The 56283-nt window shown below is 66.2% G+C and carries 49 protein-coding genes, 1 tRNA gene and 1 riboswitch (1 of these 51 only partly in view); of the genes, 24 read left to right on the top strand and 26 right to left on the bottom strand.

Annotation, left to right across the window (positions count from 1 at the left end; translation table 11 throughout):
• The 3 genes in view from AC13CR_RS17150 to AC13CR_RS17140 are tightly spaced (at most 9 nt apart) and all read right to left on the bottom strand, a layout consistent with a single transcriptional unit that may run on beyond the window.
• On the bottom strand, positions 1 to 117 hold the 5' end (the start) of the coding sequence (locus AC13CR_RS17150) for a sugar phosphate isomerase/epimerase family protein (RefSeq protein ID WP_292955226.1). It extends 816 nt beyond the left edge of the window; 117 of the gene's 933 nt are visible here — the first part of the coding sequence; its start codon is at positions 115 to 117; its stop codon lies off the left edge, out of view.
• A 9-nt stretch (positions 118 to 126) separates the two neighbouring features.
• Entirely contained in the window at positions 127 to 1644 is a 1518-nt protein-coding gene (locus tag AC13CR_RS17145; protein WP_482900915.1) for a glycerol-3-phosphate dehydrogenase, read from the bottom strand.
• The gene (locus tag AC13CR_RS17140; RefSeq protein ID WP_482900914.1) at positions 1634 to 3217 is read right to left on the bottom strand and encodes an FGGY family carbohydrate kinase; all 1584 of its coding nucleotides are present in this window, start codon (positions 3215 to 3217) and stop codon (positions 1634 to 1636) included. The genes AC13CR_RS17145 and AC13CR_RS17140 overlap by 11 nt, the downstream gene beginning before the upstream one ends.
• 362 nt (positions 3218 to 3579) lie before the next feature.
• Here AC13CR_RS17140 and AC13CR_RS17135 point away from each other — a divergent pair, with 362 nt between their 5' ends.
• The 6 genes from AC13CR_RS17135 to AC13CR_RS17110 all read left to right on the top strand — a co-directional run bounded on the left by AC13CR_RS17135 (position 3580) and on the right by AC13CR_RS17110 (position 11150).
• A complete protein-coding gene (locus tag AC13CR_RS17135; RefSeq protein ID WP_292955218.1) occupies positions 3580 to 4236 on the top strand; it encodes a DUF2291 family protein in 657 nt (218 codons plus the stop codon).
• Positions 4233 to 5789, top strand: coding sequence for a sugar ABC transporter ATP-binding protein (locus tag AC13CR_RS17130; RefSeq protein ID WP_446233579.1), 1557 nt, complete (start codon positions 4233 to 4235; stop codon positions 5787 to 5789). Before AC13CR_RS17135 ends, AC13CR_RS17130 begins: the two co-directional genes overlap by 4 nt.
• Before the next feature lie 24 nt (positions 5790 to 5813).
• Complete coding sequence (locus AC13CR_RS17125) at positions 5814 to 6857, top strand: ABC transporter permease (RefSeq protein ID WP_292955212.1); 1044 nt, start codon at positions 5814 to 5816, stop codon at positions 6855 to 6857.
• Between the two features lie 113 nt (positions 6858 to 6970).
• Positions 6971 to 7915, top strand: a complete 945-nt coding sequence (locus AC13CR_RS17120) for a D-ribose ABC transporter substrate-binding protein (protein WP_292955209.1) — start codon at positions 6971 to 6973, stop codon at positions 7913 to 7915.
• 74 nt (positions 7916 to 7989) lie between these two features.
• Entirely contained in the window at positions 7990 to 9495 is a 1506-nt protein-coding gene (locus AC13CR_RS17115; protein ID WP_482900913.1) for an FGGY-family carbohydrate kinase, read from the top strand.
• Positions 9492 to 11150: a glycerol-3-phosphate dehydrogenase/oxidase gene (locus AC13CR_RS17110; RefSeq protein WP_292955205.1), complete on the top strand. Its 1659-nt coding sequence runs from the start codon at positions 9492 to 9494 to the stop codon at positions 11148 to 11150. The genes AC13CR_RS17115 and AC13CR_RS17110 overlap by 4 nt, the downstream gene beginning before the upstream one ends.
• Here AC13CR_RS17110 and AC13CR_RS17105 read toward each other — a convergent pair.
• From AC13CR_RS17105 to ehuR, 11 genes are all read right to left on the bottom strand, one after another.
• On the bottom strand, positions 11132 to 11605 hold the full coding sequence (locus AC13CR_RS17105; protein WP_292955203.1) for a 6,7-dimethyl-8-ribityllumazine synthase: 474 nt from the start codon (positions 11603 to 11605) through the stop codon (positions 11132 to 11134). The genes AC13CR_RS17110 and AC13CR_RS17105 overlap by 19 nt on opposite strands.
• A 74-nt stretch (positions 11606 to 11679) precedes the next feature.
• A riboswitch (FMN riboswitch) is annotated at positions 11680 to 11809 on the bottom strand.
• 108 nt (positions 11810 to 11917) lie between these two features.
• A complete protein-coding gene (gene doeB, locus AC13CR_RS17100) occupies positions 11918 to 12907 on the bottom strand; it encodes a N(2)-acetyl-L-2,4-diaminobutanoate deacetylase DoeB (RefSeq protein WP_292955200.1) in 990 nt (329 codons plus the stop codon).
• Entirely contained in the window at positions 12904 to 14100 is a 1197-nt protein-coding gene (gene doeA, locus AC13CR_RS17095) for an ectoine hydrolase DoeA (RefSeq protein ID WP_292955197.1), read from the bottom strand. The genes doeB and doeA overlap by 4 nt, the downstream gene beginning before the upstream one ends.
• Positions 14093 to 15070, bottom strand: coding sequence for a cyclodeaminase (locus AC13CR_RS17090; RefSeq protein ID WP_482900912.1), 978 nt, complete (start codon positions 15068 to 15070; stop codon positions 14093 to 14095). The genes doeA and AC13CR_RS17090 overlap by 8 nt, the downstream gene beginning before the upstream one ends.
• Positions 15055 to 16023 carry a hydroxyectoine utilization dehydratase EutB gene (gene eutB, locus AC13CR_RS17085; RefSeq protein ID WP_482900911.1) on the bottom strand — a complete coding sequence of 323 codons (969 nt, stop codon included), beginning with the start codon at positions 16021 to 16023 and terminating at the stop codon, positions 15055 to 15057. Before eutB ends, AC13CR_RS17090 begins: the two co-directional genes overlap by 16 nt.
• Positions 16017 to 16721 (bottom strand): maleate cis-trans isomerase family protein, encoded by a 705-nt coding sequence (locus AC13CR_RS17080; RefSeq protein ID WP_292955188.1) that lies wholly within the window; start codon positions 16719 to 16721, stop codon positions 16017 to 16019. The genes eutB and AC13CR_RS17080 overlap by 7 nt, the downstream gene beginning before the upstream one ends.
• A gap of 15 nt (positions 16722 to 16736) precedes the next feature.
• The gene (locus AC13CR_RS17075; RefSeq protein WP_292955185.1) at positions 16737 to 17180 is read right to left on the bottom strand and encodes a universal stress protein; all 444 of its coding nucleotides are present in this window, start codon (positions 17178 to 17180) and stop codon (positions 16737 to 16739) included.
• Between the two features lie 9 nt (positions 17181 to 17189).
• On the bottom strand, positions 17190 to 18476 hold the full coding sequence (locus AC13CR_RS17070) for a TRAP transporter large permease (protein ID WP_292955606.1): 1287 nt from the start codon (positions 18474 to 18476) through the stop codon (positions 17190 to 17192).
• A 6-nt stretch (positions 18477 to 18482) separates the two neighbouring features.
• Positions 18483 to 19073: a TRAP transporter small permease gene (locus AC13CR_RS17065; protein WP_292955603.1), complete on the bottom strand. Its 591-nt coding sequence runs from the start codon at positions 19071 to 19073 to the stop codon at positions 18483 to 18485.
• 146 nt (positions 19074 to 19219) lie between these two features.
• A complete protein-coding gene (locus tag AC13CR_RS17060; RefSeq protein ID WP_292955182.1) occupies positions 19220 to 20338 on the bottom strand; it encodes a TRAP transporter substrate-binding protein in 1119 nt (372 codons plus the stop codon).
• A gap of 162 nt (positions 20339 to 20500) precedes the next feature.
• Entirely contained in the window at positions 20501 to 21895 is a 1395-nt protein-coding gene (gene ehuR, locus AC13CR_RS17055; RefSeq protein ID WP_446233859.1) for a MocR-like ectoine utilization transcription factor EhuR, read from the bottom strand.
• Between the two features lie 74 nt (positions 21896 to 21969).
• Here ehuR and AC13CR_RS17050 point away from each other — a divergent pair, with 74 nt between their 5' ends.
• The 3 genes from AC13CR_RS17050 to AC13CR_RS17040 all read left to right on the top strand — a co-directional run bounded on the left by AC13CR_RS17050 (position 21970) and on the right by AC13CR_RS17040 (position 25471).
• Complete coding sequence (locus AC13CR_RS17050; RefSeq protein WP_292955176.1) at positions 21970 to 22458, top strand: Lrp/AsnC family transcriptional regulator; 489 nt, start codon at positions 21970 to 21972, stop codon at positions 22456 to 22458.
• 246 nt (positions 22459 to 22704) lie between these two features.
• Entirely contained in the window at positions 22705 to 24075 is a 1371-nt protein-coding gene (locus AC13CR_RS17045) for an NAD-dependent succinate-semialdehyde dehydrogenase (RefSeq protein WP_414692163.1), read from the top strand.
• Between the two features lie 25 nt (positions 24076 to 24100).
• A complete protein-coding gene (locus tag AC13CR_RS17040; protein ID WP_292955170.1) occupies positions 24101 to 25471 on the top strand; it encodes an aspartate aminotransferase family protein in 1371 nt (456 codons plus the stop codon).
• A 1-nt stretch (position 25472) separates the two neighbouring features.
• Here the strand turns inward: AC13CR_RS17040 and AC13CR_RS17035 are convergent, their stop codons facing one another.
• The 4 genes from AC13CR_RS17035 to AC13CR_RS17020 all read right to left on the bottom strand — a co-directional run bounded on the left by AC13CR_RS17035 (position 25473) and on the right by AC13CR_RS17020 (position 29728).
• Complete coding sequence (locus AC13CR_RS17035) at positions 25473 to 26105, bottom strand: nucleotidyltransferase family protein (RefSeq protein WP_292955167.1); 633 nt, start codon at positions 26103 to 26105, stop codon at positions 25473 to 25475.
• Positions 26102 to 26905, bottom strand: a complete 804-nt coding sequence (locus AC13CR_RS17030) for an XdhC family protein (RefSeq protein WP_292955164.1) — start codon at positions 26903 to 26905, stop codon at positions 26102 to 26104. The genes AC13CR_RS17035 and AC13CR_RS17030 overlap by 4 nt, the downstream gene beginning before the upstream one ends.
• Before the next feature lie 84 nt (positions 26906 to 26989).
• Positions 26990 to 28279, bottom strand: coding sequence for a PQQ-dependent sugar dehydrogenase (locus AC13CR_RS17025; protein WP_292955161.1), 1290 nt, complete (start codon positions 28277 to 28279; stop codon positions 26990 to 26992).
• A gap of 147 nt (positions 28280 to 28426) precedes the next feature.
• Entirely contained in the window at positions 28427 to 29728 is a 1302-nt protein-coding gene (locus tag AC13CR_RS17020; protein WP_292955158.1) for an NCS2 family permease, read from the bottom strand.
• 216 nt (positions 29729 to 29944) lie between these two features.
• On the opposite strand from AC13CR_RS17020, the gene puuE reads away from it, so the two are divergent.
• The 5 genes from puuE (at position 29945) to AC13CR_RS16995 (ending at position 35291) form a co-directional block, all read left to right on the top strand.
• Positions 29945 to 31351: an allantoinase PuuE gene (gene puuE / locus AC13CR_RS17015; protein WP_482900910.1), complete on the top strand. Its 1407-nt coding sequence runs from the start codon at positions 29945 to 29947 to the stop codon at positions 31349 to 31351.
• Positions 31348 to 32235 (top strand): bifunctional allantoicase/(S)-ureidoglycine aminohydrolase, encoded by an 888-nt coding sequence (locus AC13CR_RS17010; RefSeq protein WP_292955152.1) that lies wholly within the window; start codon positions 31348 to 31350, stop codon positions 32233 to 32235. Before puuE ends, AC13CR_RS17010 begins: the two co-directional genes overlap by 4 nt.
• Before the next feature lie 226 nt (positions 32236 to 32461).
• Positions 32462 to 34240: an SLC13 family permease gene (locus tag AC13CR_RS17005; protein ID WP_292955149.1), complete on the top strand. Its 1779-nt coding sequence runs from the start codon at positions 32462 to 32464 to the stop codon at positions 34238 to 34240.
• A 159-nt stretch (positions 34241 to 34399) separates the two neighbouring features.
• Complete coding sequence (locus AC13CR_RS17000) at positions 34400 to 34624, top strand: DUF1127 domain-containing protein (protein WP_292955146.1); 225 nt, start codon at positions 34400 to 34402, stop codon at positions 34622 to 34624.
• A gap of 187 nt (positions 34625 to 34811) precedes the next feature.
• On the top strand, positions 34812 to 35291 hold the full coding sequence (locus tag AC13CR_RS16995) for a hypothetical protein (protein ID WP_446233301.1): 480 nt from the start codon (positions 34812 to 34814) through the stop codon (positions 35289 to 35291).
• A 3-nt stretch (positions 35292 to 35294) separates the two neighbouring features.
• Here AC13CR_RS16995 and AC13CR_RS16990 read toward each other — a convergent pair whose 3' ends face one another.
• The 3 genes from AC13CR_RS16990 to AC13CR_RS16980 all read right to left on the bottom strand — a co-directional run bounded on the left by AC13CR_RS16990 (position 35295) and on the right by AC13CR_RS16980 (position 37844).
• Positions 35295 to 36203 carry a DMT family transporter gene (locus tag AC13CR_RS16990; RefSeq protein ID WP_292955140.1) on the bottom strand — a complete coding sequence of 303 codons (909 nt, stop codon included), beginning with the start codon at positions 36201 to 36203 and terminating at the stop codon, positions 35295 to 35297.
• A 42-nt stretch (positions 36204 to 36245) separates the two neighbouring features.
• On the bottom strand, positions 36246 to 36839 hold the full coding sequence (locus AC13CR_RS16985) for a LysE/ArgO family amino acid transporter (RefSeq protein WP_292955137.1): 594 nt from the start codon (positions 36837 to 36839) through the stop codon (positions 36246 to 36248).
• A gap of 255 nt (positions 36840 to 37094) precedes the next feature.
• A complete protein-coding gene (locus tag AC13CR_RS16980; protein ID WP_292955134.1) occupies positions 37095 to 37844 on the bottom strand; it encodes a YebC/PmpR family DNA-binding transcriptional regulator in 750 nt (249 codons plus the stop codon).
• A 153-nt stretch (positions 37845 to 37997) separates the two neighbouring features.
• On the opposite strand from AC13CR_RS16980, the gene AC13CR_RS16975 reads away from it, so the two are divergent.
• A complete protein-coding gene (locus tag AC13CR_RS16975; protein ID WP_292955131.1) occupies positions 37998 to 39779 on the top strand; it encodes an SLC13 family permease in 1782 nt (593 codons plus the stop codon).
• A 56-nt stretch (positions 39780 to 39835) separates the two neighbouring features.
• Here the strand turns inward: AC13CR_RS16975 and AC13CR_RS16970 are convergent, their stop codons facing one another.
• Positions 39836 to 40648 (bottom strand): TIGR00282 family metallophosphoesterase, encoded by an 813-nt coding sequence (locus AC13CR_RS16970; protein WP_446233300.1) that lies wholly within the window; start codon positions 40646 to 40648, stop codon positions 39836 to 39838.
• Positions 40649 to 40727: 79 nt separating this feature from the next.
• On the opposite strand from AC13CR_RS16970, the gene AC13CR_RS16965 reads away from it, so the two are divergent.
• The 3 genes from AC13CR_RS16965 (at position 40728) to AC13CR_RS16955 (ending at position 43965) form a co-directional block, all read left to right on the top strand.
• Positions 40728 to 41672 carry a 2-dehydro-3-deoxygalactonokinase gene (locus AC13CR_RS16965; RefSeq protein WP_292955125.1) on the top strand — a complete coding sequence of 315 codons (945 nt, stop codon included), beginning with the start codon at positions 40728 to 40730 and terminating at the stop codon, positions 41670 to 41672.
• Positions 41673 to 41782: 110 nt separating this feature from the next.
• Positions 41783 to 43207, top strand: coding sequence for a dihydrolipoyl dehydrogenase (locus tag AC13CR_RS16960; RefSeq protein WP_446232096.1), 1425 nt, complete (start codon positions 41783 to 41785; stop codon positions 43205 to 43207).
• A gap of 2 nt (positions 43208 to 43209) precedes the next feature.
• Positions 43210 to 43965: a hypothetical protein gene (locus AC13CR_RS16955; RefSeq protein ID WP_292955119.1), complete on the top strand. Its 756-nt coding sequence runs from the start codon at positions 43210 to 43212 to the stop codon at positions 43963 to 43965.
• 5 nt (positions 43966 to 43970) lie between these two features.
• Here the strand turns inward: AC13CR_RS16955 and AC13CR_RS16950 are convergent, their stop codons facing one another.
• Complete coding sequence (locus AC13CR_RS16950; protein WP_292955116.1) at positions 43971 to 44354, bottom strand: PaaI family thioesterase; 384 nt, start codon at positions 44352 to 44354, stop codon at positions 43971 to 43973.
• Positions 44355 to 44769: 415 nt separating this feature from the next.
• Positions 44770 to 45636: an NAD(P)-dependent oxidoreductase gene (locus AC13CR_RS16945; protein WP_292955110.1), complete on the bottom strand. Its 867-nt coding sequence runs from the start codon at positions 45634 to 45636 to the stop codon at positions 44770 to 44772.
• A gap of 187 nt (positions 45637 to 45823) precedes the next feature.
• On the opposite strand from AC13CR_RS16945, the gene AC13CR_RS16940 reads away from it, so the two are divergent.
• From AC13CR_RS16940 to AC13CR_RS16915, 6 genes are all read left to right on the top strand, one after another.
• A complete protein-coding gene (locus AC13CR_RS16940) occupies positions 45824 to 48247 on the top strand; it encodes a penicillin acylase family protein (protein WP_292955107.1) in 2424 nt (807 codons plus the stop codon).
• A 223-nt stretch (positions 48248 to 48470) separates the two neighbouring features.
• Positions 48471 to 48965, top strand: a complete 495-nt coding sequence (locus AC13CR_RS16935) for a GNAT family N-acetyltransferase (protein ID WP_292955104.1) — start codon at positions 48471 to 48473, stop codon at positions 48963 to 48965.
• A 182-nt stretch (positions 48966 to 49147) separates the two neighbouring features.
• A tRNA-Arg gene (locus AC13CR_RS16930) sits at positions 49148 to 49224 on the top strand.
• 215 nt (positions 49225 to 49439) lie between these two features.
• The gene (locus AC13CR_RS16925; RefSeq protein ID WP_298858395.1) at positions 49440 to 51764 is read left to right on the top strand and encodes a glycosyltransferase family 2 protein; all 2325 of its coding nucleotides are present in this window, start codon (positions 49440 to 49442) and stop codon (positions 51762 to 51764) included.
• Positions 51761 to 52660, top strand: a complete 900-nt coding sequence (locus AC13CR_RS16920) for a hypothetical protein (RefSeq protein WP_482900909.1) — start codon at positions 51761 to 51763, stop codon at positions 52658 to 52660. The genes AC13CR_RS16925 and AC13CR_RS16920 overlap by 4 nt, the downstream gene beginning before the upstream one ends.
• The gene (locus AC13CR_RS16915; RefSeq protein WP_482900908.1) at positions 52657 to 54222 is read left to right on the top strand and encodes a hypothetical protein; all 1566 of its coding nucleotides are present in this window, start codon (positions 52657 to 52659) and stop codon (positions 54220 to 54222) included. Before AC13CR_RS16920 ends, AC13CR_RS16915 begins: the two co-directional genes overlap by 4 nt.
• A gap of 218 nt (positions 54223 to 54440) precedes the next feature.
• Here the strand turns inward: AC13CR_RS16915 and AC13CR_RS16910 are convergent, their stop codons facing one another.
• The gene (locus AC13CR_RS16910) at positions 54441 to 54944 is read right to left on the bottom strand and encodes a hypothetical protein (protein WP_292978646.1); all 504 of its coding nucleotides are present in this window, start codon (positions 54942 to 54944) and stop codon (positions 54441 to 54443) included.
• 167 nt (positions 54945 to 55111) lie between these two features.
• Positions 55112 to 55846: a tRNA (guanine(46)-N(7))-methyltransferase TrmB gene (gene trmB / locus AC13CR_RS16905; protein WP_292978648.1), complete on the bottom strand. Its 735-nt coding sequence runs from the start codon at positions 55844 to 55846 to the stop codon at positions 55112 to 55114.
• Between the last annotated feature and the right edge of the window lie 437 nt (positions 55847 to 56283).

Here is a 56283-nt window from a genome sequence, read left to right as displayed (position 1 = left end):
GTGGGTCAGTTGCAGATCGCGGATGCGCAGATCGCGCGCCACGGTGTCGATCAGGTCATCGGGCTCGGCAAAGCGGTTGACCAGCGGATTGGTGTTCAGCGACAGGGTCAGCGGCATGATCCGTCCTTACGCGGCCCGAGCCAGGTCGGCGGTGTCGAACCAGTCCGCGAAGGCGCGCTGCTGGTCCTCGGTCAGGTGCAGGTAATGCTTGGTGCGGCGGCGCAGGATGTCCTCGGGCCGCCGGGCCCATTCCCTGGTCACCAGATAGCGTGCCTCGGCCTCGTAGAACTGGCCACCGAAATGCCGGCCCAGATCGTCGAGACCGAAGGCGCCGCCGATCACGTCCCTTGTCCGCGCACCGTAGAGGCGGCCGTAATGCAGCAGCAGATCCCGCGGCGCCCAGGGGTAAAGCTCTCGCAGCAGCTGGACGAAGCTTTCGTAATCGGCGTTGGCGATCTCGCCGCCCGGCAAGGGCGCGGACTCGGTCCAGTCGGGACCCATCTGCGGAAAAATGTCCTTCAGCTTGTGCATCCCGCGCTCTGCCAGTTCGCGGAAGGTGGTGATCTTGCCGCCGAAAATGTTCATCAGCGGCGCGCCGCCGGTCTGGTCGAGGTCGAAGACGTAATCGCGCGTCACCGCAGAGGGATTGCCCTGCCCGTCATCGAACAGCGGCCGCACGCCCGAAAAGCTGTGCAGCACGTCCTGAGGTCGCAGCTTTTCCTTGAAATAGCGGTTCACGGCGGCCAGCAGGTATTCGATCTCGGATTGGTCCGCGGTCACGTCCTCGGGCCGGCCCTCATAGGCGATGTCGGTCGTTCCGATCAGTGCCTTGTCGCCCTCGTAGGGGTTGATGAAGATGACGCGTCGGTCGTGGTTCTGCACCAGATAGGCATTGGCGCCTTGCCAGAATTTCGGAACGATGATGTGGCTGCCCTTGACCAGCCGCACGTTGCGCGCCGAATTCGCGCCCGCGACGCGGGTGATGATGTCGCCGACCCAGGGGCCCGCGCAATTGACCAGGCAGCGGGCGCGAAAGCTGCGCACCTCGCCCGTCGCCTCGGATTTCGTCCGGACGACCCAGATCCCGTTCTCGCGCCGGGCCGAGATGCAGGGGCTGCGGGTCAGCACCCTCGCCCCCTTCTCGGCCGCGTCAACGGCGTTCAGAACGACCAGACGGGCATCGTCCACCCAGCAGTCGCTGTATTCGAAACCCCTGATATAGGTGTCCAGAAGCGGCGCCCCCTCGGGATCGCGGCGCAGGTCCAGCGTCCGGGTGCCGGGCAACTTCCGCCGGCCGCCCAGGTGATCATAGAGAAACAGGCCCAGCCGCACCAGCCAGGCCGGACGGTCCTGCGGGCTGTGGGGCAGCACGAAGCGCATCGGCCAGATGATGTGCGGCGCCGCGCGCATCAGCACCTCGCGTTCGATCAGCGCCTCGCGGACCAGGCGGAATTCGTAATATTCCAGATAGCGCAGCCCGCCATGGACCAGCTTGCCCGACCGCGACGAGGTTCCCTCGGCCAGATCGTCCTTTTCGCACAGCACGACCTTCAGCCCGCGGCCGGCGGCATCGCGGGCGATACCGGCGCCGTTGATGCCGCCGCCGATCACGAACAGGTCGATTGTTTCGCTGTCATTGCTCATCCTGCTGTCCTTTCGCAAAGGCCGCGCGGGCGGCGGCAAGCGCATCCCAGACCGGCGGCAGGGCATGCCGCGCGGCGCTGAAGGCGGGAAACAGGCCGTCATAGGCAGCCATCAGCGCCGGATCGGGCGCTTCGGCCTTGCCCAGCAGCGGGGTTACCCATTCGGCGATGCAGGCCTCCATGTCGGGATAGGCGCCGATGGCGACGGCGGCCATCATCGCGGCACCGGCAGCGCCCGCCTCGTCCCGCGCTGAGACCCGGACCGGCGCGGCCAGCGCGGCCGACAGGATACCGCGCAGGGCGGGTGACCGCGCGGCCCCGCCGGTCAGGCGCAGTTCGGCCGGCAATGGCCCCATCGCGGCATAGCAATCGCGCATCGCCATCCCCAGCCCCTCGGCGACGGCCCGGACCAGGTCGGGATAGCGGTGACCTGAGGCAAGTCCCACGAACCCCGCCCGCGCATCGGCATTGACGAAGGGACCGCGTTCCCCGGCATCCGAGATATAGGGGTGATAGACGATCTGGCCCGGCCGCGCCTGTCCCAGCCATTCGTCCAGATGCGCGACCAGATCGCGGTGCGTCACGGGGCGACCCAGATCGGACAGGATCCCGGCCGCGATGCCCAGCACCCAGTCCAGGTTCAGCGTCGCCGCCATGTTGGTCTGGACCTGGGTCACGATTCCGGGGATCGGCAGGCAGATGACATAGCCTGTCCCCTGCTGGTTCAGCTGGACGTCGCCGGCGGCCACCGCGCGCAGATGCACCCCGGTCGATCCGACAGTCGAACAGGCGACATCGCCGGCCGTGCCGCCATAGACGCCCGCGCCAAGCGCCGTCATCACCATGTCCACATAGCCAAGGCTGACCGGCGTACCGGCCCGCAAACCGGTCTGGCGCGCGGCGTCGCCGGTCAGCGGATGCGTAGCCTGGCTGCCATCGACGATTTCGGGCAGCAGGGCCCGGCGATGGGACAGGCCAAGCGCCGCGATCGCCGTGTCGTCATAGCGGCGATGGCGGAAATTGCCGAAGGTGAAGCTGGCCTCGGACGGATCGGTCGCGCGCTGGCCGGTCAGGTTCAGATACAGCCAGTCCTTGCAATGCAGCGCGACTTCGGCCCGGTCCAGCATGTCGGGCGCATGTGTATCCATATGCGCCATCTGCGCACCCTGCTGGCAGGTGTTCAGCCCGGTTCCCGTGGCCTCGAACCGGGCACGATTCGCCGGGCTCGCCGCCAGCCGCGCGACCGTGGGCGCGGCACGGGCATCCAGCCACAGCCAGGCATCGCCCACGGGTCCGTCAGGCCCGACAAGCCATGTCCCGTCGCCCTGACCGGTCACCGACAGGGCCGCGACCCGCCCGGCCAGTCCGTCGATAGCCTCGCCCAAACCGCGCAGCGCGGCGGCGCAATCCTGCCATGTCCGGTCCATGGATTGCGTGGCCGCGCCGCCTTTGGCCGTCAGATAGCGGTTCGGCACCGAAAACGCCCCGATCTGGTGTCCGGCCATGTCGAAGGCAACGGCCTTGATGACCGATGTCCCGGCGTCGATGCCGATCAGGATATCGGCGCGATCCATACCAACCCTCCCGGCGGATGCCTTGCGCGGCAGCCTTGCTTCGGGCTTGTATAGCATGAGTTCTTTCGGATGCATGTATTTTTTTACAGACACGGCAATTTATTTCGGCTAGATTGATCCCGAGGGGTCCTGCGCCATGCGACGGGCCAGGGGAAGAAACGATGACCGCGAGTTCGCGCAGCGGCATCGGCGCAGGACCGGAGAGGAGGCCGGCACGATGAGAATTGCTTCTGAAAAGACGGACCAGACCGCGCCTGCAATCCTCGATCCGGGTGCCGTCGGCGCGGCGAACCGGCCGTTCCGTGCACCGCGCTGACCTCGATTCGCCCCCGGATCGACCGCCGCAACCAGAGGATCGCCCGATGACGCATTTTTCGTCCCCCGCGCCGAAAGCGCCCGCCTCCTCCCGGCGCGGATTGTATCTTGGGCTCGGCGTGGCCGCCGCCCTTCTGGCGGGCATCGCCTTCGACACCACGATCGTGACCATCGGTTCCGAGTCCGATGTCCGCGCGCAGGTCTTCTCGCCAGACGATTACGGGCAGCAGGAATTTCCCCGCATCGCCGAATTCGTGAAGGGCAAGGCGGTGGATGCGGCCACGCTGGCCCCGGCGGTCTTGCAGGACAAGGCGGCGGCGGCCGAACAATACGGCACTCCGGCCTCGACCGGGGCAATCATGTTCACCACCGTCACCGGCGCCGTGGCCGAGGGAAAGTCCGGCATCTACACGATCCAGGCCGAGGATGTGCCCGAGGAGATCACCATCCGCGTCCAGACCGGCCCGGCGATCAACGGCACCGATCTGCGCGACGCGCCCGGTGACATCACCTTCGGCCAGTTCAAGAACCAGATCGAATATCAGAATGCCGGCGCAGGCATCAATCGCGCGATGAAGACGGCCGTTCTGGAACCGATCGACACCGCCGGTCTGACCGGCAGGACGATCACCGTCACCGGCGCCTTCCGGCTGATCAATCCGAAGAACTGGCTGATCACGCCGGTCGAGGTCAGCGTGCAATGAACAGCGCAAGAACAGCAGGGGGCGGGATCCCCGAAGGCGAACCCGATGCGCGCGAAGTCGTTCTGGCCGCCCGCAACGTCGCCAAGTCCTATGGCAATGTCCATGCGCTGAAGGGCGTCAATTTCGACATCCATCGCGGCCAGGTCACGACCCTGTTCGGCGAGAACGGCGCCGGCAAGTCGACGCTGATGAAGATCCTGTCGGGCGTGATCCAGCCCAGCAGCGGCGACATCATCCTCGACGGCCAGCCGACGGCATTCGCCAGCGCGACCGAGGCGCGGGATCGCGGCATTTCGATCATCCACCAGGAATTGTCGCTGGCGCCGAACCTGTCGGTGCGCGACAACATCTTCATGGGCCGCGAGATCATGGGCCGGACCGGCGTGGATTTCGCCGAGGAAGAACGCCAGACCCGCAGGCTGATGGAGGAACTGGAGGAGGATATCGACCCGCTGACCGCGGTCGAGGAATTGCGCCTGGGCCAGCAGCAGATCGTCGAGATCGCCCGCGCCCTGTCGGTCAACAGCCGCATCCTGATCATGGACGAACCGACCAGCGCGCTGTCGGCCAGCGAGGTCGAGGTGCTGTTCAAGGTGGTGCGCGACCTGACCGAGAGGGGTGTCAGCATCGTCTATATCTCGCATCACCTGGAAGAGGCTCTGACCATCACCGATCACGCCGTGGTCCTGCGCGACGGCGCCATGACCGCCTCGGCGCCGCGCGCGCAGATCGACCTGGAATGGATCGTGCGCAACATGGTCGGCGACAATTACGACCTGGGCAGCCCGCCCGACACGCAGATGGGGCAAGCCGCGCTGTCGATCCGCAACCTGACCCTGCCGGACCCGTCGGGGGGCTTCGATCTGGTGGACCGGCTGTCGCTGGATGTTCGCGCGGGCGAAATCGTCTGCATCTACGGGCTGATGGGAGCAGGTCGCACGGAGCTGCTTGAAACCTGTGCCGGGCGCCTGCGCGCCAGCGCCGGCGAGATCGTGCTGCAGGGGCAGGAAATCTCGCACCTGTCCATCGCCGAACGCATCGCGCGCGGGCTTGCCCTGGTCCCCGAGGATCGCCAGCGCGACGGACTGGTCCAGACCATGAGCGTGGGCGAAAATCTGTCGCTGGCCTCGATCCGGCGTTTCACCAGGGGTCTGTTCACCTCGGCCCGCGCCGAGCGGCGCCTGGTCGAAAGCAGCATCCGCGAGGTGACGGTCAAGACCTCGGGTCCGGCCGCGCCGATCGGATCGCTGTCGGGGGGCAATCAGCAGAAGGTCGTGATCGGCAAGATCCTCGCGACCAGACCCAGGGTGATCATGCTGGACGAACCGTCGCGCGGCATCGATATCGGCGCCAAGGCCGAGGTCTTCCGCCTTCTTGCGGAAGAGGCCAGGCAGGGTCTTGCCGTGATCTATTCGACCTCGGAAGTCAGCGAATGTCTGTCCATCGCGCACCGGATCGTGGTCATGCACAAGGGCCGCATCTCGGCCGAATTCGATTCCACCGTCACCAAGGAAAAGATCATGGCCGCCTCGGGCGAGTCCGTGGCCGCCTGAGCGCGCTTGAGGAAAGACCCAATCATGTCGGACACCACAGCCACCGCCGCCACCGCCCGCAAGAAGCGCGATTTCAGCATCGGCCGATTGCTGCTGGAAGGCCGCGCCTTCTTTGCGCTGATCGCCATCATCGTCGTCTTCTCGATCCTGTCCCCGAATTATCTGACGATCGGCAACCTGCTGATCATGGCCAGCCACGTGGCCATCTACGGCATCCTTGCCATCGGCATGTTGCTGGTGATCCTGAACGGCGGCATCGATCTTTCGGTCGGCTCTATCCTGGCGCTGGCGGGGGTCAGTGCGGGCGCCATGATGCAGGGGATCCAGATCGACGCGATGGGCGTGATCCTGTATCCGCCGGTCTGGGCCGTGGTGGTGCTGACCTGCGTGCTGGGCGCGGCGGTGGGGGCGGTCAACGGCGTCCTGGTCTCGATCTTCAAGGTGCCGGCCTTCGTCGCCACGCTGGGCGTGATGTATGTCGCCCGCGGGGTGGCGCTGCTGATGACCAACGGGCTGACCTACAACAACCTGTCGGGCCGGGCCGAGCTGGGCAATACCGGCTTTGACTGGCTGGGTTTCAACCGCATCGGCGGTGTGCCGATCTCGGTCATCGTGCTGGCGGTCCTGGCGATCCTGGGCGGGCTGATGCTGTCGCGGTCGTCCTTCGGGCGCTGGCTCTATGCTTCGGGCGGCAACGAACGCGCGGCGGAATTGTCGGGCGTGCCCACGCGGCTGGTCAAGATCACCGTCTACACGCTGTCGGGGATGTTGTCGGCGATCGCGGGACTGGTGCTGGCCTCGCAGCTGACCTCGGCCGGACCGACGGCGGGCACGACCTACGAATTGACCGCCATCGCCGCGGTGGTCATCGGCGGCGCCGCGCTGACCGGCGGGCGCGGCACCATGCGCGGCACGATGCTGGGTGCCTTCGTGATCGGGTTCCTGTCGGATGGCCTGGTCATCATCGGCGTCTCGTCCTACTGGCAGACCGTCTTTACCGGTGCCGTGATCGTTCTGGCCGTGCTGATGAATTCGCTTCAATACGGGCGCGGCGGCCGCAAGGGCTGAGTGTCCGACAACCTTCCCCGCGCGGTCGAACAGGAAACCGGGCCGCGCGGAAAGACTGCCTGACGCGACAAGGGCGAAGGCAGGTCCATCAACCAAGGGAGAGAAGACCAATGATGAAGATGACGCGCCGCCTGCTTCTGGCCGCCGTGGCCGCCGCGCCGCTGATGGCCGGGGCCGCGAATGCCGAGGGGCTGATAACCATCATCGTGAACGACCCGGCAAACCCCTACTGGTTCACCGAGGGCGAAGTCGCCCGCAAAACCGCCGAGGAACTGGGCTATACCGCCAATGTCGCCGCCCACAAGGGCGATACCAATACCGAAAGCACCCTGATCGACACGGCGATCACCAACAAGTCCGAGGCGATCATCCTTGACCCGGCCAATGCGGACGGATCCATCGGCGCGGTCAAGAAGGCCGTCGATGCCGGCATCCCGGTGATCCTGGTCAATGCCGAGATCAACCAGGAAGGCCTGGCCAAGGCCCAGCTTGTGTCGAACAATGCCCAGGGTGCCGCGCTTGGCGCGCAGGCTTGGGTCGAGGCGGTGGGCGATACCGGTCAATATGTCGAATTGTTCGGCAACCCGGCCGACAACAATGCCCAGACCCGCTCGAACGGGTACGAGACGGTGCTGAGCCAGTATCCGGATCTGGAAAAGGTCGGCCGCGAGGTTGCCAACTGGGACCGCACGCAGGGCTATCAGAAAACCCAGTCTCTGCTGCAGGCCAACCCCGACATCATCGGCGTGATCTCGGGCAATGACGAGATGGCGCTTGGCGCGATCGCGGCGCTGAAAGAGGCCGGCAAGCTGGATCAGGTCAAGGTCGGCGGCTTTGACGGCTCGCCCGACGCGGTCGAGGCGGTCAAGGCCGGCGAGATGCAGTATACCGTGTTGCAGCCCGTCGCGGTGTTCTCGGCCGAGGCCGTCAGGCAGGCCGACAATTTCATCAAGAACGGTTCGACCGGGGTGGACAGCGAAAAGCAGCTTTTCGACTGCCTGCTGATCACCAAGGACAACGTCGACAAGTATACCGGCCCCTTCGTGCTGGAACAGTAAAGCCGCAAGGCTGGGGCGCGCGACGACGCCACCGCGCGCCCCAGCCCCGAATTTCCGCGGCGCCCGTGATCCCAATGTCGCTTCTGCTTGGCATCGACAATGGCCTGACCGTCACCAAGGCGGTGATCTTCGATACGGCAGGCCGCGTGGTCTCGATGGCCCGGCGCCGGGTGCCGCAATCCCTGCCACGGCCGCGCCACGTGCAGCGCGACATGACCGGTTTGTGGACCCATACAGCCGAGGCGATCGCCGACGCCCTGTCGGCCTGCCCCCGCCCGGCCTCGGATATTGCCTGCATTGCCGCGACCGCCCACGGCGATGGCCTCTACCTGCTGGATGGCGAGGGCCGGCCGCTGGCGCCGGGCATCCTGTCTTTGGACAGCCGCGCGGGCGAAATCGCGGCGCGGTGGCAGACCGACGGCACCGCCGCTCTTGCCCTGGAACGGACCGGCCAGCGACCTCATGCCTCGGCGCCTTCGGCACTGTTGGCCTGGCTGCGCGCCAACGAACCCGACCGCTTCGCAAGGATCGGGCATGTGCTGGCCTGCAAGGACTGGCTGCGGTTCTGCCTGACCGGCGGCATCGCCACCGACCTGACCGAGGCCAGCACCGCCTTTACCGATGTCGCGACACAGGATTATGCCGATGACATCCTGCCGATCTTCGGGCTCGAGGCATTGTCCCATGCCCTGCCCCCGATCCTGGCCCCCGATGCCGTCGCAGGCCATGTCACGCCCCAGGCCGCCGCCCTGACCGGCCTGGTCGCCGGCACGCCGGTCGCGGCCGGACTGCATGATGTGACGGCATCCTCGCTGGGTGCGGGTGGCTATGCCGAGGGTGTCGCGGCCATCGTCGCCGGAACCTATTCCATCAACGAAACCGTCTCGCGCGCGGCTCGGACCGGCCCGGGCTGGTTCTGCCGCAACGGCATCGCGCCGGGCGAATGGAATGCGATGGCGATTTCTCCTGCCTCCGCCAGCAATTACGACTGGTTCCTCGATACATTCTGCGCCGCCGAACGTGCCGCTGGCGGCCCGGATCTGCACGCCCGGATCATTCCCCAGATCGAGGCCGCGATGGCCCGCCCCTCGACCGCCATCTTTCACCCCTACCTGTTCGGCGCACCGCAGGGCGCTATGGCCAGCGCCGGCTTTTTCGGCCTGCGCGGATGGCAGGATCGCGGCGACATGCTGCGCGCCGTGATCGAGGGGATCACCTTCAATCACCGCGTCCATGTCGATGCCCTGCGCGAAGGCTTTGCCATCGACCGGGCGCGGCTGACCGGGGGCATCTCGCGCAGCCCTGTTTTTGCCCAGCTTTTCGCCGATACCCTGGCCATGCCCGTCAGCACAAGCGACACCGAAGAGGCCGCCGCCTGGGGCGCGGCCCTGTGTGCGGGATCGGCGGCGGGCCTGTTCGAAAGCCCGCGCCACGATCCGCGCGATCCGGGCGCCCTGACCCGGAATTTCACCCCCGATGCCACCCGCAGCGCCGATCTTGACCGCCGCTATGCCGTCTTTCGCGAGATCGGGCGGGCGATGGAACCGGTCTGGCCCAGTATCGAGGCCCTGGACGAATGACAGATCCGCACGACATCGATGTGCTGATCCTGGGCGCGGGAATCAACGGGGCGGGCCTGTTTCGCGATCTGTGCGAACAGGGCGCAAGCTGCGTGATCGCCGACAAGGGCGATTTCGGCGGCGGCACCTCGGCGGCGCCGTCGCGGCTGATCCATGGCGGGATCAAGTATCTGGAGACCGGCGAATTGCGGCTTGTGGCGCAATCCACCTATGAACGGAACCTGCTTTTGCGCAATGCGCCGCATCTGGTGCGGCCGCTGCCGACGGTGATCCCCATCTTCTCGTGGCTCAGGGGCATCGGGCCGGCGCTGCGGACGCTGCTGGGTTCGACCACGGCGCCGCGCGGCCGGGGCGCGGTGCTGATCAAGATCGGGCTGGCGATCTATGATCTCTATGGCCGGCGGGCCCGCGTCATGCCGCGCCATCAGCTGTGGTCGCGGGCGCGCGCCCTGCGCGAAATCCCGCCGCTGACACCGCGCATCGCCGCCGCCGGCCGCTATTACGACGCGATGGTGACGCAGCCCGAAAGGCTGGTCTGGGAATTGCTGGCCGACGGGATCCGCGTCAATCCTGCCGCCCGGGCGCTGAATTACACGACATTGCAGGATACGGATGGAACCACGATTCGGCTGACCGGCCCGGACGGCACACTTGCGCTGCGGCCGCGGATCGTGGTCAATGCGGCCGGGCCCTGGATCGACCGGGTGAATGCGGCGCTTGGCGCGCCATCGCGGCTGATCGGCGGCACCAGAGGATCGCATCTCCTGCTGGATCATCCCGACCTGCTGGCGGCGCTGAACGGACGGATGCTGTATTTCGAGGCCGATGACGGCCGCATCTGCCTGGTCTTCGACTATCTCGGCAGGGCGCTGGTCGGATCGACCGACCTGCGCGCCGACGATCCCGATACGGTCGCCTGCGACGAGGCCGAGGTCGATTATCTGCTGGGGGCGCTGCGCGGGCTGCTGCCGGGGCTGCGCTTTGGCCGCGAACAGATCGTCTATGCCTATTCCGGCATCCGCCCCCTGCCCGCCAGCGATGCGGCCATGCCGGGCCTGATCAGCCGCGACCACTCGGCCCCCGTTGCCGAGCCGCAGGGACCGCGCGTCTGGCCCATCCTGTCGCTGGTCGGCGGCAAGTGGACGACCTTCCGGGGCTTTGCCGAAGAGGTCGCGGACGAGGTTCTGGCGCGGCTTTCGATGTCCCGGCGCATCGGCACGGCGTCGCTGGCGATCGGCGGCGGCCGCGATTTTCCGGCCGATCCGGAGGTTTGGGCCAACGCCGTGGCCGCGCGGACAGGCTGTGCCCCCGACCGGGCGCGAGACCTGCTGGACCGCTATGGCACCACCGCCGGGCCGATCCTGGCGGCCGAGGGCCCGGCGCCCGCGATGCTGGCGGATGCCGCCTATTCGCTGGCCGAACTGGACTGGCTGATCCGACATGAACGGGTGCGGCATCTGGCGGATCTTGTCATGCGGCGCACCGCGATTGCGGTCACGGGGCGGTTGACGGGCCGCGATCTGGACCGCATCGCCGGCCTTTGCGCGCGGGCACTGGACTGGGACGATACCCGCCGCCGGCAGGAAATCGCGGATACGCGGGCGATGCTGACCGGGCGGCACCGCCTGCGGATGGATCAGGCGGCGTCAGAGTGATCCGAGGCGGCAAGATCCGCCTCCAGCGCCAGAACCTGCTGCACCGCCTGGGCTGCCTCGGCGCCCTTGCGGACGAAGTGATCGCGGAAGAACGCCCTGTGCGCGGCGGTTTCCTGATAATGATGCGGCGTCAGCGAGACCGAAAAGCAGGGAATGCCGGTTTCCAGCCCGACATTCATCAACCCGGTCACCACCGCGCCGGCGACGAAATCGTGACGATAGATGCCGCCATCGACGACAAGGGCGGCGGCCACGACGGCATCATAGCGCCCGGTCCGGGCCAGTTTCTTGGCCAGACGCGGCATCTCGAAGGCGCCGGGAACGTCGAAGGCGTCGATCCGCGCGCCGGGAAACAGCGTGGCTGCCTCGGCCAGAAAACCGTCATGGGCACGGTCCACGATCTCGGCGTGCCAGCGGGCCTTGATGAAGGCGATGCGGGGATTGGTCTTGGTCATCTTTCGGAACCTTCCGTTTTGCAACAGCACAGGCCCCAGAGCTTCGATCCTTGACCGCCCCAGGCAAGGGCGGCCTCGGTTCTCTTCCATCCGGACTATACCGTCGGCCCCGGAATTTCACCGGATCTGCTGACCCTTCCGACAGGAAGGCGCTCGCGGGCTGTCACCGCCGGTGGGGAATTGCACCCCGCCCTGAGAACGAGAATCGCGATAGCATGAGGTCGGCGCGCCGCCAAGCCCCGGCGGACAATCGGCGAGGGCGTGACACCGCCTTGCACCAGCGACGCGGCCCGGTCCCTGCGCTTCGTCAGGTCAGCGGACCGCGATCACCGCGAGGCAATCCCCGGTCTGCACGAGGCCCGGAAAATGCCGCGCCGCGATGATGCCGTCGCGGTTTGCCGTGACCGAAACCGGCTCGATCCCGGTCCGGTCGGCGGGCCAGATCCGGGCAATCGGCTGGCCGGCCCTGACCGCATCGCCCAGATCGGCCAGCGGATGCAGCAAGCCGTCGCGCGTGGCAAAGTGAAAGCAATCATCGCCCGGCATGTCCAGCATCACGTTGTCGTCCGCTGCCTCGACCGGCCCGGCGAGAATGCCCGCATGGCGCAGCAGGTTGCGCCCGCCCCGGATGGCGATGGCGGCCGAGGCCGCCGTGGCCGTGCCGCCGCCGCCCAGTTCGGTGGTGACGAAGACCTTGCCCTGACTTTCGGCGGCCGTGTCAAGCATCCCCACCGCGTCGATTTCCAGCATCATCATCGAATAGGGCGCGCCGAAAGCCTGCATCGCCGCCACGCATTTCGCCTGCTGGTCCTTGTCCTCCAGATAATGCGCCGCCGCATAGGGCAGGAAATCCAGCGTCTTGCCGCCCGAATGGTAATCCAGCACGATGTCGGCCATGGGCACCAGAACGCTGTCGAAATAATGCGCGATCTTCTGGCTGACGCTGCCATCGGGACGACCCGGAAAACAGCGGTTCATGTTGATCTGGTCGATCGGGCTGACCCGGGTTCCGGCGCGGAAGGCCGGATAATTCAGGTAGGGCACGATGATGACGCGCCCGGTGACATCCTCTGGCGCGATCTCCCAGGCCAGGGCCTGCAGGGCGATGGGGCCCTCGTATTCGTCGCCGTGATTGCCGCCGGTCAGCAGCGCGGTCGGCCCCGCGCCGCCCGCGATCACGGTGATCGGGATCATCACGCTGCCCCATGCGCTGTCGTTGCGCGAATAGGGCAGTCGCAGAAAGCCGTGATGCTTGCCCGGCCGGTCCAGCGGGATGGTGGGCACGATCGGGTTCGCGGTCATGACTTCACCAGCATCCGGCGCGGGATGTTGCAGAACAGTTCCGGCTCGCGTTCGGTGATGACGATGGATTCGGTGGTCTCGTAACCCCAGCCCTCCATCCACAAGCCGGTCATGAAATGGAAGGTCATGCCCGGTTTCAATTCGGTCTGGTCGCCGCGGCGCAGCGACATGGTGCGCTCGCCCCAGTCGGGCGGATAGGACAGCCCGATCGGATAGCCGGTGCGGTTGTCCTTGACGATGCCGTGGCGGTCCAGGACCGTGAAGAAGGCATTGGCGACATCCTCGCAGGTATTGCCGGCGCGGGCGGCGCCAAGCCCCGCCTCCATCCCTTCCAGCACCGCCTTTTCGGCCTCCAGCATGTCCTGCGGCGGCTTGCCCAGGAAGATCGTGCGCGACAGCGGCACATGATAGCGCTGATAGCAGCCCGCGATTTCGAAGAACGTGCCCTCGTCCTGCTTCATCGGCTGGTCGTCCCAGGTCAGATGCGGCGCCGAGGCATCCGGCCCCGAGGGCAGCAGCGGCACGATCGCCGGATAATCGCCGCCATGCTGGGACCATTCGTCAAAGCGCAGGCCGGCGTCATAGATCTCGGCGACCAGATCGCACTTGCGCTGACCGACCTCGACCTTGTCGGCGATGCGTCGGTGCATCCGCTCGACGATGCGGGCGGCCTTGCGCATGTATTCCAGTTCCTTGGGCGTCTTGATGGCGCGCTGCCAGTTCACCAGCCCGGTGGCGTCAAGAATCTGCGCCTCGGGAAGTCCGTGGACCAGCCGTTCATGCGCCTTGGCGGAATACCAGTAATTGTCCATCTCGACGCCGATGAAGCCGCGATGCCAATTGCGGGTGGCAAGGCTGGCCCACAGGTAGTCCATCGGGTGGCGTTCGACGGACTGCACATAATAATCCGGGTAGCCGATGATATAGTCGTCCGGCATCCAGACCGTGCGCAATGCGCCCTGCGCATCCTGCCCGCGCCCGAACCAGATCGGCGGCCCGTCGGGCCCGACGATCACGCATTGATGCACATAGAAGGACCAGCCGTCATAGCCGGTCAGCCAGGCCATGTTGGACGGGTCCGACACGATCAGCAGATCGAGGCCCAGCTTTTCCATGCTGGAACGTGTCTTTCGCAGCCGCTGTTCGTATTCCTCGGTCGAAAAGCGGTAGGGGGTCCTTTGCAGTTCAGGCATTCGGCTGGTCTTTCGAAAACGCGGCAAGCGCGTGGGTGGCAATGGCGGTGTCCTGCACGCCGGTGCCCGTCAGATCCGCGATGGTGATCTGGTCGGGTGAGGTTCGGCCGGGATGGCGGCCGGAAATGATGTCGCCCAGTTCGGGGATCGCGGCATCCTGGGCGATCACCCCCGCGCCAAGCGCGGCGCGCAATTCGCCCATCAGCCGCGTCTGGCCGACGCGATCGGCGACGTAGAGATCGGCGCGATCAAGGCACAGCGGATCCAGTTCGTTCTTGCCGGCCTGATCGCTGCCCATCGCGGTCACATGCTGGCCGGGGCGCAGCCATTCGGCCCGCAGGATCGGCTGTGTGGCGGGCGTCGTGGTCACGATCACATCGCCAAAGCCCGCCGCGGTCGCGGCGTCGGGCTGGGCCCGGACCCGCAACCCGTCGCGGGCCAGGTCGCGGGCCAGCGCCTCGGCCCGGGCGGGATCGCGTGCCCAGATCACCGCCTCGCGGATCGGGCGGACAAGGCAAAGCGCCTGCAACTGCATCCGGGCCTGCAACCCCGCGCCGAAGATCGCGGCCCGGCTGGCATCCGGGCGTGCCAGATGCCGCGCCGCCACGCCCCCGGCCGCCGCCGTGCGAACATCGGTCAGATAGCCGTTATCCAGCAGCACCGCGCAAACCCGGCCGGTTTCGGTGGACAGCACCACCATCAGCCCCGAGGTCGAGGGCAAGCCCTTCGCAGGATTGTCGAAGAAGCCGGGCGAGATCTTGACGGCAAAACCCGGCAGGCCCGGCACATAGGCGGTCTTGACATCGACCTCGCCGTTCACATCGGGCATGTGCATCGACAGGATCGGCGGCATCTGCACCCCGCCGCCCGCCAAGGCGGCAAAGGCGTTTTCGATCAGGTCCAGCACAGCGTCGTCCAGACGCACCCTTTCGCGCAAAAGGTCTTCGTGCAGGATCAGGATGTCGGACATGCCGCGCCCCTGACGATGGCCGCGTGGCGGGCCGGGTCTATGTTCTGGCCGGACAGGATCAACACCAGCGGGCCATCCACGGCCCGCAGCCTGCCGGCAAGGATCGCCGCCGCGCCGACCGCCGCCGCGCCCTCGACCATCTCGTCCTCCTCGACCGACAGGTGGCGGATGCCGTCGGCGATTTCATCCTCGGTCAGCAGGATCAGGTCGTCCATCAGGTCGCGGCACAGGCCGAAGGTCAGGCGATTCTTCAGCCCGATTCCGCCGCCCAGACTGTCGGCCAGCGTCTGCTGTTCGGGAACCGCGACCGGATGGCCGGCCTTCAGGCTGGCCGCCATGGCCGCGCCGCGTTCCATGCTGATCCCGATGATGCGGATGGCAGGCCGACGGGCCTTGGCCGCCAGCGCCACACCGGCCAGCAATCCGCCGCCCGACAGCGGCACCGCGATGGCCGCGGCATCGGGGATCTGGTCCAGGATTTCCAGTCCCAGTGTCCCCTGCCCGGCGATGACATCGGGATGATCGAAGGGCGGGATCAGCGCAAAGCCTTCCTCGCGCTGCAACCGCCGCGCTTCGTCGAAGGCCTCGTCCTGCGAGGCCCCGATCACACGGGCCTCGGCGTCAAGGGCCCGGATCGCGTCCAGCTTGTTCTGCGGCACCAGTCGCGAGACGCAGATCACCGCCGGCAGGCCAAGCTGACGGGCCGCATGGGCCAGTGCGCGGCCGTGATTGCCGGTCGAGGCGGTCGTCACCCCTGCCACCTCGCCCAGCCGCGCCGCCGCATTCGACGCCCCGCGCAGCTTGAACGCGCCGGTTTCCTGCCGGTGTTCGCATTTCAGCCAGACCGGCCCCCCGGCCAGCCGCGACAGGCCGGGCGCAGCCTTGACGGGCGTCACACGCACCATGTCGCGGATGCGTTCCGCGGCCGCCAGGATATCGTCCAGCGTCACCATGTCCGCACCTGAAACAATCGCCCCGTTCCCTGGGCCGGGATGCGGGCGATGTCCAGCATCGACCAGAACAGGGCCAGGTTCGAACTGAGCACCGGCTTGCCGATCGTCTCTTCCAGCCGCTCGATCACCGAAACCGCCGGCAGCGCGGTGCAGGACATGAACAGCGCCTCTGCCTGCGGATGATCCGATGCCTGCGCGAATTCGACGATCTCGTCGGCCGACAGCAAGGCCATGTCGCGGTCATCGGCATGTCCCATCGACCGGCGCGACACCACGTCAAGGCCGTTGGCCTGAAAATGATCGCCGACCAGATCGGTGGTCTCGCGCAGATAGGGGGTCATCAGGGCGATCCGGGTGACGCCCAGAGCCGCGAATCCGCGCAGCGCCGCCGCGACCGGGGTGCTGACCGGCGCGCGCGAACCGATGGCCTGCTGCACGCCATCGCCCAGCACCGCCGAGGCCGAGGTGCAGCCGAAGGCGATGCCCTTCAGCGCGACCCCCGGCACCAGAAGGTCCGAGGCCGCTTTCAGATGCGGGCCGGTCTTCTTCAGGTTTTCGGCGGTGGTGGGATTGTCAAAGGCGATCCGGGTGACATGCAGCCGGCAGCCCGGCGGCAGCAGCCGCTGCGCGTCGCCCTCGATGGTCAGGTCCGTCGCCAGCGCGATCAGGCCGAAGCGGTTCACGTCGTCGCGCCACATCTTCCGTTTGTCCCTTCAGACGACCAGCACCGGACAGGCGGCAAGGCCGGTGACCTTGTGACTGACCGATCCCAGCAGGTAATTCTCGGTGGCGCCCAGCCCGCGCGATCCGACCACGATCAGATCGCAGCCCTTTTCATGCGCGACCGAAATCAGCGTGCGCGCCGGAGGGCCGGCCTTGATGAAGGCGCTGACCTGCACCACGCCGGCATCCCGGGCATGACTTTTCGCATAATCGGCCGCGTTGCGCGCGGTCGATCGCATGGCCTCGTCCAGGTTGCCGCCCGGCTCCAGCGAGCCGCGCACCATCGACAGCGAGGCTTCCAGCATCGAGTGATGCCGATAGACGGTCAGGATGATCAGTTGTGCATCGCACAGCTTGGCCATCTCGACCGCCTGCGTCAGGGCCCGGTGCGACCCGTTCGAACCGTCATAGCCGACGAGGATTTTCCGAAACATCGCGCGCCTCTACTTGTCGAAGGCCAGATCGCGCAGGAACAGCGCGATCTGCGGGAAGAAGATCAGCAGCACGGCCACCGTCAGCAGCATCAGGATGAACGGCGGCGTGCCCCGGATCACATCGATATAGGGCCGTTTGAAGACCGCGATGGCGGTGAAGATATCGGCGCCGAAAGGCGGTGTGGCACTGCCGATCGCCACCTGAAGGGTGATGATCGTGCCGACCAGGACCGGATCCAGGCCGACCGACTGCACCACCGGCGCGAAGATCGGCACGAAGACCAGGATCACCACGATCGGATCGACGAACATGCAGCCGATGAAGAAGGCGATCGAGATGGTGAACAGCACGCCGTATGCGCCCATCTCGTTGATGCCGATACTTTCCAGGACTTGCTGCGGGATCTGCGCGAAACTGATGACATAGCTGAAGGCCGCGCCGGCGCCCACCAGGATGAACACCACCGCCGTGATCAGCCCGGTCGATTTCGCGGTGGCGTAAAGTTGCTTCACGCTCAGTTCGCGAAAGACGATCATTTCCAGAAACAGCGCGTAGAGAACGCAGGCGGCGGCAGCCTCGGTCGGCGAGAAGATGCCGCCATAGATGCCGCCGATGATGATCGCCGGAAAGCCCAGCGGCCAGAGCGCGCGCAACACGGCCTGCCCGCGTTCGCCCCAACTCGACTTGGGCAGTGTGGGCACGTCGTTCCGCACCGCGTAGATGTAGCTGTAGACCGAGAACATCAGCAGGATCAGCAGCCCCGGCCCGATGCCCGCGATGAACAATTCCGAAATCGAGGTGCCCGAGACGACGCCGTAGATGATCATCCCGATCGAGGGCGGGATCAGAAAGGCGATGTCCGAGGAATTCACGATCAGCGCAAGGACGAAGCTGTCATTGTAGCCCGCCTTCAGCATCCGCGGCCGCAGCGGTCCGCCGACCGCCACGACGGTGGCCTGGGTCGAGCCTGAGACGGCGCCGAACATGGTGCAGGCCCCCGCGGTCGAGATCGCAAGCCCGCCCCTGAGATGCCCGACGAAGGCCATCACCAGATCGATCAGGCGATTCGCCGACTGGCCGCGCGTCATGATGTCGGCGGCGAAGATGAACATCGGCACCGCGATCAGGCTGGCGGGCCTGATGCCGCCCAGGATCTGCTGGATCATCGTATCCAGCTGCGAAAAGCCGCCGAACAGCGTGACGAAGCCGATCAGCGAGCCCGCGATCAGCGGGATCATCATCGGAAAGCCCAGCAGCAGAAGGACGATCATGGTGCCGAAGATTGCCCAGGTCATCATCGCTCAGACCTCCTCTTCCACGCTGTCGTCATAGCCTTCCAGCGTGCTGGTGGACAGCCAGATGTCGCGGTCGATCATGTTCTTGATCGTGGTCAGCGTGTATTGCAGGCCGGTCAGGAAAAAACCCAGCGGTGCCCAGACGATGATCCACCATTGCGGGATCTGCAGCGCCGGCAGCACCCGCCCGCGCGAGGCCTGCGTCAGCACGTAATCCATCGCATACCAGGCCAGCAGCAGCATAACCGCCGCCGTCAGGGCGGAAATCAGGATCATCATCATCTTGCGCAGCCGGAACGGCAGGGCGTCGAAAAAGGCCGACATGCGGATATGCCGGCCATGCCGCGCGGCGTAGGAAATGCCCGCGAAGGTGATCAGGATGATCAGCGCCTGGTTCAGTTCCTCGGAAAAGAAGATGCTCTGGCCCAGAAGGTAGCGACCGACGACATTGGCCATCGTGTTCAGCGCCATCAGCAGGACCCCGATTGCCAGCAGCACCGCCTCGATCCGGGCGATGGCCACATCGATCGCGCCCAGCGGTCCGGGCAGCCCCGAAACATATTTGGAATCGTCGATATCGTCATCGCCGCCCGCCATTTCGGCCGCGGCGACGATATCGGGATCGGGCTTGGGGGCATGCTTGTCGTCAAGCGTCATGGCCGGGATCCCATGCTGTGAACGGATAACCTGCATGGGATCGGCCACGCATGTGGCCGGACCCCCTGTCGTGGCACGGGCCGGGGCTAGTTGCCGGCCGGGGCGGTCTCGGTCGTGCCTTCCGCCGGGGCCGCGGCGCTGTCACCGCCCCCGGTCGCGGCGGCCTCGTCACTGCCGCCAGCCGCGGCGGCCGCGTCGCCACTGCCCGCGGCTTCCAGATCGGCCTTCATCTGGTCCAGGATCGCCTGGGCCTGCGATCCGCCGATCTCGAGGAACTGCGCCTCGACATCGGCCGCCGTCTCCTTGAAGGGCTTGCGCTCTTCTTCGGTCAGCGTGTTGATCGTGATCGAGGGCTTGGCTTCCTTGATCTTGTTCAGCGATTCCTCGGTCAGGCCCTTCTGGTAATCGACGATATAGTCGAACGAGGCCGAAATCGCGTCCCGAACCACCTTCTTGTTTTCGTCGGACAGGCCGTCGAAGAATTCCTTGTTGGCCATGACGGCGGTGGTGAAGTTGTTGTGGCCGGCGCGGGTGATGTAGTCGGTCACCTCGTACATCTTCGTCGATTCGATGAAGAAGGCGGGATTTTCCTGACCCTGGATGATGCCGGTCTGCAGCGCGCCGTAAACCTCGCCCCAGGGCAGCGGCGTGGGCGTCGCGCCAAAGGCCTTGTAGCTTTCGACCAGCAGCGGGTTGGTCATCACGCGGAACTTGACCTCGTTCAGATCGGCCGGGCTCTTGACCGGCGTGGTCGTGGTCATCATCACCTCGCCCTCCGGGAACATGGTCAGAAGCTCAAGACCCTGATCGGCATAAAGCGGCGGAAACAGCTCGTTGATGGCCTTGGAATTGCGGAAGAAGCTGACCAGCGTATCCTGATCCTGGGGCAGCAGATAGGGCACGAAGAAGACCTGCGCCTCGGGGATCAGCGCGCCGGTAAAACCGGGGGACTGATCGACGAATTGCAGGATGCCCGATTGCGCCTGTTCCATGATGTCGGCCGATTCGCCCAGCGTTCCGAACGGGAACAGCTGAACCTCGTTGTCGGAATTGGCCTCGATCTCTTCCTTGAACTTCTGGGCGAACTTGCCCTGAACCTCGTCCATCGCCTCTTCGAAGGCATAGCGCCAGGTTTCGGCCATGGCGGAACCCGCGCCCAGAACCAGGGCGGCAAGGCTGGCGGCGGTCAATGTCTTGAAAGTCATGTGTTCTCCTGTTGATGGGCCTCCCTGACGCCACGGCGCAAGGAACCTCGGGTTTGCAGGCTCCGGGTCGTTCCTGCCCGGACTGGCTTGTCTCGACAGTTCGGACCAAGCCCTTAGCATGTCAATTTCTATATTAAACCATGACAATTCGGGGGCCGGGTGTCAAACGGATGGTCCGGGACGGCCCTCGGGCCGACTTTCGGGCAGGATCCCGGCCAGGATCGAAAGCCCCCGTTCCATCTCTCGCAAGGGCGCCGCGCCGAGGCAGATCCGCAGCGCCGGATCGCGGTCGGTGACGGCAAAGCCGCTGCCCGGCGCCACCGCCACGCCGCGGTCCAGCGCGCGGTCCAGCAACGCGCGTTCGTCGGTGCCCGGCGGCAGCGGCAGCCAACGGTGCAGGCCATGCGGAAAGCCCGCGCTGCGCCCGTCCAGCAGACGCTGCGCCAGCCGGTTTCGGCCCGCAAGCTCGATCCGTTGGGCGGCCAGAAGACGGTCCGCCACGCCGCTGGCGATCCAGTCCTGCGCGATCTCGGCCATCAGCGGCGTGGCCATCCAGGCCAGCGACAGATGCCGGTTCAGCGCGCTCTCTGCCAGCGTTTCGGGCATGGCCAGAAAACCCAGCCGCAATCCCGGCGACAGGCATTTCGACAAGCCGGTAAAGTAGAAGCTGCGTTCGGGCGCGAAATGGGACACGGGCGGAGGACGGCGCCGCGCGACCGGTCCCGTCGGATCGCTTTCCAGAATGATCAGGCCGGCCTCGCGCGCCGCGCAGGCCAGCGCCTGCCGCCGGTCGCGATCCATCATCCGTGCGAAGGGGCCCGCCCCCGACGGCAGCAGAAACACCGCCTTCACCCGCCCGGCCGAGGCACGCACGACCTTTGACAGCGCGCCCGGATCCATTCCCGCCTCGTCGCCGGGAACGCCGCGCAGACGCAGATGCAGATGCCTGGCCGCCGGTTTCAGCGTGTGGCAGGTCGAACTTTCGGTGGCGATCTCGTCGCCCGGTTTCAGCGCGCTCATCAGCGCCACGAACATGGCGGGCGTGGTGCCGTTGGTGATCAGGATGCGCTGCGCCGGCACGACCAGGCCGCAGCGTGCCAGCCAGGCCGCCGCCATGCCGCCGTAGAGGGCCATCGTCTGGCGCGGGCGAAAGGAATGGATCGCGCCATCGGGCAGCCTGTCGGAGAGGCGGACAAGACTATCGCGCCAGGCCTCGGCAATGGCGGGCAGGCGGACCGGGGTCATCATCGACAGATCGATCGGCGGACGGTCGGTGGCGGCGCGGAACCACGGCACCTCGACCGTCTCGCGCGGGCCGGATTTCACGAATGTCCCCCGCCCCACCTCGCCCGAGATCAGGTCGGCGCGGATCAGTTCCTCATAGGCGCGACTGACCGTCTGGACCGAGACACCCAGCCGCCAGGCCAGATCGCGATGCGGCGGCAATTTCTCTCCGGCGCGCAGGCTGCCCGAATCGATGGCGGCGGCAAGGCCCTGGGCAAGGCTTCGATAGGCGGGGCGCGAGATGTCCTCGCGGGTGAGCGGCCAATGCGACATGGACCGCATGATTCGCGATGCGGCGGCGGCTTGTCCAGATTGACATTGGCCGGGGCGGCGGAAACAAGCGGATCATGACGCCGCTTCGCCTCGATGATCGTGACATCGCCATTCTCGCGACCTTGGCGCGCGAGGGCCGCATCTCGAAGACCGAGCTTGCGTCGCGGGTGAACCTGTCGCCGACGCCCTGCTGGGAACGCATGAAGCGGCTGGAACAGGCCGGGCTTATCCGTGGCTATCGCGCCGAGATCGCGCTTGCCGGGCTGGCGCCGCATGTGCAGGTCTTCGTGATGGTGGAACTGGACACTCACCGGACCGAGAGTTTCCGGACCTTCGAGCGCACCGTGGCGCGGATGGACGAGATCACCGGCTGCTGGGCCATCGGCGGCGGCTATGATTACCTGATGCAGGTCGTATCGACCGATGTCGCGGCATTTCAGGACCTGATGGACAATCTGCTGGAAAGCCCCGCCGGGCTGCGGCGCTATTACAGCTATATCGTGACCAAGCCGGTCAAGGATCTGCCGCCGGCGCTGGCGCTGCTGGGCGGAGGCGAGGGCTGAGGGGCCTTGCCCCTCGGCGCGTGCCGCGCCTCACCCCAGGGTATTTCCGCAACGAAGAAACCGCCGGAGCAGAGGATTTTTCTGCGGCGGCGACCGACTTTGGAGAATTCCTCCCCCGCGCGGCACCTAGATCCGTGTCAGGCAAGGAGGTGCACGATGCTTGACGACATGTCTTCCCGACTGACCGACCGGATCGCCGATTCCGGCCTGCTGCCCGGCCAGGGCGATTTCGCCGGCGAGGGCCGGATGGCCGTGCGCGATCCCGCGACCGGCGAGGTCATCGCCAAGGTGGCCATCAGCGACCGCGACGGCGCCCGCGCTGCCATCGATGCCGCGCAGGCGGCGTTTGCCGGATGGTCCGCGATGCTGCCCCAGCACCGGGCGCAGATCCTGCATCGCTGGCACGCCATGATCGTCGAGGCGAAAGAGGATCTTGCCCGGATCATGGTGGCCGAACAGGGCAAGCCGATCAGCGAGGCGCGGGGCGAGATCGAATACGCCGCCAGCTTCGTGCAATTCTATGCCGAAGAGGCGCTGCGCCCGAACATCGAAGGCGTGACCAGCCACCTGCCGGACGCAGAGATGGAATTGTGGCGCGAGCCGGTGGGTGTCGCCGCGCTGGTCACGCCATGGAATTTTCCCTGCGCGATGATCACCCGCAAGGCCGCGGCCGCGCTTGGCGCGGGCTGCACCGTCATCATCCACCCCTCGGCCGAGACCCCGCTCTCGGCGCTGGCCCTTGCGGAACTGGCCCGCCGCGCGGGGTTTCCCGAAGGCGTGGTCAACACCGTCATCGGCGACGCCGCGACCATCGTCGGCGAATGGACCGCCGATACCCGCGTCCGGGCCCTGTCCTTTACCGGATCGACCGAGATCGGGCGGCTGCTTTATCGCCAATCGGCCGATACGGTGAAACGTCTGGTCATGGAACTGGGCGGACACGCGCCGTTCATCGTCTTCAAGGGCGCCGATCTGGACCGGGCCGTGGCCGAGGGCATCAAGGCGAAATTCGCGACCTCGGGACAGGATTGCCTGGGCGCGAACCGCTTCTATATCCAGCGCGACATCTATGACGATTTCTGTGCCCGCTTCACCGCCGCAGTCGAAAAGCTGACCCTGGCACCGGGCATGAGAGATCCCGATATCGGCCCGCTCATCCATGACCGCCAGATCGAAAAGCAAATGGCGCATGTCGAGGATGCCCTGGCCAAGGGCGCGCGGCTGCTGACCGGGGGTGGAGTGGACGAGGCCCAGGGGCCGCTGTTCTTCAGGCCGACGGTTCTGGCCGATGTGCCAGACGAGGCCGCGATCATGTCGCAGGAAACCTTTGGTCCCGTCGCCGCGCTGAGTCCGTTCGACACCGAGGACGAGGTGATCGCGCGGGCCAATGCCACCGAATACGGGCTGGTCGCCTATCTTCACAGCCACGACCCGCGCCGGATCTATCGGCTGACGCGGGCGTTGCAATACGGCATGGTCGCGGTGAACCGCACCAAGGTCACCGGCGCGCCGATCCCCTTCGGCGGCATGAAGCAATCCGGGATCGGCCGCGAGGGCGCGCGTCAGGGGCTCGAAGCCTTTACCGAAATCAAATATGTCTGCCGCGACTGGGCCTGAACCACCGGCGATGAAAGGAAACGAGATGCTGACCAATGACGAACTGGCGAAGTGGGACCGCGAGAGCTTTTTCCATCCTTCGACCAATCTGGGTCAATTCGCGCGAGGCGAGGGCCCGCAGCGGATCGTGACCGGCGGTGAGGGCGTTTTCATCACCGACCGCGACGGCAACCGCCTGCTGGACGGGTTCGCCGGGCTTTACTGCGTGAATGTCGGCTATGGGCGCAAGGAGATCGCCGAAGCCATCGCCGATCAGGCGCGCGAACTGTCCTATTACCACGCCTATGCGGGACACGGCTCGGAGGCCAGCATCACTCTGGCCAGGATGGTGATGGAGCGCGCGCCCGAAGGTATGGCGCGGGTCTATTTCGGGCTTGGCGGCTCGGACGCGAATGAAACCAACATCAAGCTGGTCTGGTATTACAACAACATCCTGGGCCGGCCCGAGAAGAAGAAGATCATCTCGCGCTGGCGCGGCTATCACGGTTCGGGCCTGATGACCGGCAGCCTGACCGGGCTGGACCTGTTTCACAAGAAATTCGATCTGCCGCTGGCGCAGGTGATCCATACCGAGGCGCCCTATCCTTACCGCCGACCCGACCTGGCCATGTCCGAGTCCGATTTCACCGCCTATTGCGTCGAAAAGCTGGAAGACCTGATCGCCGCCGAGGGCGCCGACACGATCGCCGCCTTCATCGGCGAGCCGGTCCTGGGCACGGGCGGCATCGTGCCGCCGCCCGCCGGCTACTGGCCCGCGATCCAGAAGGTGCTGGACCGCCACGACATCCTGCTGATCGCGGATGAGGTGGTCACGGGGTTCGGGCGTCTGGGCAGCATGTTCGGCAGCGATCATTACGCGATGAAGCCCGACCTGATCACCAGCGCCAAGGGCTTGACCAGCGCCTATGCGCCGCTGTCGGCCAGCATCGTGGGTCAGCGCATGTGGGACGTGCTGACGCGTGGAACGGACGAATACGGCGTGCTGGGACATGGCTGGACCTATTCGGCCCATCCGATCGGCGCGGCGGCGGGAATCGCCAACCTGAAGCTGATCGACCACCTTGGACTGGTGCAGAATGCCGGCGAGACCGGCAATTACTTCTGGCAGAACATGCGCGAGCAGGTCGGCGGCCATCGTCATGTCGGCGAGGTTCGCGGCGAAGGGATGCTGTGCGCGGTGGAACTGGTCGCGGACAAGGAAAAACGCATCTTCTTCGAGGCTGCCGATGGCAAGGGCGCCAAGGTCGTGGCCGCGATGCTGAAACGCGGCGTGATCGCGCGGGCCATGCCGCAGGGCGACATTCTGGGATTCGCGCCGCCCTTGTGCCTGACGAAGTCCGAGGCCGATCAGATCGTGTCGGTGACGAAGGACGCGATCACCGAGGTTCTGGGATAGCTTATCGCGTCCCGCGACGGCCGGGGGCGCCGCCCCCGGACCCCCGAGGTATTTGAGAAGAGTGCGAAAGGCGGGCCGGCCGGGTTGCGCGCCGGATCCGGGCGAGATCGTTCACCGTGTCGATATCGGCCAGTTGACCGGCGGCCTCGATCACCGCCGCCGGCGGCAGATCCCCGATCAGCGGGCCCGCGCCCCGGTCGCCTTTCAAGGCCGCCAGTCTTGGCAGCCAGGCCGCCGGAAAACAGGCCGGCGGCATGGGCGGGCCGCGGTCGCGGCTGGCCGAGGGCATCGTGTCGCTGGCAGCGGCGACAACCCGGTCCAGATGTCTTGCGCTGACGAAGGGCATGTCGGCCAGCGCGATCAGCAAGAGGTCCGGACGGCCCGCGGCGGCCAGTCCCGCACGCAGGCTGTCGGACTGCCCGCCCGGGGCGACGGCCACGATCTCGAAGCCGGCCAGATGAGGCGCCAGGTCCGGATTGGCGATGACTGCGATACGGCGGTCCAGCGCCGCCCTGCGCATCGCCTCGGCGGCGTGGGCGATCAGCGGGCGGCCGCGAAGCGGGCTCAGCAGCTTGTCCTTGGGTCCGAAGCGGCGCGAGGCGCCAGCGGCCAGCAGCAGCCCGGCGCGGATCATCCGAACTGTGCATCATAGGCGGCCAGGATCTCGGTCAGGACCGAGGCGGCCAGAAGACGCGGTTCGCGCACGGGGCTGACGACGCCGATCGGGCCGCGCAGACGGACCAGCGCCGCCTCGTCGATCCCCGTCTCGCGAAGGGCCGCCTGACGCGCAAGCTGTGCCCGTCGCGATCCGAGCGCGCCGATATAGAAGGCGGGCGAGGCCAGCGCCGCGCGCAGGGGAGGCAATTCCCGGTCATGGTCGTGAAACAGCGTCACGACGGCGCTCTGGGCGTCCGGCGGCGGAGCCTTTTCGCCCCGGTGGCAGGGCAGATCGAGCGCGGCGACCATGGACGCCAGAGCTTCGGCCTCGTCGCCCTCGCCGTGCAGGATCACCGCGGGCGGTGGCGGCAGGACCAGCGCAAAGCCCGTCGCTGCGTCGCGGGAGGCCGCCCCGGTGACAAGATCGATGCGCCAGCGGCCGGTGCGCCGGGCGGCACTGTCCGCGCCGATGGCAGCCAGCCAGACCGGATCGGGACGCTGGATCAGTGCGATGTGCACGGTTCCGCCGCAGGGCAAGGGCAGGTCAATCGGCCCGCCCAGCCCATAGGTCAGATGGGTGACGGCACGGGCCGCGCCGACATGGCCCGCGATGTCGGCGTCGATGCAGCCCGCGCCGAGCCGGCCGACCCGGCCGCCATCCGGCCACAGCGCCATGGCCGCCCCGGGCCTGCGCGGAAAACCGCCCTCGGCCGCGATCAGCAGGGCAAGCGCGCCTCCGGGCCTTGCGGCAAGGGCGGCGAAAGGGTCGGTCGTCATGTCGGGCAACGTCCGGCTGCGGGATCCTGTTCCGTCACGGTCCTCCCAGGCGAACGACACGGACGCCGCGCCGCTGCCGGGCGGTTATGCCGCGCTGACGCGCCAGATCACGTCGCCCACATCGTCCGCCATCAGCAGCGATCGGCGGTCCGGTCCTATGGCCACGCCGACCGGCCGTCCATAGGAGAATTTCTCGTCCTCGGACAGAAAGCCCCACAGGATGTCGCGCGGCGGTCCCGAGGGTCTGCCCTCGGCGAAGGGCACGAAGATCATGCGATAGCCGCTGAGCGTCGAGCGGTTCCAGGATCCGTGCTGGCCGATCACCATGCCCTCGCCGAATCCGGGCAAGGTCTGGTCCGGCATCCAGCACAGTCCCAACGAGGCGGTGTGCCCGCCCAGCGCGTAATCCGGCTTGATGGCGCGGGCGACCAGATCCGGATCCTGCGGCACCCGGTCGTCGACGATCCGGTCCCAATAGCAATAGGGCCAGCCGTAGAAGCCGCCTTCCTGCACCGAGGTCAGGTAATCCGGCGGCGTCTCGTCGCCCAGCCCGTCACGTTCGTTGACAACGGTCCACAGAGTCGCGGTGTCGGGCTGCCAGGCCATGCCGACCGGGTTGCGCAACCCGGAGGCGAAGATGCGCGCCTTTCCGCTGGCCAGATCCAGTTCCCAGATCGCGGCGCGGCCTTCCTCGGCCTCCAGGCCCTCGTCGCCGATATTCGTCAGCGATCCGACGCCGGCATAGATCCTGCTGTGATCGGGGCTGACGATCAGGCTGCGGGTCCAGTGGCCGCCGGGCTTGAAATCGACCAGCTTGCGGCCCGGACCCTGCAGCCGGTCCGCGCCTTCGGTGTAGTCGAAGGCCACGATCCCGTCGGTATTGCCGACATAGAAGGTGCCGTCGACCATGGCCATGCCGAAGGGCTGGTTCTGGTTCTGCACGAAGACATGTCGCGTCTCGGCCACGCCGTCGCCGTCGCCGTCGCGCCACAGCGTGATGCGGTTGGGGCTCTGGCCGATGGCCTTCGCCCGCCGCATCGTGGCCTGCATGGCGTGATCCATCAGCTTGCGCGGCGGGCTTTCCTCCTGCAGCGCCTCGGCCACCAGGACATCGCCATTGGGCAGGACCTCGATCCAGCGGGGATGGATCAGATCGCGGGCGAAGGCATTGACCTTCAGGCCGGGCGCGGCGGTGGGCTTGTGGTCGCCCACCCAACCCTTCGCGGTCGGCATCTTCAGCGTCATGATGCCCTGTTTCCTGGCTTCGGGGATGGTGGGTGACTGCCCCGTCGCCTGCGATTTCGGCGCCGCCCCGCGCCTCAGCAGCACCATCGCCCCGCCCACGATCGACGTCGCCCGTGCCATCCAGTCCATGTTTTCGTTCCCCTGTTGTCGCGGGGCCGAGCCTAGGACATGCGGCGCCGGGTGCAAGCCCGGAAACATGCCGCGGGCCGGAAACGAGGGCGGCGTCCGGGCCCATTCCGGCCGGGCGCCGCCGATGGCCGCGATCCTTGTCCGGCCCTAGCCTTCGGGGAAGAAGGCAAAGCGGATCACGAACAGCCCCGCCACGATCCAGGTCGCCGCGTGAACCTCGCGCGCGCGGCCGGTCAGCAGCTTCAGCACCGCGTAGCTGACGAAGCCGAAAGCCAGGCCATTGGCAATGGAATAGGTGAAGGGCATGGCGATCGCGGTCAGCACGGCTGGCGCGCTTTCGGTGACATCGGTCCAGTCGATCTCGGCCAGTTCGCGCACCATCAGCGACGCGACATACAGCAATGCCGGCGCCGTCGCATAGGCCGGCACGGCCCCCGCCAGCGGCGCGAAGAACATCGCCAGCAGGAACAATCCCGCCACGACCAGCGCGGTCAGGCCGGTCCGCCCGCCCGCCGCGACGCCCGAGGCGCTTTCGGCATAGGCGGTGGTAGAGGACGTGCCCAGCATCGAACCGGCCAGGATAGCCGTCGAATCGGCCATCAGCGCCCGGCCCAGGTTCTTGTTGGTATGGGTCGGCCCCTCGACCAGCAGGCCGGCACGCTTGGCCACGCCGATCAGGGTGCCGGTGGCGTCGAAAATCTCGACCAGGACCATGACCAGGACGACATGGAATATCCCGAAGCTCAGTGCGCCCAGAAGGTCAAGCTGCATGAAGGTGGGCGCGATCGAGGGCGGCGTGGACATGATGCCGGTAAACTGGCTGACGCCCAGCAGGATCGAGGCGACGGTGACAAGCAGGATCCCGATCAGGATCGCGCCCGGAACCTTCAGTGCATCCAGTGCCGCGATGATGAAGAAGCCCGCGATGGTCAGCAGCGTGCCCGCCTGGGTCAGATCGCCCAGCGTCACGAAGGTCGCCGGGCTGGCCACCACGATACCCGAGGATTTCATCGCGATGATCGCCAGGAACAGCCCGATGCCGGCGGCGATGGCGCTGCGCATGGACACCGGAATCCCGCCGATCAGCCAGCGCCGGATCCCGGTCACCGACAGGAACAGGAAGATCAGGCCCGAGATGAAGACCGCGCCCAGGGCCTGCTGCCAGGTGAACCCCATCGCGCCGACGACGGTGAAGGCGAAGAAGGCGTTCAGCCCCATGCCCGGCGCCATGCCGATGGGCCAGTTGGCCCAAAGCCCCATGACCAGCGACCCGATCGCCGCGGCCAGGCAGGTTGCCACGAAGACCGCGTCGCGATCCATGCCGGTCGAGGACAGGATGTCGGGATTGACGAAGATGATATAGGCCATCGTCAGAAAGGTGGTCAGGCCCGCAATGATCTCGGTGCGGATATTGCTGCCGGTTTCGGTCAGCTTGAATAGTCGTTCCATGATGATCCTCCCCGCGGCTCTCCCCGCCGCCATCGACGCGGATTGTATGGGTCGGGGAAATGGCTTCACAATCGCGCCCGGCCCGCAAGTCTTTCAATGCGGGATTGAAAGCGCCGCGATCTTTGTCGATTTGTTGATACAGAATTTCGGACTTGCCGACTTGCCCGGCGCGGCCCGGACGGGTCTTGTGAAACCAGCCAAGGGAAGGACATCACGATGCGCTACAGCCGCGACCTGCGAGGATATGGCGAAACCCCACCCGATCCGCAATGGCCGGGCGGCGCGCGGATCGCGGTCCAGATCGTGATGAACTACGAAGAGGGCGGCGAGAACAGCATCGAGCACGGCGATGCCGCCTCCGAGGCCTTCCTGTCCGAGATCATCGGCGCCCAGGCCTGGCCCGGCCAGCGGCACTGGAACATGGAATCGATCTACGACTACGGTGCACGGGCCGGATTCTGGCGCCTGCACCGGATGCTGAAGGATCTGCCGATCACCGTCTACGGCGTCGCCAACGCGCTGGAACGCGCGCCCGAACAGGTCGCCGCCATGCAGGAGGCGGGCTGGGAGATCGCCACCCACGGGCTGAAATGGATCGACTACAAGGACGTCCCGCGCGAGGTCGAGGCCGATCACATCGCCCGGGCCGTCGACCTGCACAGGCGCATCACCGGGGAACGTCCCCTTGGCTTCTACCAGGGCCGCACCTCGATGAACACGGTCGCGCTTGGCTGCGAGGAAGGCGGCTTTGCCTATCTGGCCGACACCATCGCCGACGACCTGCCCTATTGGCATGTCCATCAGGAACGCCCGCAATTGATGGTGCCCTATACGATGGACGCCAACGACATGCGGTTCTCGTCGGGTCAGGGCTTCGGCACCGGGGTCGAGTTCTTCGATTACCTGCGCGACAGTTTCGACATTCTCTATGCCGAAGGTCAGGCCGGCGCGCCGAAGATGATGTCGATCGGCCTGCATTGCCGCCTTGCGGGGCGCCCGGGTCGGGCCATGGCGATCCGGCGCTTCCTCGATCACGCCCGCGCGCATGAGGGCGTGTGGTTCGCCACCCGCCTCGACATCGCGCGCCACTGGGCCGAGACCCATCCTTGGAAACCGCGCGAACGTCCCTCGCAGATGAGCCGCGACGCCTTCGTGCTGAAATTCGGCGGCATCTACGAACATTCCCCTTGGGTGGCCGAGCGTGTCCACCGCGCCGAGATGGGCGCGGTCCATGACAGCGCCCGCGGGCTGGCGCGGCGGATGGCGCAGATCTTTCGTTCGGCCGACGATCAGGCCCGCCTGGACGTGCTGAGGGCGCATCCGGACCTTGCCGGCAAGCTGGCGGCGGCGAAGAAGCTGACGGCGGAAAGCACCTCCGAACAGGCCAGCGCCGGGCTGGACAGCCTGACCGATGCCGAACGGGCCGAGTTCACGCGGCTGAACGACGCCTATGTCGCCAGGCACGGCTTTCCCTTCATCATCGCAGTGCGCGATTACGACAAGCCCGGCATCCAGGCCGCCATGCGGGCGCGGGTGGACAACAATACCGAAACCGAACGCGCCGAGGCCGAAAAACAGGTCATGCGCATCGCCGAACTTCGCCTGAAGGATCTTCTGCCATGAACCAGCCCCCGAAAGGTGCCCCCACCGGCGATCCGGCCACCATCGTCGAAGCGGATGTGTCCGGGCCCTATGCCGGCCCCGTCGCGGGCCTGCCGCCGCAGACCGGCCTGACCACCGACACGGCCGTCTTCACCGAGGCCTATGCCGTCATCCCCCGCACGGTGATGCGCGACATCGTGACCTCCTACCTGCCGGGATGGGACGGGATGCGGATGTGGATGCTGGCCCGGCCATTGTCCGGCTTTGCCGAGACGTTCAGCCAATATGTCGTCGAACTGGCCGAGGGCGGCGGCAGCGTCGCCCCCGATGACGATCCCGAAGTGCAGCACGCGGTCTTTGTCACCGGCGGCGAATTGCGCGTCACCATCGACGGTGCCGATCACCTGCTGAAACCGGGCGGCTTTGCCTATATCCCGGCGGGAACGCCATGGCGGGTGCGCAACGTGACGCCCGGCCCGACCGGCTTTCACTGGTGGCGCAAGCGGTGGCAGCCCTGTGCGGGACTCGACAGGCCCGATCCGATCATCGCGCGGGAACAGGATCTGCCGCCCTCGCCCATGCCTGATACCGACGGCGCCTGGGGCACGACGCGGTTCATGGATCCGGCCGATCTGCGCCACGACATGCACATCACGCTGGTCACGTTCAAACCCGGCGGCTCGATCCCCTTTGCCGAAACGCACGTGATGGAACACGGGCTGTTCGTGTTGGAGGGCAAGGCCGTCTATCGCCTGAACCGCGACTGGGTCGAGGTCGGCCCCGGCGACTTCATGTGGTTGCGCGCCTTCTGCCCGCAGGCCTGCTATGCGGGCGGGCCGGGGCGGTTCCGCTATCTTCTCTACAAGGACGTGAACCGTCACGCGGGTTTGTGGCCGAATCGTTGATCGGTCACCGGGCCGGAAGCGCGCCAGGGCGTCCGCAGGCCGGATCCGGGCCAGGCGGATGATGGCGGCGAAGGGTCCCGCGGGCCGCCCGCCTGGCGCCGCGACGCCCGCGACCCTGACCGGCGCCGATCCAGGCAGCCGCGCGACGGCCCGCTTGCGGCACGGCGCGGAATAGGATCAATATGCGCCGACTGGCCGGTTCCCCGGTGCGGGATGCGAGACATGAATGTTCGGATTTGAACTGACCGGAACAGCCTCGGCGATCGTCACGATCCTGATCATCGCGGGCATGTTGACGCTGTTCATCCGCGAAACCTACCCGCCCGAAGTGACCGCGATTCTGGGCGCGGTGGTGCTGCTGGGCCTTGGAATCCTGGGCAAGGACGACGCGGCCGAGGTGCTGGCCAACCCCGCGCCCTGGACCATTGCCTTCATGTTCATCATCGTCGGCGGGCTGGTCAGGACCGGGGCGCTGGACTGGATCGGTCAGCGCGCGGCGCGCCACGCGGGCGCGCGTCCGATGATGACGCTGGGCCTTGTCTCTTGCCTGGTCTGCGCCATGTCGGCCTTTGTCAACAACACGCCGCTGGTCGTGGTGATGATGCCGATCTTCATGCAGTTGGCGAAGGAAATGGGAAAATCCCCCTCGAAGCTGCTGATCCCGCTGTCCTATCTGTCGATCCTGGGCGGCACGATGACGATGATCGGCACCTCGACCAACCTGCTGGTGGACGGCGTGGCCCGCAATTCCGGAATGGCGCCCTTCTCGATCTTCGAGATCGCGCCGGTCGGCCTGCCAATGGCGGTCGTGGGCATCACCTATCTGCTGATCTTCGCCCCACGCCTGCTGCCGGACCGCGATTCGATGTCGCAACTGATGTCGGGCCGCACGAAGATGAAGTTCTTCACCGAGGTCGCGATCCCCGAAGATTCCGCCGTGATCGGCAAGGCGCTGGACGAGATCGACATCTTCACCCGCGACACGGCCCGCGTGATCGATGTCCTGCGCGGCGATGCCTCGCTGCGGCGCGATCTGACCTCGGTCCGGCTCGAGGCCGGAGACCGTGTTGTCCTGCGCACCCCCATGTCCGAGGTTCTGGGGCTTCAGGGCCACAAGGATCTGCGCATGGTGGACAAGCTGAGTTCCGTCCAGACCTCGACCGTCGAGGTGCTGATCACGCCCGGCTGCCGCATGGTCGGGCGCAGCCTCGGCTCGATGCGGCTGCGCCGGCGCTATGGCGTCTATGTGCTGGCCGTCCATCGCAAAAGCCAGAACATCGGCCGGCAGCTGGATGATCTGGTCGTGCGTGTCGGCGATACGCTGCTGCTGGAAGGCGCGACCGAGGATATCCAGCGGCTGGCCAGCGACATGGAGATGGTCGAGGTCAACATCCCCTCGGATCGCGCCTATCGCCGCCGGCACGCGCCGATCGTGGTCGCAACCCTGGCCGCCGTGGTGATCCTGTCGGCCTTCGAGGTGGCGCCGATCCTGTTGCTGGCCTTTCTCGGCGTGGCCGTGGTGCTGGGCACGCGCTGCATCGACGCCGACGAGGCATTGGGCTTTGTCGATGGCCGGCTGATGGCGCTGATCTTTGCCATGCTGGCGGTGGGAACGGGTCTCGAGAATTCCGGCGCGGTGGAACTGATCGTTCGCTCCGTGGCGCCCTGGCTGGCCGACATCCCGCCCTGGGGTCTGGTCCTCGCCGTCTACATGCTGTCGACGGCGCTGACCGAGACGGTGACGAACAATGCCGTCGCCGTCATCGTCACGCCGGTCGCGATCTCGCTGGGCCAGCAGCTCGGCGTCGATCCGCGACCGCTGGTCGTGGCGGTGATGATGGGCGCTTCGGCCAGTTTCGCGACGCCGATCGGCTATCAGACCAACACGCTGGTCTACGGGCCGGGCGGCTATCGCTTTTCGGATTTCATCCGCGTGGGCCTGCCGCTGAACCTGCTGATGGCGGTGACGGCCTCGGCGGTGATCCCGATCTTCTGGCCGCTTTGACGGCGAACCGGACCCGGCGGCGCCGCGCGCCATCGGAGGCCGCAAGCCCTTGAAGCACTTGCAATGCTGCCATGCAGCATTGACGGTTGCGTCAACGGCCCCGAGATCCGACCTTGGTCGCAGGGAGGAAACGGCTTTGTCTGACAAAGGAGTTTCCACATGGCCACCACCGCAATCAATGACCGCAAGACCCCGGCTGCAATCCTGTCGGCGCTGGCGGCGCCCTTCGCAGCCTTCGGCCGGCTCATGGTCCAACTGGCCGAAGCCAATCCCCGGATGCAGGCGCTGGAACGCCTGAACCGCGTCAGCGACGCGGAACTGGCGGCCCGTGGCCTGACCCGCGACGGCGAGATCCGCCGGATCATGGGCGTTTCCGGCTTCTGAACACCGCGCCAACGTCCCCGTCGAGCGCCCCCTCGGGTCAGAGCGGGGTCTGGCGGGGGCGGTCAAGTCGGCGCGGATGCGGTCGGCCCCGCGTCCGATCACGTCCGTTCCCGGCTTCGTGCGGCGGCGGAACGGCGCCGGCGTGGGGCGGGTTTACCCGCTGTTCCAGATGCCGAAAGGTTCAGTCATGACCCGTCTTCCGATCGCAGCCCTTGTCGCCGCCATCGCCGCGCCGGTTCTGGCCGCGAAGCCCGCGGACCGGTTCATCGACGATCGCTCATCGCCTGCGCGCGTGATCACCTCGCTCTACAACGCCATCGACCGGCACGAATATCTCCGCGCCTGGAGCTATTTCGCCGAAGACGGCGCGCCCGACTACGCGACGTTCCGCGACGGCTACACGGGAACCGGGACCGTCGCCCTGCGCATAGGCGAGGTGCGATCCGAGGGGACCGCGGGCGCGATCCATTCCCGCGTTCCCGTCGCCATCGAGGCGACCGACACGGCGGGCGGCAAGACGGTGTTCACCGGATGCTACCGGCTGACCCAGGTCCAGCCCGGCGTGCAGGACACACCGCCCTACCGGCCGATCCGCATCGACGGAGGCAGGCTGGAGAAAAGCGGGCAGAGTTTCGGACAGGCGATGGGTCTTTGCGAGACGCCCTGAGCCTCAGGCCTTGGTGGCGTTGACGGGCGGCGTCTGCGTTCTGGCGCGACGCTGCGCCTCGCGCCAGGTGATATAGGTGATCGCGCCGATCATCATCCCGCCACCCAGAATCACCCATCCGTCCAGCGGTTCGTGGAAGACGAAGACGCCCAGCAGGCTGGCCCAGATCAGTTGCAGGAAGGTGACGGGCTGGGTGACGGCCAGCGGCGCGGCGGCGAAGGCGCGGGTCATCGTGTAATGGCCCGCCGTGGCAAACCCCGCGACCAGCGCCAGCCAGCCGATCTGGCCCGGCGTCGGCGGCACCCAGACCGCCCAGGCGATCGGCGCCAGCCCGACCGAGACGGTCAGCGACAGAACCGCCACGACGGTTGCGGCGGGCACCTGTCCCGACAGCCGTTTGGCCAGCAGATAGGAGGTTCCGAAGGCCACCGCTGCGCCGACCTGCGACAGATGGCCCGGATCCAGCGGCCGCAGCCCAGGCCGCAGCACGATCAGCGCGCCCAGAAAGGCTACCGCGATGGCCGCGATCCGCCGGCCGGCCAGCGTCTCGCCCAGAAACAGCGCCGCACCGATGGTCACCATGATCGGGTTGAGAAAGCCGATGGCCGTGGCCTCGGCCACGGTGATCCGGGACATGGCGTAGAACCACATGATCACCGCCATCAGGTGCAGCCCGCCACGCAGCGCGAACAGGCGCCAGACAGGAACCGAAAATCCCTGCCGCAGGGCCCCGACCAGCACCGGCGCCAGAAAGACCAGCCCGAAGACGAAGCGAATGAAGGCTGCCTGAGGCGCCGGCAGCGCGCCGCCAAGGCCGCGCACGATGCCGTTGACCGCGACGAAACAGGCCCCGGTCGCCAGCATCCAGCCGATGCCGATCAGGTCCCGGCGCGTATCACGGTCAATTTGCATATCCTGCAACTGCCGGGTTTGACGCCCTCGCGCAAGGCCCAATCAGCCAAGCGCCAGCCGAAGGGCGATGACCCACATCACCACGCCGACCCCGGCCTCCAGCCAGCGCCAAGAGGACGGCCGCGCGAAGACCGGGACCAGCAGCCGCGCGCCATAGCCCAGCCCGAAGAAGAACAGCACCGACCCCGTCATCGCACCCAGGGCGAACCCCACGGCCGAGGGCCATTGCGCCGAAATCGCCCCCAGCAGCACCACCGTATCCAGCCAGACATGGGGATTGAGCCATGTCAGCGCCGCGATCGTGGCCAGGGTCGCCGTCAGCGAGGCCCGTTTTCCTTCTGGGCGCAGACCCTCGCCGCCGCGCAGCGCCGCCGCGAAAGAGCGCGCGCCATAGACGATCAGGAAGGCCACGCCGCCCCATTTCATCGCCACCAGCAGCCAGGGCGCGGCCAGCGCGATACTGGTCATGCCGGCGACGCCGAGGGCGATCAGCAGCGCATCCGAGACCGCGCAGAACAGGCAGACGGCAAAGACGTGATGCCGCAGCAATCCCTGTTTCAGAACGAAGGCGTTCTGCGCACCGATGGCGAGGATCAGGGACAGCCCGGTGCCCAGTCCGGCGGCGAAAGACAACATGGCAGGTTCCTGTGAAAGCCGGCCGGTCGGAGACCGGAATGGGACCGGGCCGGGCATGGCCCGCCCCGGTCGCTGCCGCTGGGCCTCAGCGCGCGCGTTGCGCGCGCGCCCGGCGCATAGGCCACCTGGGGCGCGCGGATGACGGGCGCGAACCACGGCCCCCTTCCAGCGACCCTGCCAGGGACCGCCGGATGCCCCCCGGCGATCCGCGCCGACACCGGCCACGGCGGTCGCCGTCACCGCCGGGCGCAGCAATCATCCCTCCAGCCGGGTTGCCACCTCATCGGAGAAATCGAAATTGCCGGTGACGTTCTGCACGTCGTCATCGTCTTCCAGGGTCTCGATCAGCTTCATCAGCTTCTGTGCCGTTTCCATATCGGCGATCTCGGTCGGTGCCTGCGGCTTCCAGATCAGCTTCGCCGTCTCGGATTCGCCCAAGGCCGCTTCCAGCGCCGTCGCGACATCGTTCAGGTCATTTCCCGTGCAGTAGATCCAGTGCCCCTCGTCATCGCTTTCGACATCCTCGGCCCCGGCCTCGATCGCGGCCAGCATCACCCTGTCGGCATCGCCGACCGAGGCCGGATACATGATCTCTCCCACCCGGTCGAACATGAAGCTGACCGAGCCGGTCTGGCCCAGATCACCGCCCGACTTGGTGAAATAGCTGCGCACATTCGAGGCGGTGCGGTTACGGTTGTCGGTCATCGCCTCGACCACCAGTGCAATTCCGTCGGGACCGTATCCCTCGTAGCGGATTTCCTCGTAATTGTCGGCATCGCCGCCCTGCGATTTCCTGATCGCGCGGTCGATCACGTCCTTGGGAACCGAATTCGCCTTGGCCTCCTTCACCGCAAGCCGCAGCCGCGGGTTCTTGTCGGGGTCGGGATCGCCCATCTTGGCGGCGACGGTGATTTCCTTGGAAAGCTTGGAGAACAGCTTCGAGCGGGCGGCGTCCTGCCGGCCCTTGCGATGCTGGATATTGGCCCATTTGGAATGACCTGCCATTGTCGGTCGTCCTTCGCATGTCTGGTAGAATCCGGATCGCGCCGCTTTTAGTCCAGCACCGCGCCCCATCGCAAGACGAACCGGCGGCGGGGCGCGGGCGTTGAGCGCGCAGAAACAGCGGCGCGTCGGGAAACGGCGGCCAGAGGGGGTGACATGACCTATCAGCAGATCGTCCTGTTTTCACTGCTGGCCGCGATCATGGTGTTGATGTTCTGGGGACGCTGGCGCCACGACATCGTGGCTTTCGCCGGGCTGATGGCGGCGGTGATTCTGGGCGTGGTGCCGCAGGAGATGGCGTTTTCGGGTTTCGGCAATCCGACGACGCTGATCGTGGCACTGGTTCTGGTGGCGACCGCGGGCCTGACCCGCTCCGGTGCGGTGTCGCGGCTGACGCGGCTTCTGTCGGCGCGCGACCGCGGCGTGACCGCCCATATCGCGCTGTTCGGCGGCGTCGGCGGCTTTCTGTCCGGCTTCATGAACAATATCGCGGCGCTGGCCATGCTGATGCCCATCGACATGCAAGCGGCGCGCAAATCCGGCCGGGCGGCGGGGATGACGCTGATGCCGCTGGCCTTCGCGACCATCCTTGGCGGGATGCTGACGCTGATCGGCACGCCGCCGAACCTGATCGTGTCCAGCTTTCGCGCCGATGCCCTGGGACAGCCCTATCGGATGTTCGACTTCCTTCCCGTGGGCGGCGCGGTGGCGCTGGCGGGCATCGCCTTCATCGCGCTGTTCGGCTGGCGCCTGATTCCGGGCCGGCACCGCGAAGGCCGCGGCGGCGCCACCGCCGAGCGGCCGCGCCGCTATATCGCGAAGATGGTCGTGACCGAAACCAGTTCGGTTCGCGGAAAGACCGTCGCCGAAGCGCGCCGCGAGGCACAGGAGGTCGGCATCCGCATCGTCGGGGTGTCACGTCACGGCCATACGATCAGCGGCCGGATCGAGGATCACGGGATCGAGCCCATGGACGTGCTGGTGCTGCGGGGCGATCCGCCGGCGCTGGACGAATACCGCTCGATCGCCAAGCTGGCCTTTCCCGATGGCCGCATCGAGCCACGCGCCCGCGCCGACACCGAGGGCCAGCATCTGATCGAATGCCTGGTGCCGGTCGGCGCGGCGATTTCCGGACGGACCGGGCAATCCTTCGGCCTCGTCAACCGCTATGACAGCGTTCTGATCGGGATGCGCCGGCGCGGCATCGCCCTGCGCGATGCCCTGCCCCGCCAAGAGATCGCGGCAGGCGACATGCTGCTGCTGCTGGTTCCCGAAAGCCGCACCAACGAGGTGCTGCTGTCGGCCGGCGTGGTGCGCCTGGATGGCGGCAGCCTGCCGGTCCAGCGCGAGGGTCACATGCTGACCGCCGTCGGGCTTTTCGCCGCCGCCGTCATCGCCACCAGTTTCGGAGTGATCTCGATGCCGATCGCGCTTGGCGTGGTGGTGATCGCCTATGTCCTGTTCGGCGTGCTGTCGGTGGGCGAGCTTTACGACCATGTGGACTGGCCGGTCATCGTGCTGCTGGGGGCGATGATCCCGCTGGGCCTGGCGCTGGACCAGACCGGCGGCACCGCGCTGATCGCCGGCGGGATCGTCGCCTTGACCCAGGGCTATCCCGCCTGGATCGCGCTGAGCCTGCTGATGATCGTCACCATGCTGCTGTCGGCAGTGCTGAACAACAACGCCACCACGATCATCGCCGCGCCGATCAGCATCCGCCTGGCCGAACAGCTGAGCGTGCAGCCCGACGCTTTCCTGATGGGCATCTCGATCGCCGCCTCCTGCGCCTTTCTGACGCCGATCGGGCATCAGAACAACACGCTGATCCTGGGGCCGGGCGATTACCGGTTCGGCGATTACTGGCGGCTGGGACTGCCGCTGGAGGTGATCGTCATGGCGGTCTCGGTGCCCATGCTGCTGATCGTCTGGCCCCTGTGAACGGCTCCGGGCACGCGCGGCGGGCGGACCGGTGCCGTCGCGCCGACATCGGGGGCCTAGGGGTGGGTCTGCATCAGCCGGCCGCCCTCGCGCACCGGCTCGATCGCGGTGGCAAGGCCGGTGCGGTCGTCGGTCGCGACCAGAACGCCCGACAGCGTGGCTTCGCCCTCGGCCGGGGAAAAGCGGTCGCGCGTCATGCCGGTCACGAAGCGGCGCAGGGGTTCGGTCTTCTCCATACCGATGATGCTGTCGTAATCGCCGCACATCCCGGCATCCGACTGATAGGCGGTGCCGCGCGGCAGGATCTGTGCGTCGGCGGTGGGAACATGCGTGTGGGTGCCCACGACAAGGCTTGTGCGACCGTCGCAGAAATGGCCTATTCCCATCTTTTCGCTGGTCGCCTCGGCATGGATGTCCACGATGGCCGCGCAAACCATGCCCCCCGGGGGATGCGCCCTCAGCACCGTGTCCAGCGCCGAGAACGGATCGTCATAGGGCCGCGACATGAAGACCTGCCCAAGCGCCTGCGCGACCAGAACCTTGCGCCCGCGCCGGTCCTCGACCACGGCGTGACCGCGCCCCGGCGCCTCTCGGGCATAGTTCAGCGGCCGGATGATGCGCGGCTCGCGTTCGACATAGCTCAGCAAATCCTTCTGGTCGAAGGCGTGATCGCCCAGCGTCAGGCAATCCGCGCCCGAATCCAGCAGCAATTGCGCATGGCCCGCCGTGACGCCGCGCCCGCCGCTGGCATTTTCGGCGTTCACCACGACCAGATCGGCTTTCAGACGTTCCCGCAGCGGCGCCAGCCTGTCGCCGATCGCACGCCGGCCGCTCCGGCCCATCACATCGCCCAGAAAGAGGATTCGCATGGAAATCGTGACTAGATGAAAGATCCCGCCCTCTCAAGCGTGTCGCCGCGCTTTCTGGACAGCGGCGGGCGAAATCGCCATGCTGCGCGCGCTTGCCGAGACGGAGACGATGATGCCCATGCCTGACTGGATCGCCGCAGATTGGGGAACCACGCATCTGCGGGTCTGGACCATGGACGGCCAGGGCCGGGTGCTGGATCGTATCCGCAGCGACAGCGGCATGGGCCAGATCGGGCCGGGCGACTACGAATCCACATTGCTGGGCCTGATCGGATCGTCGCTGCCGGCCGCAAGCCGGGTCCCGGTCATCTGCTGCGGCATGGCCGGTGCCCGGCAAGGCTGGGTCGAGGCGCCCTATCGCGCGGTTCCCTGCCCCCCCGGCACGATCGCCGACGCGGCGCGACCCTCGCCCGGCGATCCGCGCCTGCGGGTATTCATCCTGCCCGGCCTGTCCCAGGCCGGCCCTGCCGACGTGATGCGCGGGGAAGAAACCCAGATCGCGGGCTATCTTGCCGCCCATCCCGGTTTCGACGGCGTGTTGTGCCTGCCCGGCACGCATAGCAAATGGGTTCATGTCAGCGCCGGCGAGGTCGTCAGCTTTCGCAGCTTCATGACCGGCGAAATCTTCGCGCTGCTGTCGCGACATTCGGTGCTGCGCCATTCCGTCGGCTCCGCCGGCCACGATTCGGGCGCCTTCGCGGATGCGGTCGCCCATGCCATGTCGCGGCCGGCGGCGATTGCCTCGGACCTGTTCTCGCTGCGGGCGCAATCCCTGCTGACGGGGCTGGCGCCGGTTGTCGCGCGATCACGTCTGTCCGGTCTGCTGATCGGGATCGAACTTGCCGCCGCCCGGCCCTATTGGCTGGGTCAGGACGTGGCGATCGTCGCATCGGATTCGCCGGGCGATGCCTATGCCGAGGCGCTGCTTGCGCAGGGCGCGGCCCCGCACCGGGCGGATGCCGAAGAGATGACGCTGAACGGTCTCCGCGCCGCCTGGACTGCGCTGCGCGCGACCGGCGGCTAAGCCGCCTCGCCGCGATTCCGCGCCGGCCGGGGCTGCAACCCCCACCGACGCTGCGAGGAACCCCGACGCGCCGGGCTTGTTCTGTCTGGGTGGACAGGAAAGGAACGGGAATGGGCGAGACAGGCAGCGGCAACGATCTGCGATGCGACGTGGCCGTGATCGGCGCGGGCACGGCCGGCATTTCGGCCGAACGCGCGGCCCGGAAGGCGGGGGCGAAAACCCTGCTGATCGACCCCTATTTCGCGGGCACGGTCTGCGCCAGTGTCGGCTGCATGCCATCGAAGCTGCTGATCGCCGCCGCCCATGCCGCCCATGACCTGCGCCGCGCCGAGGTCTTCGGGATCGAGGTTCCGCCCGCGCGGATCGATGGCGGCAAGGTGATGCAGCGGGTCCGCGACCTGCGCGACGATTTCGTCGCCGGGGTGAAACGCGGTTTTGACCGGCTGCCGCCCGGAACCTGCATCCGCGCCAGCGCGCGGTTCGACGGTCCGAAAAGCTTGCGACTGGACGACGGCCGACGGATCGAGGCGGGCGCGATCGTCATCACCACGGGGGCCTTTCCGCTGGTGCCGGGGCCATTCAAGGGTCTCGGCGATCGGCTGCTGACCAATCGCACCGTGTTCGACCTGCCCGACCTGCCGGACAGGCTGGCTGTGATCGGCGCGGGTCCGATCGGGCTGGAACTGGCTCAGGCCTTCGGCCGGCTGGGCGTTTCCGTCACGTTGTTCGATCAGGGCCGCCGCTTGGGCCGGATCCGCTGCGACCGGGTGCATCGGGTGCTGCGCGACTCGCTGTCGCGCGACGTGGACCTGAAGCTGGGCTGCAAGGTCATCCCCGAGGCGCGCGACGAGGCGATCCATCTGCGCTGGAGCGGCGATCACGATGGCGAGGCTGATTTCGATCACGTCCTGCTGGCGACGGGCCGCCCGCCCGCGCTGGCCGGGCTGGACCTTGACCGGGCGGGTCTGGCGCTGGACGATGACGGTGTGCCGGTGTTCGACCGAAACACGATGCAATGCGGCGACGGGCCGGTCTTCATCGCAGGTGATGTCAATGCCGATGTCGCGATCCTGCACGAAGCCGCGGCCGAGGGCGGCATCGCGGGCAGCAACGCGGCCGCCTTCCCCTCGGTCGGCCCGGTGCGGCGAAACCATGGCTTCATGCTGATCTTCACCGATCCACCCACCGCCACCATCGGCGCGGGTCCCGATCAGGCCGGATTGTCGGGCCTTTCGGATTATGCCGATCAGGGCCGCGCCCGCGTCGAGGCGCGGGCCGAGGGCGTCGTGCGGATCAATGCCGATGTCCGGGGCAAGCTGATCGGCGCGGATCTGTGCGCGCCGGGGGGCGAACATCTGGCGCATCTGCTGGCATGGGCGATCGAAGCGGGAAACCCGGCGCAAGCCCTGCTGGGAAACCCCTTCTATCACCCGACTCTGGAAGAAGGGATGCGACCGGCGCTGCGCCAGATATGCAAGGCGGCCCGGATCGACGTGCCGTTCAGCCGCGATCCCGGCGATCCGCCGGGGCGCTGACAATGGAACGGCTGATCGATCTGGGCAATGGCTTCTGGAACATTCGCGGCGATTTGCGGCTGTTCGGCCTGCTCAACGTGGGCACCCAGGCCTCTCTGGTGCGGCTGCGCTCGGGGCGCTTCGTGGCGCTGGATTCCTGTGCCATGGACATGCCGACCCGCGACAGGGTGATGGCCCTGACAGATGGCGGCGCGGCGGTCGAGGCGATCCTGAACCTGCATCCCTTCCACACGCTGCACTGTGCCACGATGGCGCAGATGTTTCCGCAAGCGCGGCTTTACGGATCCCGGCGTCATTGGCGCAAATGGCCCGATCTGCCCTGGCAGGACCAGCCGGTCGAAAGCGCCGATCTTGCGGCACGCCTTGCCGGCGAGCTGGATTTCTCGTTGCCCGAGGGGATCGACTATATCTGTGCGGATCAGCGCGTCCATGCCGGATCGCTGCTGGCCTTCCATCCCGCCAGCGGCACGGTCCATGTCGATGATACGCTGAACGTGCTGCCGCTGCCCGAATGGCTGCGCCGGACCATGGGCCTGCCGCGCCTGACCTTTCATCCGACCCTGCTTCGGGCCCTGCAGGACCGCCCCGGTGCCGCGGACGATTTTCGCCGCTGGGCCCGCGGCATCGGCGCCGACTGGGCCGAGACGCGGACGGTCTGCGCCGCCCATTCCGGGATCCTGCATCTCGGGCCGCAAAGCTTTGCCGATGCGGTCGAGGCAGCGCTGGCGCGGGTCGAGCCGGGCCTGAACCGCACCTGACGACCCTATCCGCCGGTCTGGTGCGTCGAGGTCAGATCAAGCAGAACCTGGTCGGATTCGTCCGTCACCAGCGTGCGCACGGTCGAAACCCGGGGGCCGCGGCGCAACCAGAACGCCCTGGCCGTCACCACCCCCTCGCAACGGTTGGACAGCACCTGGGCATTCAGCGTGACGGCGACGGGCATGCTGTCGCCGCCCTCGGTCACCTGCTCTTCGCCGACGACCAGATTGGTCGCGATCACATCGGCAAACCAGACCAGCGCGCCGGCATGAATCGTGCCGAAGGAGTTCATGATTCCCGGCTGGATCGCCATTTCGCCCAAGGCCTCGGTATCGCTGACAGAGAGAATGTCGAATTCGATCTGGCCGACGAGGGATTTGTAAGACAATGACAAACTTCCTTCTTTACCTCCGCCCGGCGCCGTCTGCCGAAAACCGGGTCGGTCTTCCATTTCGGCAGCGGGCAGGGCTCGCCCTCGCCCCGTTGCATGTCGGGCCGCACGCCGCCCGGATAGGCGCCGACAACGGCAAAGCCGGCCTCAGCGTCAAGCCGCTTGTGGGCCAGCCCGGCGGGGATGATGACAACATCGCCCGCGGACAACGTGACCCTTTGTCCCGCCTCGCCGCCCAGAAGCAGAATGGCCCTGCCCGCATAACAGCCCAGCACCTCGTGCGTGGTGAGGTGATAATGATGCCAGTCGAACACGCCGTCGCGCCAGCTTCCGGTCCAGCCGTGCAGGGCAAAACGCCGCTCGAACCATTCCGGTTGCGGATCGTCGCAGACGGCCCGGTGCAGGACCGGTTTCACCGGGTCAGACGGGCGATCAGGGCCGAGGTGTCCCAGCGGCCGCCGCCCATGCCCTGAACCTCCTTGTAGAACTGGTCGATCAGCGCCGTGACCGGCAGCGATGCGCCCACCTCATCCGCCGCCGACAGGCAGATCGCCAGATCCTTGCGCATCCAGTCCACGGCGAAGCCATGATCGAATTCGCCCGCATCCATGGTCTTGTGGCGGTTCTCCATCTGCCAGCTACCGGCGGCACCCTGCGAGATGACTTCGACCACCCGGCCGACCTCGAGGCCGGATTTCTTCGCGAAGGCCAGCGATTCGGACAGCGCCTGGACCAGCCCGGCGATGGCGATCTGGTTGCACATCTTCGTGATCTGGCCCGCCCCGACATCGCCCATCAGACGGCAAATCTTGGCATAGGCGTCGATCACCGGCGCGGCGCGGTCGAAATCGGCCTGCGCGCCGCCGCACATCACCGACAATTTGCCATTCTCGGCCCCCGCCTGCCCGCCCGAGATCGGCGCGTCCACGTAGCCGATCCCGGCCGCCGCGGCCAGTGCGGCCAGATCCCGCGTGACAGCCGCCGAGACGGTGGTGTGATCGACGAAGACCGCGCCCTTGGCCATGCCGGCAAAGGCGCCGTCATCGCCAAGGCAGATCGCGCGCAGGTCGTCGTCATTGCCGACGCAGGCCATCACGAAATCGGCGCCTTCGGCCGCCTCGCGGGGGCTGGGCGCGCTGGCGCCGCCATGCCTGGCCACCCATTCCTTCGCGCGGGATGCCGTGCGGTTGTAAACCGTCACCTCGTGGCCCGCCGCCTTCAGATGCCCCGCCATCGGGCCGCCCATCACGCCCAGTCCCAGAAATGCCACTTTCGCCATCGCGCCGATCCTCCGCTGTTGCCTTGCGCCGACAGGGGCCGGGCCTTCTTTGGCGCCGGCCCAACCCCGCGTTGAAATGCCCGCGCGGCTGTCCTATGCAGCAACCCACCACCCCCGCGCGTCCCGGTCAAGCCGGCCGATGCGCCCGAAGAACAGGCGCCGCGCCGCACATGGAATTCCGCCCGAGATGCTGACCCTGTTCCGCTGGCTGCTGAGGCTGACGATTGCGCTGATCGTCGTGCTGGTGCTGGCCGTGGTGCTGGCGTGGTATTTCTTCGTCCGCTCGTTGCCAGACTACGACGCGACGCTGACCGTCAGCGGCATTTCGGCCCCGGTCGAGATCGTGCGTTCGACCGAAGACGTGCCCAACATCTTCGGGCAGACCGACGAGGATGTGTTCTTCGCCCTGGGCCTGGCCCATGCCCAGGACCGGCTGTTCCAGATGACCCTGCTGCGCCGCGCGGCCCAGGGCCGGCTGTCCGAAGTTTATGGCGCGGGCGCCTTTGCCGCCGACGATCTGGCGCGGCGGCTGGAAATCTATCGCAGCGCCGCCGCCTCGCTCGAGGCGCAGGACGAGGCCACCCGATCCGCGCTGGAAGCCTATGCGGCGGGCGTCAATCAGTGGATCGCCAAGGTGAATGACGGCGCGCTTGGCCGGGGCGCGCCGGAATTCTTTCTGGTGCCGCAGGACATCGCCTATTGGCAGCCCGCCGATTCCCTTGCGATCCTGAAACTTCTGGCCGCCGCGACGACCGATGCCGCGGCCGAAGAGATCCTGCGCGCCCGGCTGTCGCTGGCCGATCCCGATCGTGGCCCCGAGGTGCTGACCGGCGAGGCCGAACCCCGCGCCCTGCCCCGATACCGCGATCTGTTTCCCGGCCTGGCCATGCCCGCGCCCGAGAAGCTGTCGCAGCCGGCCGGCCTGCGCGACGTGGCCGGTTTCCTGCGGCCCGGGGCGGGTCTGGGCGGCAACGGCTTCGCCGCGGCATCGGGACGAACCGCCGCCGGCGGCGCGCTGCTGGCCAATGATCTGGATATTCCGCTGATCGCGCCATCGCTCTATTATCTGGCGCGGCTGCAACTGACCTCGGGCGGGGTGATCGGCGCGACGATACCTGGGATGCCGGTGGTCCTGTCGGGACGCAATCCGCAGCTGGCCTGGGGGATCTCGCCCGCGCCGGTGGACGACGCCGATATCGCGATGGAGGAGGTCCAGCCCGGCAATCCGAACCGCTATCGCGGCCCTGACGGCTGGACCGATTTCCGCACCCGGACCGAGGTGATCCGGGTGCTGGACGAATCCGATCGCCCGATCACGTTACGCTGGACCGATAATGGTCCGCTGGTGCCGGCGCTGGATCCGGGGCTGCGCAGCGTGACGCCCCAGGGCTACGTCGCGGCCCTGCGCTGGACCGGCTCGGTGCGCGACGACAGCACCATGTCGGCACTGATCGGACTGATGCGGGCGACCGATATCGACAGCGCCGCGACCGCCATGCGCCGCACCGTCGCGCCCGCGATGAACGTGACTCTGGCCGATCCGAAACGGGTGCGCCAGGTCACGGTGGGCGCCCTGCCGCGTCGCGCCACGGATCATCCGACCGGCGGCCAGATGCCGGTGCCGGGCTGGCTGCGCGCGGGTCAGTGGCAGGGAGTCGACGAATCCGGGCCGGGCAAGGCGGTGGCTCCTTCGCGCGATGCGGTCGTGATCGCGACCGGGGAACGCGGCCCGCTTGCCCTGCGCCGGGCCCGTCTGGGGCGCCTGCTTGACGACCGGGAAATCCATTCCCGCGACAGCTTCATCGCCGCGCAGCTGGACGTGGTCAGCCCCGCGGCGCGGGCGCTGCTGCCTCTGGTCGGGGCCGATCTGTGGTTCACCGGCGATCCCGCCGCCGCCGGCACGCCCGAGCGGCAGAGGCAGGACGCGCTGAACCTGCTGGCCGAATGGGATGGCTCGATGAGCGAACACCTGCCCGAGCCGCTGATCTATACCGCCTGGATGCAGGCCCTGCAGGATCGTCTGATCCGCGACGAGATCGGTCCGCTGGCCGAGGACATCACCCGCCTGTATCCGGGTTTCATCGATGCCGTGTTCCGGAATACAGGCGGCGCGGCGCGCTGGTGCGACGTGGTGCAAAGCGCGCCCATCGAGGATTGCACGACCATCGCGCGGCAGGCGCTGGACAGCGCAATCCTGGATCTGAGTCAGCGTTTCGGTCCCGATGTGGCAAGCTGGCGGTGGGGGGACGCGCATCAGGGCCGGCAGATTCACCCCGGCCTCGGCTATCTTCCGGCGCTTGGCTGGGTGGTGAACCTGACGCAATCGCTGTCGGGCGGCGATTTCACCGTCTCGCGCACCGGCTTGCTGGGCGGGGCCGAACGACCCTACGAGGCGGTGTCGGGTCCGGGCTATCGCGGCGTCTATGATCTGGCCGATCCGGATTCCTCGGTCTTCATCCTGTCAACCGGGCAATCGGGACACCCGCTGTCGCGCCACTACGACGATCTGGCCGATCTGTGGCGGCGTGGCGAGTATATCGGCATGTCGCTTGATCCGGAACTGGCGCGCGCAGCTGCGACAGGCGTGACGCGGCTGGAACCGGCGCGCTGAACCGCCGCCCGGTCGCCGGCGGCGGGCGGCCGGGGGCGCGTCGCCCCCCGGACCCCCCGAAGGTATTTGGAAAGAGTGCGAGGATCGGCGCGATCGCCCCGGCTTGCGCGGTATCTCGTTTCACATTCCGCCGATGATCGCAGCCAGGGCAAGACACCTTTCAGTCGATCCGGACATCGCATATCGGTGTTCTCGACCAGATCAAAGGCACGGGGAGCAAGCGTTGAACGAGTCACATCCTTGTTCGTCTGACGGGGCGGACCTGACCATCGCCGTCGAAAACCCCCTGGCCGCGGATCTGGCGCCCCTGTTTCGGCGCCACTGGGCCGAGATGCATGCCGACACCCCACCCGAATCGAACCACGCCCTGCCGCGAGAGGGTCTGGCCGTTCCCGAGATCGCCTTCTTCGTCGCCCGCCGGAACGGATTTGCGGTCGCGATGGGCGCGCTGAAGCGGTTGTGCAACGGCCATGCCGAGATCAAGTCGATGCATGTTCTGGCCGAATATCGCGGCGCCGGTCTGTCGCGGCTTCTTCTGGTGCACATGATCGATCATGCAAGGCGCGATGGTCTGACGCAGCTGTCGCTGGAAACCGGTGCGCAGGCATCTTTCGCCGCGGCGCGGGCGTTGTATGGCCGCGCGGGTTTTTCCATCTGCCCGCCTTTCGGAGCCTATCGCGAGGATCCCAACAGCGTTTTCATGACGCTGGCATTGTGACCCCTCGGTCGTGGACGGGCATTTGGCAAGCCGCCTTGCCGATACGGCATCCGGCCATCCGGATCGGGCGGCCGGGCGGGCGCCGCGGGCTTGCCGGATTTCGCCCGGCGATCAGAAATCGGACGCGCGACACCGACGCCCTGCGTTGCGGACCGGTATTCCAGCCGCTATCAAGGCGGCACGGCCCCGTAGCTCAACTGGATAGAGCAAGCGCCTTCTAAGCGCTAGGTTCCGGGTTCAAGTCCTGGCGGGGTCACCAGGCACCGAATGGCGGACTCGCGTGCCGGAATCTCAATCCGGCGCGCAAGGGAAAGCTTCGGTGACGAGGCCAGCCTGGACACCGCCGCGCGGGCCTGACAGATCCGTTGCCGGAAACCGTTGGATACCGGGCTTTTCATCCTCGGGTTGATCACAGGTCGTGGCAGGTGCTAAGCGCCGATGATAGATCGGCCCAATCCGTGAGCGAACTGATTCATGAACCCACCCATTTCGGATCAAGGCGATGACGGAGAGACAACGGTGATCTTTCCGGTGACGCCGGGCGATGTCCTGGAAATTCGCCTTCTGCTTCAGTCCGTCGAACCTGAAGGTGCTGGTCGCGCGCTTGGCAGGGCGAAGGTATCGGTCCGGTTTCTGGATTCGCGCAAGCGCGTGATCGACCCCTATCTCGCCACCGGCGCCATCGTGGTGGACCTGCCGGAATCGGTCGAAGTCCTTCCATCCGGCCCTCGAACCGATGCCGGCGATGCGGCTGCCACCGCCATCTGGTATCTTCCCGCGCCTCCCGATGCTGTCTCGCTTCGCATCGGAGGATGGGCGGACACGGCAAGACTGCGTTCGGCACGAGTGCTCGAATCCGCGATCGACTGGGGCCGCGAGGCGGGCCGGCGCGCGTCGAGCCTGCAGACCCGCTATAGCCGCCAGAGAGAGCGGCTTATTCGCCGCCTCTTCCCCGAAACAACGGAAGAGGTGATCGCCCTCGCCTGCCATGCCGGTGCCGCGCAGATGGCTGCGCTGCAAAGCCATTTCAAGCCGGGTGGCGATTGGGCACCGGTGCTGTCGTCGATCGCCGCCGCCGAATGGCAGGCCGAGGCGCAAACGCGACGAGAGCGTCTTCGAGCCCAGGGCGACAACGCGCCGCGCATCGGCTTTATCGGCTCGGAGCGCGGCTTCGAACGGCTTTCCTGGCTGACCGAGACGATCTGGCTGCGCGAGGCGGAATATCTCGATCAGTTCCGCTATCTCGACCTGGAGATCGTGGTGGTCGAGGCTGCGGCGACCGGGGGCGGCTCCGGTGAGGGTGGGGAATGGAACCAGGCCTTCGCCAGTCTGACAGGCGATCTTCCCGAACGCGGCTCCGCCTTTTTCGATGCCGCCCGCGACGCTGGCGTTCCGGTGCATCTCTGGGCGACCGGCAGCGCTGACGGCGCGCCCGCATGGCGGGGCGCCATGCGGGTCGCAGATCGCGTCATCGTCGAGGGGACCGAGGAAGAATGGGCGGCGTTCCGGCCCGACCACGTCATCCGACGCGCGACCGAGCCTGCCGCCTGTTCGCTTGCGGCGCTGGACGAACGCAAGCCCGATCTCCTGCTTGTGCCGACGGCTTCCGACGCTTATCAGTTTCCCGCTTTTCGCGCGCTGATCGACCAGCCGACCCTCTACAACGGAGTTCTTGCGGAATACCGCTACAACTTCGCCCCGGCGGAATTCGCGCGACATTTCAACAATGACCGACTGAAAATTGTCGGCGAATCCAACCGGATGATGCAAAGATACCTGTTGCAGGCGGCACGAGTGGTGTTGCTGCCGGCAACCAGCCTGCGCCCCCCTGTCGAACTGGCACAAATCGCCATGGACGCCATTTCCAGCGGCGCGATCCCGATCCTTTACGGAAATGGCGGCGAGGATGAGCCGCTGCTGTCGGACCTGGATCGGATCCACGATGCCGTGGCCTTGCGCAGGCTTCTGCTGCTGCTGCGAATCGACTGGTTTCGCGAACGTCGCCTTCGTGCGCTGCTGCGCGAGGTGTGGCGCAATCATGTCTGGCGGTCACGGGACCGTGCGGCGATCCTGGGTCGCGACCCATTCGCTGCGGATTTCGATCAGCCGAAGATCACCGTCGTTCTCGTCACCAAAAGACCCCACCTCATCGAAAATTGCCTGGACACATTCCGCAAGCAGACCTGGCCGAACAAGGAACTGGTGCTGATTTTCAATACCGGGTCCGTCCCCTCCGATCTGCCGGAACTGGCCCGGAACGAGCGTGTCTTTGCCTTGCCGGAAGCGGCGAATATCGGCGAATGCCTGAACATGGGCGTGGCGGCGGGACGCGGGAAATATTGGGTGAAGGTCGATGACGACGATTTCTACAGCCGTTATTATCTTGAGGAGACGGCGGGGTATTACCGGACGTCACAGGCCGATATTACCGGTCGGCAATCCATATTCTATTATTTCGATGCAATCGGGCAATATCAATCGTTTGATCGACTTGCCAGGCAGTGCTTCAAGCTCTTGACGAAAAGCCAGGACCATATTTCGGGGGCCACGCTTTCATCTGTCAAGAAGGCTCCCACCACCGGCTTTTCGCAGAAGGATCGCAACGCTTGCGACGCCAACTGGGTTCGAAGGAATTTTACCCTTGGAACAAGAATGTTCTGTGGTGATTCAACCTCGCTGATGGTCTATCGCGATGCTGACGAATCCAAGCATACATGGCAAATGTCCCGTTCGAAAGGAAGCATGAAAGGTCTTTTTCCGCGAGGCTCTGACATGTTCGAAAGGATGGAAGAAACATGACCATGATCCGGGGAAAAGTCGTGGGCTGCATGGCAACCTTTCCCGGTCGTTTCGACATCATACGCCAGACCGTGGCAAGCATCGCTTGTCAACTTGATGCGCTGCTTCTTTATGTCAATGAATCGACCGAGGGCCTGCCTGATCTTTCCGATCTTCGCAACGTCACCATTTTTGACGGGCAGGACCATGCCGGTGATCTGCTGGCCAATGGCAAAGCCTATCTTCTGAAATTCCTGCAAGATTGCGAGGTCTTCACGCTGGATGATGATTTCATCTATCCGCCGGATTATGTCGCGAAAAATCTTGATATTCTTCGCAAGATGGCGGGGCGTTGCGTGGTGACAACGCATGGATCCGTCGTTCAGGAGGATTGCGATTGGTATTATGAGCGGCATTCCGTCTTTATCAGCATCCGCGGAGTGGTCGGGTTGCAGATGTGCAATCTTGCCGGCAGCGGCACAGCGTGCTTCGACCAGCGCCGGATGCCCGTCGATGCTGACGACCTGCTTGAGAAGGTCATGGTTGACCTCAAGCTCAGTCTCGCCGCGCGAGATGCCGGTCTGCCTCTGTTCGTCTTGCCGCGCGAGGAAGGCTGGCTGACGGTGATCCGCAAGCCTGGTCTTCGGGAGAAATATTCCGGCGTGGAAATCACGCATCACACGGAACTGGCACGGCGGGAAAGGTGGGATTTCGCCACCCATGCCCGCAATGCCCGCACCGCGCTGGCCGCGGCCGGGATCGGTCCGGCCGGGATAGGACTTGACCCGGCGACGGCCCATTGTCTTGACCATGGCGGCCTTCCCCCGGGATGGAAACATGATCTGACCAGTATTCTGACGCGCGACAACTATCTGTCGCTGCTGAACCGGATCCTTGATGACGAGACGATCGCATGACCGTCGCCATCGTGATCGGAACGGGTCGCAGCGGCACGTCGCTTGCAATGCAGGCGCTGGACGCGCTTGGGTTTTCGGTCGTCGGCGATGCCGTGCCGGCCGGAGAGAACAATCTTCGCGGGACCGGCGAAGCTGTGGAACTGCGCGACGCCATGTTCCGGCTGCACAGGTCGCTTGGCGGCCCGCGCGGTTTCCTTCCGGATGGATGGCAGAACACGTCTGTCGCGTGCGACACGCGCGAATGGCTGACACGGTATCTGAGCTTGGGCGCGGCTGACGAAGGACAACCGAATCTGGCGCTGAAATTTCCGCTTTCCAGCCTGTTCCTGCCGCTGCTTCGCGATGCTGTCAGAGAGGCCGCGGTGGAACCGGTCTGGATCTGGGCCACCCGCCCGCCGGCCGAAGTCATTGCATCCTTGATGCGCGCCTATCATTCCACCGTCGAAAACGCGACAGCGACCTGGGTCCAGAGAACTTTCTATCTGCTGCGCGATTCCCCGGACGATACCCATCTCTTGCCATTCGGAACCTGGCGGGAAAATTCCGACGCTCAGGTCGCATATCTGGCCGGGACGCTTGGTTGCGAGGACGGCGAACGGATCGCTGCCGCAAAAGCCTGCTTCTCTGCACGCCTCGATCATGCGCAGTCCGATGCGCCGCCGCTATCTGATCAGGCCGCCGCCGCACTGGAACGGGTCTCATCCATGCTGGACGGAAAAAAGGGTCGCCTCGCCGATCTCGTGAGCCGGGACTCGGATCAGTTTTGCGACGCCTTGATGATGCTTGGGACGGCGCTGAACAAACTGGTTCCCCCGTCGTCGATCACGGATGACGAAGCCGCGCTTCGATTGGCGATGCTAGAACGATTGTCGCAAGATCCAGCTGAAGAGGCCAAGATGAAGGACGAACTGGAGGTTCTGGCAAGCCGCATCCGCGAAGTTGCCGCGGAGAATGCAAAATTGCTTCGCCAATCCTCAACCGATTCCGGGAACGTGAAAAACAACACAAAATCGGATGGAAATTCTACCGGCGCGACTGTCAAGGATGGCGCGCGCATGCGTGAGGTCGAGATTTCTCGACTGTCCGAAGAAAATCGAACGCTGCGAAACGAACTTGCCAAAGTCCGGGCGGCCGGCGAGGAACAAGCCGAATTGTTCAAGACCGAGAGGAAGCAATTCGAAGCCCTGCGCCTGTCCTATCAAACGCTTGCCCAGGCGCGCGACGATGCGGAAGAATCTGCCGAAACGCATCATCGCGCAAAGCTCGGTGCTGCCGAGATGAGGGCCAGCATTCTGGAGCGACGCGCCCTTCGGCACGAGGCCCAAAACGAAAAATTGCAGCAGCGCCTGAATGCCATGTCGTCTGAAGCCGACAGCAGCGCCATCGCGTCTCTCCGTGAAGAAAATCTAGAACTTTCAGTCCGCTACAAGGAAGCTCATCAGAAGTTGGCAAGGACGGCCGCGAAACTTGCCGAAAGCGAGGCCGAAAAAAAGCGCATGCGTCGGAGCAAATCATGGCGCGTGACCGCGCCGCTTCGCAAATTACGCCAACTTTTCCCCTAGCGTTCGAATTCTCATCCCGAACACGACGAGGGCTGCGACAATTCGGATCGGCAGGAACGCCTGCTGCAGCGCATTGCCCGGAATTCGCCGATCCTGATTCGCGGAAGGCCGGCGGCGATGGCCTCGCGGGTTGACCGTTCCCATCTTGAGATGGGCATCTCCTCGTAGTCCGGGCCAGTGCCGACAATCCGCCGCTCGGACGCCGCTTGCGATCGATTTTAGGGACGGGCGCCCAGTTCTCCGTCCAGGGAGAACTGGCGATCCGTTTCCGATACCGATTTGATGGTCAGTGTGCCGACGCCGGTCATGCCCTCGAATTGACCCGATCCGCTGACAAGTTCCCAGAACCCGTAATCCACCAGACGAGGCTTGTCGCCATCCTTCATGAAAACTGCCCTGACGGTAAACTTGATATTCGCGACGTCGCCGTTTTCAGTCGTGAATTGCAGATAGCCTTGGGGATCGCCACCTTTTGGCGGATCGATATCGTGCCAACCGAATTCTGATACCGAAGCACCTGCCAGTGCGCCGGTTCCTTCGGATTTGCCTTCTCTACGCACCATGAGGACAAACTGGTCGGTTCCGTCGCCAAAATCCATCCGGATTGATTCCTGTGGCACCATCACGGCCTCCACAGTGACTTTCTCAGCATAAGCTGATGACACCAATGATAGCGTTGTCGTTCCGGCAACAAGGCCAGCGGTCAGCAGGGTTCTGAACATTTTAACTCCAGGGTGAATGGCAAGGGAGAGGTCCGGCCTCCGGAAACGAATTCGATATCACCGTGCCTAACGCCCGGACTTTGGCGCGGTCAATGCACGTCCGATCACAACCCATGACGATAATATTCCCCCGAGTGGCGCAGGCGCGGCGTCCCGCGGACCAGCCTTCACGATTCCCGGACCTGTGCCTTGTGACGGCGGAAGGTCAGGTAGTGCGGGGTGCGCCCCTCGCGCAGGGCCTTTTGTTCGTATCTCGTGCTGATCCAGTCATCCCAGGGATCGGCGCCCTGTCGGACCAGATCGAATCCGGCCAGGGGCACCTCTTCCAGCGCCTGACGGACGTAATCGGGAATGTCGGTCGCCACCCGGAACTGCGCGCCCGGCCGCAGCACCCGCGCCAGCGGCAGCAGATGTTCCGGCGTCACGAAACGGCGGCGGTGATGACGCGCCTTGGGCCATGGATCGGGATAAAGCAGAAAGGCCCGGTCGATACCGCCATCGGGCAGCACATCCATCAGATCGCGCGCATCGCCCGGATGCACGCTGACATTGCCCAGCCCGGCGGCGCGGATCTTGCCCAACAGCATCGCGACGCCGTTGATGAAGGGCTCGCAGCCGATGATGCCGATGTCGGGATGGGTCGCGGCCATATGCACCATATGTTCGCCCCCGCCGAAGCCGACCTCCAGCCAGACCCGACGATCGTCGCCGAAGATCGCCGCCGGGTCGATCGGCTTGCGTTCGGGATTTTCCTGCACCGAGATTCCGTGCGGCCTGAGATCGCCCAGATCCTCGGCCAGATAACCCTTCTGGCTGTGACGCAGGGTCTTGCCATGCCGCCTGCCATAGAAATTGCGGCGCGGCGGATTGGGATCGAAGGCGGATTTCGGGGTATCGCTCATGCGCGGGACTTGCCGCAAGGCCGGGCTCGGGTCAAGCCTTCGGCGGGTCCGGTTGCGTCCCGCGACGACCGGGGGCGCTGCCCCCGGACCCCCGAGGTATTTGGAAAGAGAGCGAAGCGGTGACACGAAACTAATTACTCTGGCAAATTGCCGCAATATTGCGGAACCTGATGCCGCAATTTTTTCGCGCGAAATTAAGGGGTTAATGAGTTTCTTGCCAGAATAACTGGTGACAGACGTTGCGCCGCCTAAGTCTTTGATTTTATGGAATCAGGGTTGCATTGTGGCCCCCTATTGGTTAGCGTCCGAGGACGTGGTGTAATTTCTGCGCCTTCATCGGTGCAATCCCGGGTGGCCATCGAGGTGTATGGTCGAGGTGGAGTTTCGACGCTTCAACCACGAACCCTACGGAGACCCCGATGACCAAAACCAACATG

This window comes from Paracoccus sp. L-17 (assembly GCF_056857655.1).
This window is presented reverse-complemented; position numbering and strand designations above follow the sequence as displayed.

What these genes read in the sequence shown, in the direction of transcription:
- doeA (WP_292955197.1), bottom strand. Translation starts at nt 14,100, where the DNA reads ATGCCTGAACTGCAAAGGACCCCCTACCGCTTTTCGACCGAGGAATAC.
- AC13CR_RS17025 (WP_292955161.1), bottom strand. Translation starts at nt 28,279, where the DNA reads ATGGACTGGATGGCACGGGCGACGTCGATCGTGGGCGGGGCGATGGTG.
- AC13CR_RS17140 (WP_482900914.1), bottom strand. Translation starts at nt 3,217, where the DNA reads ATGGATCGCGCCGATATCCTGATCGGCATCGACGCCGGGACATCGGTC.
- AC13CR_RS16960 (WP_446232096.1), top strand. Translation starts at nt 41,783, where the DNA reads ATGGGCGAGACAGGCAGCGGCAACGATCTGCGATGCGACGTGGCCGTG.
- AC13CR_RS16965 (WP_292955125.1), top strand. Translation starts at nt 40,728, where the DNA reads ATGCTGCGCGCGCTTGCCGAGACGGAGACGATGATGCCCATGCCTGAC.
- AC13CR_RS17145 (WP_482900915.1), bottom strand. Translation starts at nt 1,644, where the DNA reads ATGAGCAATGACAGCGAAACAATCGACCTGTTCGTGATCGGCGGCGGC.
- AC13CR_RS17050 (WP_292955176.1), top strand. Translation starts at nt 21,970, where the DNA reads ATGACGCCGCTTCGCCTCGATGATCGTGACATCGCCATTCTCGCGACC.
- AC13CR_RS16940 (WP_292955107.1), top strand. Translation starts at nt 45,824, where the DNA reads ATGCTGACCCTGTTCCGCTGGCTGCTGAGGCTGACGATTGCGCTGATC.
- AC13CR_RS16920 (WP_482900909.1), top strand. Translation starts at nt 51,761, where the DNA reads ATGACCATGATCCGGGGAAAAGTCGTGGGCTGCATGGCAACCTTTCCC.
- AC13CR_RS17000 (WP_292955146.1), top strand. Translation starts at nt 34,400, where the DNA reads ATGGCCACCACCGCAATCAATGACCGCAAGACCCCGGCTGCAATCCTG.
- AC13CR_RS17125 (WP_292955212.1), top strand. Translation starts at nt 5,814, where the DNA reads ATGTCGGACACCACAGCCACCGCCGCCACCGCCCGCAAGAAGCGCGAT.
- AC13CR_RS17005 (WP_292955149.1), top strand. Translation starts at nt 32,462, where the DNA reads ATGTTCGGATTTGAACTGACCGGAACAGCCTCGGCGATCGTCACGATC.
- AC13CR_RS16985 (WP_292955137.1), bottom strand. Translation starts at nt 36,839, where the DNA reads ATGTTGTCTTTCGCCGCCGGACTGGGCACCGGGCTGTCCCTGATCCTC.
- AC13CR_RS16955 (WP_292955119.1), top strand. Translation starts at nt 43,210, where the DNA reads ATGGAACGGCTGATCGATCTGGGCAATGGCTTCTGGAACATTCGCGGC.
- AC13CR_RS16970 (WP_446233300.1), bottom strand. Translation starts at nt 40,648, where the DNA reads ATGCGAATCCTCTTTCTGGGCGATGTGATGGGCCGGAGCGGCCGGCGT.
- AC13CR_RS17010 (WP_292955152.1), top strand. Translation starts at nt 31,348, where the DNA reads ATGAACCAGCCCCCGAAAGGTGCCCCCACCGGCGATCCGGCCACCATC.
- AC13CR_RS16990 (WP_292955140.1), bottom strand. Translation starts at nt 36,203, where the DNA reads ATGCAAATTGACCGTGATACGCGCCGGGACCTGATCGGCATCGGCTGG.
- AC13CR_RS17070 (WP_292955606.1), bottom strand. Translation starts at nt 18,476, where the DNA reads ATGACCTGGGCAATCTTCGGCACCATGATCGTCCTTCTGCTGCTGGGC.
- doeB (WP_292955200.1), bottom strand. Translation starts at nt 12,907, where the DNA reads ATGACCGCGAACCCGATCGTGCCCACCATCCCGCTGGACCGGCCGGGC.
- AC13CR_RS17020 (WP_292955158.1), bottom strand. Translation starts at nt 29,728, where the DNA reads ATGGAACGACTATTCAAGCTGACCGAAACCGGCAGCAATATCCGCACC.
- AC13CR_RS17130 (WP_446233579.1), top strand. Translation starts at nt 4,233, where the DNA reads ATGAACAGCGCAAGAACAGCAGGGGGCGGGATCCCCGAAGGCGAACCC.
- AC13CR_RS17105 (WP_292955203.1), bottom strand. Translation starts at nt 11,605, where the DNA reads ATGACCAAGACCAATCCCCGCATCGCCTTCATCAAGGCCCGCTGGCAC.
- AC13CR_RS16910 (WP_292978646.1), bottom strand. Translation starts at nt 54,944, where the DNA reads ATGTTCAGAACCCTGCTGACCGCTGGCCTTGTTGCCGGAACGACAACG.
- AC13CR_RS17030 (WP_292955164.1), bottom strand. Translation starts at nt 26,905, where the DNA reads ATGACGACCGACCCTTTCGCCGCCCTTGCCGCAAGGCCCGGAGGCGCG.
- ehuR (WP_446233859.1), bottom strand. Translation starts at nt 21,895, where the DNA reads ATGTCGCATTGGCCGCTCACCCGCGAGGACATCTCGCGCCCCGCCTAT.
- AC13CR_RS17035 (WP_292955167.1), bottom strand. Translation starts at nt 26,105, where the DNA reads ATGATCCGCGCCGGGCTGCTGCTGGCCGCTGGCGCCTCGCGCCGCTTC.
- AC13CR_RS17040 (WP_292955170.1), top strand. Translation starts at nt 24,101, where the DNA reads ATGCTGACCAATGACGAACTGGCGAAGTGGGACCGCGAGAGCTTTTTC.
- AC13CR_RS16915 (WP_482900908.1), top strand. Translation starts at nt 52,657, where the DNA reads ATGACCGTCGCCATCGTGATCGGAACGGGTCGCAGCGGCACGTCGCTT.
- eutB (WP_482900911.1), bottom strand. Translation starts at nt 16,023, where the DNA reads ATGGTGACGCTGGACGATATCCTGGCGGCCGCGGAACGCATCCGCGAC.
- AC13CR_RS17045 (WP_414692163.1), top strand. Translation starts at nt 22,705, where the DNA reads ATGGCCGTGCGCGATCCCGCGACCGGCGAGGTCATCGCCAAGGTGGCC.
- AC13CR_RS16925 (WP_298858395.1), top strand. Translation starts at nt 49,440, where the DNA reads ATGAACCCACCCATTTCGGATCAAGGCGATGACGGAGAGACAACGGTG.
- AC13CR_RS16975 (WP_292955131.1), top strand. Translation starts at nt 37,998, where the DNA reads ATGACCTATCAGCAGATCGTCCTGTTTTCACTGCTGGCCGCGATCATG.
- AC13CR_RS16980 (WP_292955134.1), bottom strand. Translation starts at nt 37,844, where the DNA reads ATGGCAGGTCATTCCAAATGGGCCAATATCCAGCATCGCAAGGGCCGG.
- AC13CR_RS17065 (WP_292955603.1), bottom strand. Translation starts at nt 19,073, where the DNA reads ATGGCGGGCGGCGATGACGATATCGACGATTCCAAATATGTTTCGGGG.
- puuE (WP_482900910.1), top strand. Translation starts at nt 29,945, where the DNA reads ATGCGCTACAGCCGCGACCTGCGAGGATATGGCGAAACCCCACCCGAT.
- AC13CR_RS16945 (WP_292955110.1), bottom strand. Translation starts at nt 45,636, where the DNA reads ATGGCGAAAGTGGCATTTCTGGGACTGGGCGTGATGGGCGGCCCGATG.
- AC13CR_RS17090 (WP_482900912.1), bottom strand. Translation starts at nt 15,070, where the DNA reads ATGTCCGACATCCTGATCCTGCACGAAGACCTTTTGCGCGAAAGGGTG.
- AC13CR_RS17080 (WP_292955188.1), bottom strand. Translation starts at nt 16,721, where the DNA reads ATGTGGCGCGACGACGTGAACCGCTTCGGCCTGATCGCGCTGGCGACG.
- AC13CR_RS17135 (WP_292955218.1), top strand. Translation starts at nt 3,580, where the DNA reads ATGACGCATTTTTCGTCCCCCGCGCCGAAAGCGCCCGCCTCCTCCCGG.
- AC13CR_RS16995 (WP_446233301.1), top strand. Translation starts at nt 34,812, where the DNA reads ATGACCCGTCTTCCGATCGCAGCCCTTGTCGCCGCCATCGCCGCGCCG.
- AC13CR_RS17115 (WP_482900913.1), top strand. Translation starts at nt 7,990, where the DNA reads ATGTCGCTTCTGCTTGGCATCGACAATGGCCTGACCGTCACCAAGGCG.
- trmB (WP_292978648.1), bottom strand. Translation starts at nt 55,846, where the DNA reads ATGAGCGATACCCCGAAATCCGCCTTCGATCCCAATCCGCCGCGCCGC.
- AC13CR_RS17075 (WP_292955185.1), bottom strand. Translation starts at nt 17,180, where the DNA reads ATGTTTCGGAAAATCCTCGTCGGCTATGACGGTTCGAACGGGTCGCAC.
- AC13CR_RS17110 (WP_292955205.1), top strand. Translation starts at nt 9,492, where the DNA reads ATGACAGATCCGCACGACATCGATGTGCTGATCCTGGGCGCGGGAATC.
- AC13CR_RS17060 (WP_292955182.1), bottom strand. Translation starts at nt 20,338, where the DNA reads ATGACTTTCAAGACATTGACCGCCGCCAGCCTTGCCGCCCTGGTTCTG.
- AC13CR_RS17120 (WP_292955209.1), top strand. Translation starts at nt 6,971, where the DNA reads ATGAAGATGACGCGCCGCCTGCTTCTGGCCGCCGTGGCCGCCGCGCCG.